At 57.2% G+C, this 46,348-nt stretch carries 44 protein-coding genes and 3 pseudogenes; 27 read left to right on the top strand and 20 right to left on the bottom strand.

The genetic code is table 11. The features are described from left to right. On the top strand, positions 1-294 hold a 294-nt coding region (locus GA0061101_RS31270), incomplete at its 5' end, for a transposase (protein WP_141694139.1). Positions 295-314: 20 nt separating this feature from the next. Here GA0061101_RS31270 and GA0061101_RS31265 read toward each other — a convergent pair. From GA0061101_RS31265 to GA0061101_RS31225, 9 genes and pseudogenes are all read right to left on the bottom strand, one after another. After that, positions 315-665: pseudogene (locus GA0061101_RS31265) on the bottom strand (transposase); the annotation flags it as partial. Positions 666-1,106: 441 nt separating this feature from the next. Continuing rightward, positions 1,107-3,398 carry a hypothetical protein gene (locus GA0061101_RS31260; RefSeq protein WP_244441503.1) on the bottom strand — a complete coding sequence of 764 codons (2,292 nt, stop codon included), beginning with the start codon at positions 3,396-3,398 and terminating at the stop codon, positions 1,107-1,109. A 62-nt stretch (positions 3,399-3,460) separates the two neighbouring features. Then, a complete protein-coding gene (locus GA0061101_RS31255; RefSeq protein ID WP_240535433.1) occupies positions 3,461-4,675 on the bottom strand; it encodes a DUF2357 domain-containing protein in 1,215 nt (404 codons plus the stop codon). 287 nt (positions 4,676-4,962) lie between these two features. Beyond that, on the bottom strand, positions 4,963-6,981 hold the full coding sequence (locus GA0061101_RS31250) for an McrB family protein (RefSeq protein WP_004118326.1): 2,019 nt from the start codon (positions 6,979-6,981) through the stop codon (positions 4,963-4,965). A 33-nt stretch (positions 6,982-7,014) separates the two neighbouring features. Beyond that, on the bottom strand, positions 7,015-8,409 hold the full coding sequence (locus GA0061101_RS31245; protein ID WP_004118324.1) for a coiled-coil domain-containing protein: 1,395 nt from the start codon (positions 8,407-8,409) through the stop codon (positions 7,015-7,017). Then, entirely contained in the window at positions 8,381-10,537 is a 2,157-nt protein-coding gene (locus GA0061101_RS31240) for an AAA domain-containing protein (RefSeq protein WP_240535432.1), read from the bottom strand. The genes GA0061101_RS31245 and GA0061101_RS31240 overlap by 29 nt, the downstream gene beginning before the upstream one ends. Positions 10,538-10,717: 180 nt before the next feature. Next, the gene (istB, locus tag GA0061101_RS31235) at positions 10,718-11,512 is read right to left on the bottom strand and encodes an IS21-like element helper ATPase IstB (RefSeq protein WP_004118321.1); all 795 of its coding nucleotides are present in this window, start codon (positions 11,510-11,512) and stop codon (positions 10,718-10,720) included. Next, positions 11,502-13,022 (bottom strand): IS21 family transposase, encoded by a 1,521-nt coding sequence (istA, locus tag GA0061101_RS31230; protein ID WP_141694140.1) that lies wholly within the window; start codon positions 13,020-13,022, stop codon positions 11,502-11,504. Before istA ends, istB (GA0061101_RS31235) begins: the two co-directional genes overlap by 11 nt. Before the next feature lie 55 nt (positions 13,023-13,077). Beyond that, entirely contained in the window at positions 13,078-13,965 is an 888-nt protein-coding gene (locus GA0061101_RS31225) for a hypothetical protein (RefSeq protein WP_183932624.1), read from the bottom strand. Between the two features lie 759 nt (positions 13,966-14,724). Between GA0061101_RS31225 and GA0061101_RS31220 the strand changes: the two genes are divergently transcribed. Further along, positions 14,725-15,453, top strand: coding sequence for an SNIPE associated domain-containing protein (locus GA0061101_RS31220; RefSeq protein ID WP_051043305.1), 729 nt, complete (start codon positions 14,725-14,727; stop codon positions 15,451-15,453). Here the strand turns inward: GA0061101_RS31220 and tnpC (GA0061101_RS31215) are convergent, their stop codons facing one another. The 3 genes from tnpC (GA0061101_RS31215) to tnpA (GA0061101_RS31205) are packed head-to-tail and all read right to left on the bottom strand — an operon-like array spanning position 15,454 to position 17,830. Continuing rightward, entirely contained in the window at positions 15,454-17,019 is a 1,566-nt protein-coding gene (gene tnpC / locus GA0061101_RS31215; RefSeq protein ID WP_004118315.1) for an IS66 family transposase, read from the bottom strand. A gap of 54 nt (positions 17,020-17,073) precedes the next feature. After that, positions 17,074-17,427, bottom strand: a complete 354-nt coding sequence (gene tnpB / locus GA0061101_RS31210) for an IS66 family insertion sequence element accessory protein TnpB (RefSeq protein WP_004118312.1) — start codon at positions 17,425-17,427, stop codon at positions 17,074-17,076. After that, positions 17,408-17,830 carry an IS66-like element accessory protein TnpA gene (gene tnpA, locus GA0061101_RS31205; protein WP_240535431.1) on the bottom strand — a complete coding sequence of 141 codons (423 nt, stop codon included), beginning with the start codon at positions 17,828-17,830 and terminating at the stop codon, positions 17,408-17,410. The genes tnpB (GA0061101_RS31210) and tnpA (GA0061101_RS31205) overlap by 20 nt, the downstream gene beginning before the upstream one ends. Between tnpA (GA0061101_RS31205) and GA0061101_RS31200 the strand changes: the two genes are divergently transcribed. Further along, positions 17,717-18,661: a GIY-YIG nuclease family protein gene (locus tag GA0061101_RS31200; RefSeq protein WP_240535430.1), complete on the top strand. Its 945-nt coding sequence runs from the start codon at positions 17,717-17,719 to the stop codon at positions 18,659-18,661. The two genes, tnpA (GA0061101_RS31205) and GA0061101_RS31200, sit on opposite strands and share 114 nt — an antisense overlap. Before the next feature lie 244 nt (positions 18,662-18,905). On the opposite strand, the gene GA0061101_RS31195 is transcribed toward GA0061101_RS31200, so the two are convergent. After that, positions 18,906-19,628: a hypothetical protein gene (locus GA0061101_RS31195; protein ID WP_245276698.1), complete on the bottom strand. Its 723-nt coding sequence runs from the start codon at positions 19,626-19,628 to the stop codon at positions 18,906-18,908. Positions 19,629-20,179: 551 nt separating this feature from the next. Here GA0061101_RS31195 and GA0061101_RS31190 point away from each other — a divergent pair. Then, a complete protein-coding gene (locus tag GA0061101_RS31190) occupies positions 20,180-20,590 on the top strand; it encodes a helix-turn-helix domain-containing protein (protein ID WP_004118308.1) in 411 nt (136 codons plus the stop codon). 327 nt (positions 20,591-20,917) lie between these two features. Here the strand turns inward: GA0061101_RS31190 and GA0061101_RS31180 are convergent, their stop codons facing one another. Then, complete coding sequence (locus GA0061101_RS31180) at positions 20,918-21,952, bottom strand: IS110 family RNA-guided transposase (RefSeq protein ID WP_004118306.1); 1,035 nt, start codon at positions 21,950-21,952, stop codon at positions 20,918-20,920. 114 nt (positions 21,953-22,066) lie between these two features. Between GA0061101_RS31180 and GA0061101_RS31175 the strand changes: the two are divergent. From GA0061101_RS31175 to GA0061101_RS31160, 4 genes and pseudogenes are all read left to right on the top strand, one after another. Continuing rightward, positions 22,067-22,594 (top strand): annotated as a pseudogene (locus GA0061101_RS31175) (IS630 family transposase); the annotation flags it as partial. Then, positions 22,510-23,871, top strand: coding sequence for a hypothetical protein (locus GA0061101_RS31170; protein WP_240535429.1), 1,362 nt, complete (start codon positions 22,510-22,512; stop codon positions 23,869-23,871). The pseudogene GA0061101_RS31175 and the gene GA0061101_RS31170, both read left to right, overlap by 85 nt. Before the next feature lie 36 nt (positions 23,872-23,907). Continuing rightward, on the top strand, positions 23,908-24,228 hold the full coding sequence (locus GA0061101_RS31165) for a hypothetical protein (protein ID WP_004118303.1): 321 nt from the start codon (positions 23,908-23,910) through the stop codon (positions 24,226-24,228). Between the two features lie 32 nt (positions 24,229-24,260). Continuing rightward, on the top strand, positions 24,261-24,584 hold the full coding sequence (locus tag GA0061101_RS31160) for a hypothetical protein (RefSeq protein ID WP_004118301.1): 324 nt from the start codon (positions 24,261-24,263) through the stop codon (positions 24,582-24,584). 392 nt (positions 24,585-24,976) lie between these two features. Here the strand turns inward: GA0061101_RS31160 and GA0061101_RS31150 are convergent, their stop codons facing one another. From GA0061101_RS31150 to GA0061101_RS31140, 3 genes are all read right to left on the bottom strand, one after another. Next, complete coding sequence (locus GA0061101_RS31150) at positions 24,977-25,567, bottom strand: DUF433 domain-containing protein (protein WP_004118299.1); 591 nt, start codon at positions 25,565-25,567, stop codon at positions 24,977-24,979. An 81-nt stretch (positions 25,568-25,648) separates the two neighbouring features. Then, the gene (locus tag GA0061101_RS31145) at positions 25,649-26,938 is read right to left on the bottom strand and encodes a type II toxin-antitoxin system HipA family toxin (protein ID WP_004118296.1); all 1,290 of its coding nucleotides are present in this window, start codon (positions 26,936-26,938) and stop codon (positions 25,649-25,651) included. Beyond that, positions 26,938-27,285, bottom strand: coding sequence for a helix-turn-helix domain-containing protein (locus GA0061101_RS31140; protein ID WP_004118293.1), 348 nt, complete (start codon positions 27,283-27,285; stop codon positions 26,938-26,940). Before GA0061101_RS31140 ends, GA0061101_RS31145 begins: the two co-directional genes overlap by 1 nt. A gap of 272 nt (positions 27,286-27,557) precedes the next feature. Between GA0061101_RS31140 and GA0061101_RS31135 the strand changes: the two genes are divergently transcribed. From GA0061101_RS31135 to GA0061101_RS31065, 15 genes and pseudogenes are all read left to right on the top strand, one after another. Further along, positions 27,558-28,211, top strand: coding sequence for a DUF433 domain-containing protein (locus GA0061101_RS31135; protein WP_004118290.1), 654 nt, complete (start codon positions 27,558-27,560; stop codon positions 28,209-28,211). Next, complete coding sequence (locus GA0061101_RS39610; protein ID WP_004118284.1) at positions 28,208-28,624, top strand: hypothetical protein; 417 nt, start codon at positions 28,208-28,210, stop codon at positions 28,622-28,624. The genes GA0061101_RS31135 and GA0061101_RS39610 overlap by 4 nt, the downstream gene beginning before the upstream one ends. Positions 28,625-28,819: 195 nt before the next feature. Further along, positions 28,820-30,463, top strand: a complete 1,644-nt coding sequence (locus GA0061101_RS31125; protein ID WP_004118282.1) for an MFS transporter — start codon at positions 28,820-28,822, stop codon at positions 30,461-30,463. Between the two features lie 380 nt (positions 30,464-30,843). Next, positions 30,844-32,481: an MFS transporter gene (locus GA0061101_RS31120; protein WP_004118281.1), complete on the top strand. Its 1,638-nt coding sequence runs from the start codon at positions 30,844-30,846 to the stop codon at positions 32,479-32,481. Positions 32,482-32,606: 125 nt separating this feature from the next. Next, positions 32,607-32,846, top strand: a pseudogene (locus GA0061101_RS31115) (helix-turn-helix domain-containing protein); the annotation flags it as partial. A 404-nt stretch (positions 32,847-33,250) separates the two neighbouring features. Further along, positions 33,251-33,592: a hypothetical protein gene (locus GA0061101_RS31110; protein ID WP_210305352.1), complete on the top strand. Its 342-nt coding sequence runs from the start codon at positions 33,251-33,253 to the stop codon at positions 33,590-33,592. A gap of 463 nt (positions 33,593-34,055) precedes the next feature. Then, positions 34,056-34,841 (top strand): transposase, encoded by a 786-nt coding sequence (locus GA0061101_RS31105; protein ID WP_183932622.1) that lies wholly within the window; start codon positions 34,056-34,058, stop codon positions 34,839-34,841. 18 nt (positions 34,842-34,859) lie between these two features. Next, complete coding sequence (locus tag GA0061101_RS31100) at positions 34,860-36,122, top strand: tyrosine-type recombinase/integrase (RefSeq protein ID WP_004118273.1); 1,263 nt, start codon at positions 34,860-34,862, stop codon at positions 36,120-36,122. After that, positions 36,119-37,108, top strand: a complete 990-nt coding sequence (locus GA0061101_RS31095; protein WP_004118271.1) for a tyrosine-type recombinase/integrase — start codon at positions 36,119-36,121, stop codon at positions 37,106-37,108. Before GA0061101_RS31100 ends, GA0061101_RS31095 begins: the two co-directional genes overlap by 4 nt. Then, positions 37,105-37,356 carry a site-specific integrase gene (locus GA0061101_RS40420; RefSeq protein ID WP_240535427.1) on the top strand — a complete coding sequence of 84 codons (252 nt, stop codon included), beginning with the start codon at positions 37,105-37,107 and terminating at the stop codon, positions 37,354-37,356. The genes GA0061101_RS31095 and GA0061101_RS40420 overlap by 4 nt, the downstream gene beginning before the upstream one ends. 2 nt (positions 37,357-37,358) lie before the next feature. Continuing rightward, positions 37,359-38,108, top strand: coding sequence for a tyrosine-type recombinase/integrase (locus GA0061101_RS31090; protein WP_240535426.1), 750 nt, complete (start codon positions 37,359-37,361; stop codon positions 38,106-38,108). An 85-nt stretch (positions 38,109-38,193) separates the two neighbouring features. Then, on the top strand, positions 38,194-39,084 hold the full coding sequence (locus GA0061101_RS31085) for a transposase (RefSeq protein ID WP_200863263.1): 891 nt from the start codon (positions 38,194-38,196) through the stop codon (positions 39,082-39,084). A gap of 14 nt (positions 39,085-39,098) precedes the next feature. Continuing rightward, complete coding sequence (gene istB, locus GA0061101_RS31080; protein WP_015342034.1) at positions 39,099-39,854, top strand: IS21-like element helper ATPase IstB; 756 nt, start codon at positions 39,099-39,101, stop codon at positions 39,852-39,854. Positions 39,855-40,237: 383 nt separating this feature from the next. Next, on the top strand, positions 40,238-40,762 hold the full coding sequence (locus GA0061101_RS39900) for a hypothetical protein (RefSeq protein WP_172831086.1): 525 nt from the start codon (positions 40,238-40,240) through the stop codon (positions 40,760-40,762). 396 nt (positions 40,763-41,158) lie between these two features. Continuing rightward, complete coding sequence (locus GA0061101_RS31065; protein WP_004118260.1) at positions 41,159-41,554, top strand: DUF6941 family protein; 396 nt, start codon at positions 41,159-41,161, stop codon at positions 41,552-41,554. 148 nt (positions 41,555-41,702) lie between these two features. Here the strand turns inward: GA0061101_RS31065 and GA0061101_RS31060 are convergent, their stop codons facing one another. Then, the gene (locus tag GA0061101_RS31060; protein ID WP_004118259.1) at positions 41,703-42,077 is read right to left on the bottom strand and encodes a hypothetical protein; all 375 of its coding nucleotides are present in this window, start codon (positions 42,075-42,077) and stop codon (positions 41,703-41,705) included. Between the two features lie 165 nt (positions 42,078-42,242). On the opposite strand from GA0061101_RS31060, the gene tnpA (GA0061101_RS31055) reads away from it, so the two are divergent. The 3 genes from tnpA (GA0061101_RS31055) to tnpC (GA0061101_RS31045) are packed head-to-tail and all read left to right on the top strand — an operon-like array spanning position 42,243 to position 44,682. Further along, positions 42,243-42,698: an IS66-like element accessory protein TnpA gene (gene tnpA / locus GA0061101_RS31055; protein ID WP_004121997.1), complete on the top strand. Its 456-nt coding sequence runs from the start codon at positions 42,243-42,245 to the stop codon at positions 42,696-42,698. Then, positions 42,679-43,032 carry an IS66 family insertion sequence element accessory protein TnpB gene (gene tnpB, locus GA0061101_RS31050; protein ID WP_004121998.1) on the top strand — a complete coding sequence of 118 codons (354 nt, stop codon included), beginning with the start codon at positions 42,679-42,681 and terminating at the stop codon, positions 43,030-43,032. Before tnpA (GA0061101_RS31055) ends, tnpB (GA0061101_RS31050) begins: the two co-directional genes overlap by 20 nt. Before the next feature lie 54 nt (positions 43,033-43,086). After that, a complete protein-coding gene (tnpC, locus tag GA0061101_RS31045; RefSeq protein ID WP_004121999.1) occupies positions 43,087-44,682 on the top strand; it encodes an IS66 family transposase in 1,596 nt (531 codons plus the stop codon). Between the two features lie 79 nt (positions 44,683-44,761). On the opposite strand, the gene GA0061101_RS31040 is transcribed toward tnpC (GA0061101_RS31045), so the two are convergent. Beyond that, entirely contained in the window at positions 44,762-45,013 is a 252-nt protein-coding gene (locus tag GA0061101_RS31040) for a hypothetical protein (RefSeq protein WP_004121984.1), read from the bottom strand. A 92-nt stretch (positions 45,014-45,105) separates the two neighbouring features. Next, a complete protein-coding gene (locus tag GA0061101_RS41305) occupies positions 45,106-45,378 on the bottom strand; it encodes a LexA family protein (protein ID WP_004119985.1) in 273 nt (90 codons plus the stop codon). Between the two features lie 39 nt (positions 45,379-45,417). Between GA0061101_RS41305 and GA0061101_RS31030 the strand changes: the two genes are divergently transcribed. After that, on the top strand, positions 45,418-46,348 hold a 931-nt coding region (locus tag GA0061101_RS31030), incomplete at its 3' end, for an IS630 family transposase (RefSeq protein ID WP_092576579.1).

Below are 46,348 nucleotides of genomic sequence, written 5' to 3'. Positions count from 1 at the left end.
TGGCCATGGTTGCTGCATGTCTTCGCCGATGGTGGCTATGCGGGCGATAAGTTGAAGCGGCGACTGAAAAAGATCGGGCGCTGGACGATCGAGATCATCAAGCGCTCGGACAAGGCGAAAGGCTTCGAGGTTCTGCCGCGTCGATGGGTGGTCGAACGGACCTTCGCCTGGCTTGGCAGATGCCGCAGATTGGCCAAAGACGTCGAACGCTCGATCGCATCAGCCGAAGCGTGGATCATGATCGCCCACATTCGTCTCATCACCAGACGGCTAGCAAGGTATGGATATCGTTGAACGCTTTTCGAATCCGACTCTTAGTCGCCCGTGAAGAACCGTTTTCGGTGTGGCGGCGCATGATTGTCGGCGTCGAGAGTTTGCCTGACGAGCAGGCACAAAAGTAGCCTGAACCACCTGAGCAGAAGCGAGAAATTGTAGCCGGCGGCAGCCAGAACGGCATTGAGGGCATCGCCCTGCTGTCCGGCAAGATAGTTGCGGTCCATTCTGCGCTCGTTCTTGAGGTGCCCGATGACGGGCTCGACGGCTGACCGCCTTCGCATCAGACGTTTGATGGCCGGCGTCACGTGGCGCTTCTGGCCACTGGTGAAGACCCGCAGCTTGTGGCTCTGGGGCGCATTGTGGCCGCGGTATCCGGCGTCGGCCAGAATGCCAGGATCAGTCCGAGAAATGGCCGCCTTCAAATCGGAACGCCCGCCGGAATGAAATCGGAATGACTGGCCGGCTTCAAATCGGAATCGATGGCCGGCTTCATCGGAATACGCAGCCCATGAGTCGATTTTAGTGAGACGCCGTATTAGTTGCTGGTCTTTTGGGTCGTCGCCTCGGTGCCTTTGTTGTTCGCTCGAGTACCTAATTTAATGCCGCTGACATCAGTGAGGCGCCTTGAGAATGACGGCAATCAACCCCACGCTTCCCTTCACCTTGCCAAAGATATCGATGCCCTGAGCCAGCCTATACCGCCCGCATCAAGGCCTCACAATGAGCTCGTCAGGTACTCTTCGGTGAGCTCATTTGACGGCGCGTAGATCAACCTTAGATCCCCGCAACTGAAAATCGACGGGGCGTGGACGCCGCATACCAGCGATCTACTATTCGTCGGCATCGCTCCCATCCGCCCCACCAAAAATATCAAGCAGAAGCTCTGGGTTGGACCCCTCGCCCCGTAGTTCCTCAAGAACGTGTTCCAGGATGCGCCCGTACTTTGCCAGTGCCCTTAAACGATCCTGGTGCTTGAGATCACCTATCGTCCTCTCGACTGCTCGAACCAATTTATCCGCCTTAGGGTCCTGCCCCTCAACCAACGCGAATGGCTCGACCACCCTCCAACGGAGAAGGCCAACAAGCAGCATCGGAGCGTATTGGAATCTGGTGTACGTCGAGCCCAGATTTTCTTCGAACTCCCGGAGAATCCGTTTGGTCAACCGCTCGACATCTTTGCGAGTAAGCAGCCGAGGCGCGGTTTCAGAGCGCGAAAGTAGGAACGCCATGGCGGCGGTTTCTTTCTGCCACTTCCATTGATCTATGGGCTTGCCCAAGACCTTGTGGATTGCCTGCAGCTCAAAATGCTGGTTGCTGGCGACCCGCCCCAACCCCTGGTAAGCGAGCTTCCAGTGGGCACCTTGAGTGAAAATTGGGTGTCCCCGGGCTTCTTTGTCCCAAGCCTCCAGCAACCAGCCCGAGACGTCTGGCGGGCATCGGCGGAATTGCCATGTCAGAAACCGCAGTGATTGGGTTCCAACAGCTTGGCCCCTCAGCCCGCGACGGACTTCATCTAACGCTCGTTCTACAAGTCGATCCAAGCGCGATAGCGCGACAGCATCTACTCCATTCGGGACATCACCGTCACTTGATATCGCGTATTTGCCGCCAGGTCGAGCCGAGAGCCGATTTGCGAGTGCCGTCCAATCGACGGCAGTCCGGTCAACGTTCTTTTCAAGCAACGTGAAAAGCCCGTCTCCGCGAGGGCTATCGTTCCAACTATCGATTCCGCAGGCGAGCACAAGCCGTCCCGGTATTGTCGGTGCTGGTCTCTGGAACCCTTCGATCAACGCGTCCCAATTTTGTTCGAGTTCGGTCGCGGCATCCCAGTCGACCTGGAATTGGTGACCAAACTTCTGAGAGTGAACGAGGATTTTTGCTCGACCGGACGCCGGGCTCTGTTCCACCCAAAGTTCGACGGGAACTGTCTGGTCGACTTTCACACCGATGTTGACTTCTGCCTTGCGCGGAAGCTCGGAAGTTTCCTTTCTAAGGAAAATAGAAAAACGATCCTGCCCCGCTTGAATGGCCAATCTTGCCGGTTTCGGGCTCCGGTACATCTCACCTGCCGGAAGCGTCTCATCGTAATCAACGAGGTCGAAGTTTTCGACCGCGTCACGCCGCTGCACAATCGTTGAAATCTGCGGCAGGAAATCGAAATAGATGGGATCGCGCTTGCTTAGGCGCCGCGCGGCATGAAGCGCACCATCTGCGATCGAGTTGTCAGCAAGTAACACAACATCTCCACCGATGCTTTGTATCACTGCTGAATGGAATGCTTTTCTGATCGCACCTTTGGACAGAGTTTCCAACAAGACCACATCGCACCCAGCGACATCATCTCGCACATCCTGCAATCGAGGTATCTGCTCGTGATCGATCGTGTCGGGCGGCCTTAATACCTGCCAGTCTCCGTTTCCTTGGCGTAACACCTCGGGCTCTGCCTGGAATCCGAGCGCAAGGCGTCCATTCGAACGTGCCCATTCCAAATGATCGGTTCGGTCGACCGACGAAACTCTAGAAATTGCAGACTTTGCCAACTCCGCCAATCCCCGGTATCCCCAACCCGAACGGATCAGTTTTCCTGTCGAGCGACGCTCCGGCGCTAAGACAGTCTCTCCATGGCTACGCTCGCGACGAATGCGCAGCCTTTGAACCGTGACACCGTCTCCGGTGTGCGAAACCACACCTACGGCCTGGCCTTCTTCAACTGTTCCCCTTTCGATAGCGAACAATGTCGCCAACACGGATCGCCAAACCAGAAGCGGCGTCGAGACCTTTGCCTTGCGCAGAGCCGCCAACAGTCGTTCCTGCAGTAGCTCGCCGGTTTCAGCATGATCATCAAGGCTGGCGATGCCAAAGCTGGCACCGGATGACATCCCTTTCAGCGCTGCAGTCAGGTGGGGGACGGATGGATCGTCGTTCAGCAGATCAGTCACCCTCAACCGCTTCTCGGCAGCTCCGACCACACCCCAACCAGCACCCAGGCCGTGCGGAGAAATTGATGCCTGCGCACCACCCACAAGGCCCCCGTCGGCCTTCGCTCCAGTTTCAACCACGACACCGAAAATGCCGCCTTCGATGAGAGAGCTAATAACCTCCTGCTCCTCGCCGTCCGGCAAAATGGTCCAGTTCCTCGCAGCGCTATCGCGCCATCCATTCAGATCGTACCCGCACAGTTTCCTCATGGCGTCGTCGCGTATATTTCGCTACGTGCGAACGCACGGATAGCGTCCAACCCTTGCCGCAGCCCCTCGCCAGAGGCCTCCAAGGCAATTCCATCAACGCGCGTGCTAGCCTTACGGGATAGGCAAGTCTCGAACTGACCGTGAGATGGGGTCAGTATCAGCCCGTTACGCAGAACTTCAGTTTGGCCGAATGGCTGAATCTCGACCAATCGCTCATTTGCCCGTACGACAGCGTCGTTGAGATCTATGCGAGCCATCGTGTGCGGGGTCCAAACTGCTACGCGGCGCGGCATCCCGCCTCGGTCGATGTCGGAGATGCGGAGAGACACGTGGGCCCGCGTCAAGGCCAGCATACGGCCTGGTGCTTCAGGGCGGGATTGTACCTCGACTATACGACCTGTGTTCTTCAACCAGAACACGGCAATCGGTCGATCCTGCTCGAACCATCGTCCGAGCGATGCCTCTGAACGCCAGACGATGGGCGATTGCGCAATTAGCTCGGCTTCTTCGAGTTCGCTGAGAGCGAGCACGACAGAAAGCACAGAAAAATCCGTCCAGGTCTCCGCTTGCCATGCCCAGAGGTCATCGAGGACCCTGTCTTCCTCCAGCAGGCGGCGCCAGGCTTCATAGATGGAGTTGTAGCTCGGGTCCTGCATCAGAACGTAGTTCGGAACAATCCCGGCATCGGCTACGCTCACTTCAAGATCTGCCAACATCTGCGCGAAGGTTTTGCAGAACCGGCCGAAATGATTGACTTGCGCGTAGCGGCGGCTATGCCGTGCTCGTGGATGCTCCTGCATCCATTCGCGAGCAACCTGGAAAGCAAGTGTCGTATACGCGTGGAGAACCCTGTTTTCAGGGGTATCAAAGTTCTCTCGCCTGACTGTTGCGAGAATACGCTGGCTTGTACCGGCTCGCTCCGCAATCGTCCGCCCCGGTTGACGGACGAGCCAGCGCATCGACGCCCGATCCATTTCCTGAACTCGGTCCAAGAATGTAAGCTCTCTCGTCCGACGAAGCACGCGCCTGATCCTCGGCTCCAGCGCTTTCAGGCGCGGAAGGACATCTTGAGCCTGCCTTACGATCTCCGCCATTCGCGGATCGTGTTCATTCTCTGCGCGCTCCCACGCATCGCGCAATCGGGACCATACATGCAAAGGGTCTTCAAGGGCCTCGCCAAGCTCCTGGACCCGCGCCAAAACCTCGTTCATCCGCCGAAGAAGCTCTCTCGCCCGCACGTCTTCCGGGGTCTCATGCTCCTTTACACCACGAGGGCGAACCGGAAACCCAATTCGCTCCGGTCGCTGAGCATTCGCCGTTTTCGGGTATGGATGGAGAATAAGTTCCACCGGTCCATCTTGAAGCCGGGCCGACATAAGACGCGAGTGTCCGCCGTTCTTGGGTGCCTCGCCACGGACCTCGCTGACCAAACAATCACCAGGACTGAACTTCGCATTGGCAACTCCTCTGCGATCCCAAGGTCTGCCGAGATGGAGCATTACCGCGAAACCCCGTTCCATACGAACTGACCGGAGCCCTCTTTCGCAGCACGGATCGACTCATCGATCGCCTTCGCAAGGTGATCGTCCCGCAGGGCATCACCAACGAAACTTATGAGTTCGGAGAAAGCATGATCGTTACCGTCTTCAACTTCGATACCGCGAAGCTTTGGTAACAAGCGCATTTCAACCTGATCTGCGAGCGGGACACGCAAGTCCTTCGCCTGGTCGAACGAGGTGTAGTTCGCGACATACCCCATGATCGCGCGGCCGAGACGGTGACCGAAAGGTCTCTTGAAGCCCTTCATGAGGCTGACCATTCTATCCACGCTGTCGATAACGGTCTGCTCACTCTCCACAGTCGAAACAGGATTCACCCATGACCGCCATCTTGCCGCCGACAGCGCCTCGGGCTCGGCGATATTTGCTTTCTGCGCAGTCGTCCTGATGGTTCTTGGTGCCGAGAAGCGAAGGACATTCGCCCGGTCCACAACCTTATCAGAGAGCGACTGCGTGCTCTCGTCTTCGTTCATCGTTCCGGCAAACAGAAGGTTGTATCCTGGGAAGATGCGGGGAGCGTCCATACCTCGCGGCATCGGTATCTCAAGCTCGATCTCAGCGTCTTTGCGCAGGGATTTATCCGACACACGGTTCATCGGCGGGCGGCTTTCCAAGCGGCTGAGGAAGTCCGAAAAATAATACTCAACACGCGCAAGGTTCATTTCGTCGAGCAGGATCATTATCATCTGATCCTGAAACTCGCTCTTCTGGTTGTTCAGAATGTCCAGGTGATAGAGCGCCCGCGCCATATCGGTCGGACGGTAGCGCTTTTCGATATAGTTGTAGAAACCCATCAAATCCTGGGGGCTATCCCAGCGAGGTTGAACCGGCACCTGCAGGAACCCGATCCCTATGCCTGCCGCGTACTGTCGCGGCAGCTGGCTCTTGCCAGTCCCGGAGATACCGGCAAGCACGGCCATCTGGGTCGTGTCGTTTGTTTTCATTGCTGTATGGAAGGCATAAACAATGCGACGGTCGTAATGGAGGCCGCTTTGTTCAAGGCGCTGAAGCACCCGTTGGACTGCCTCAGCCTCATTTTCAGCGGCGCGATCTTTCCAGCTCCGCATTTGTGCCAGCACCGGCGGAAGCGTGGTCAACTCCTTGAGACGTTCAACGATTGCCTCCTCGCGGCCCGGCGCATCCCTACCGCTCGCCTCAGCAACGTCTTCCTCCATCTTAGCGACCTGTGCCATTAGCGACGAACGGCGATCTTCCAACGATGAGATGTCGCTTTCGATGGAACGAGCACGCTCCTCGGCGGCTGCGAGTTTCGCCGACGTCTGCGTGAATTCAGCATGAACGGCGGCGGTCGCCTGACGCTCGACAGCGAGGTCTTCTTGAACCTGAGAGAGTTGGGAGTTTGCCGCCTGGAGGAGGCCTTCGACACGTGCGCTTTCTCTACCAAGTTCCTGCGACAGCGCTTCTAAGCGTTGCACTCGCTCCTGCGCTTCGCTCAACTCAATCGCTTGGGACCGCATTTCTGCAATCTTCTTTTCAAGCGCTGCCTGTTCACGCTTCATCTCATCGTTGAGAGCGAACAGCCGCTCGGCGGCAGTGAGGCGGTCATGGACAGCGTCGAGATCTGCCCGGGCGGAAGCCAGCTCAGCGTCAACTGCGTGTTTTTCAATGATCTCCGCTTCGATCACCTCGCGCAGCGCACGGATTTCCTCGCGGCGCTCATCCTTCTGAAGCCATTCAGCATTCAAGTCATCGAGCTGTCTCTTGGTCGCATCGTAGTCAGCCTGGACGTCGGCAATATTGGCTAGGGCCTTGCGGCGCTCTCCTAGTTCATTTTCGATATCGCTAAGGGCCATCCGCTTGTCGGCAATGGCTGTCTCCAGAGACTCCAGGGAGCGCGTCGGCCCGGAGGCGGTAACGGCTCTGTCATGGAGCACCGCGAGGCTTATCTGCACGACGATCAGAGCTACGACAGCCATTGCTGCGAAAAGCAGTATCAAGATGTTTCCTGTTAGCATGTCGACGCTCTCTAATTATGGCCTCTCAGGCTGTGGCTGGGTAGTCGTCGGGGCGTCAATAGCTGGCGGCGCGGGTGCCACATCCGTCTGCTTTGGCGTCTTCGCGTCTGAAAGAGATGCAATTTCCTGAACAAGCACCCCTTTCCTGCCGTTAAGCTCGGCCAGCTCCGCTTTCACAGTATTTAGGTCGCTCTGACGCAAGCTCAGCTCTTTGGCCAGTTCTGCTTGTCGGTTTGATAGGTCTGCGACAGCCTTTTCCAGAGCAGCTTTTTCAGCTGCTGCGCGATCAGCATCGGCTTTGTCCGCCGAAGTTCGAGACTTCAGTGCCTGAAGACTGCTTAACTCTTCTTTGAGCGTGTTACGTTGCGTTGTGGCAGCTGCGACATCTGCCTGGAGATCATTTAATTGTGCCTTCGCGACCGGAAGAGATTTTTCCGCCTCTGCAAGCGCGTCCTGGGCAATTTTTAGCCTGCCTTCAGCCGCTGCAGCATCTGATCGTGCGCGGTCCGCTGCTGTGGTCACGCTCGTGAGATCGCCGTTCAATGCAGCCTTCCGCATTTCGAGAGCGCCGACTTGGTTGGCCAAGTCCGTACGGTTGCTGTCCTGGCGGGCCAAGTCGGCATCCGTTTTAGCTGCAGTGACCTTCGCCTTGGACGCCTGATCCTGGAGCTTTGCGATCGTTGCGTCTAAATCCTGCGAGGCACGTTGTTTGTCGCCGATATCTTTCGTGATTTTCGTCATTTGCGCCGTCAACGAGGCCTGACGGGCGGTAAGATCGGCGACCTGACGTGTTTTGTCGTCAAGGTCCTGAAGCTGGGCGTTTAATTTGGAGATTTCAGCCTCCTTATCGCGCCGGACCTTTTCGCTGACTGCAATCGCGTCGTCGGCAGCACTTTTTCGATCTTCTGCTTGTGCAACGTCGGCATTTGACTGATCGATCTTTGCCTGATTGACAGCAATCCGCTTTTCAAGGTCAGCGTTCTGAGAGCGTAAGGTCGCAAGCGTCTTCTCGGCCTTAGCTGCTTCCGCAATAGTATCGGCGGCCGCTTTCGATTGCTCTTGGCCCGCCTGAAGCTTCTCAACGCCCTCGGCGAGCGATGCCGTCTGTTGGTTTATCTCTGCGTCGAGGCGATCTCGCTGTGCGGTCAGATCAGCGATGGTTTTCCGAATACCATCGGCTTCTACACTTCGTTGAGAGATTTCCGAAAGGACACTATCGCGTCGGCCCAGCGCCTCTGTCCGCTCATTGTTATAGCGCTGAATGTCGGAACGCACGGCACCGTAGTCGCGCTCAAGAGCGTCGACCTGAATCAACGCGACAGAGATCGCGGCCGCTGAGAGCAAGCCAAGCGTCAAAGCGATATAGGTAAACCGCCGCGATCTAGGAAAGCTGTTTTGCGACGCGTTCAATGCACCCCTCCAAATCCTGAGCTAGTTCGTCCACCCAAAAGCGCTGGATTTTCCAGCCAAGCGATTTCAACTGATGGTCTCTCCAATAGTCGCCAAGCTTTCTTTTGCCGTCGGTGTCGGCATGCCAATGTCGACCATCGACTTCCAGGTCGAGCTTGACATCGCCGCTGCCAAACAGTGCAAAATCCAGGCGACGACCGGCGACTTCGAATTGAGCAACGGGGTTCAAGCCGCGCTTCCTAAGCGCCGCGTCCACAATTCGCTCCCAATTGCTGTCAAACGTGCCCTCGCCGATGCGGCCCTTTGGTTCGGTTGCCGTAGCGGCTAGCCGTTGAAGACTCCGCACCTTGCCAGATCGCGCATACGACAAATCGCCAAAGACATGGGCGACGGCCCGGGCGCGGCTAATGGCAACGTTCAGGCGGCGCCAGTCTTTCTGCACGAACGTGACCGCGCTGATCGCACTCGAATGGCCGAGCGTGGGTGAGAAAAGGATAAGGTCTCTTTCTTGACCTTGGAAACTGTCAACCGTGCCGACACGCAGTTCAGCCTTGACACGAAGCTTTTCATTGACTTCTGCGTGGATCGCTTGCTCCAACGCGTATACCTGCGGCCGGAAAGGAGCGATGACCCCGATCGACCCGCTATATCCTTGATCCACGAGGAGCATGCGGACATGCTGCACTATCGCGGCGATCTCAGAATTATTGATGTTGCCGATCATTGGTGATGTTGGCGCCGGTACATCGGTCCACGCAATACCTGGCTTCATGCCCCTTGGTGATTTGAGCTTGTCCTGGTCACCTGCAACCCGCAATTGACCACCATAAAAGTGTTCGTTGATGTAGCCAACGATATCGGCAGCGGATCGATATTGATCGCGAAGCATAACCTTCGCCGCCCCGGGCGTGAGGTCCGCCAAGTCGAATAGCGATCTCCGGCTCTGCGCGAACCGACCCATCTTTGATACCGGCAGGTTCTGGGCCTGCATCAGGTTTCGATCATGCGCAATGCCCAACTGGCTGATGAAGGAAAGCTGGCGATTGTCACCGACAACGACAGCACGTTTTGCCCTAGCGAAGATCGGCAGTGCTGACGCGATATCGCACTGGCTTGCTTCATCAAAGATCGCGAGATCGAATAAGCTGTCTGACAGCGGCACTCGCCGTGCCGCGCCAAGGACTGAAACCAACCACAGGGGCCGGTGACTTACAACTTCACCGGCCAATTCAGATGGCAGCGGCCCGGTGTTTTGAGCAAGCTCTAGGTTGGCAAGCTCCTCGCCTAGCCTCCGTCGGTCGATCTCAGTCAGGTTGACCTTTGACGCCAGAACTTTGGGAAGAAGCTCCCGAGCGACCTCTCCTATCTCCTGCGTAATCGCGACTGGATCACCCTTTACTTCGATCGTAGCTAATTCAGAGCGGAGCTGTTTTAGACGCTGCCTGAGGGTGGCGAGCGTTGTCTCTCCACCGGAACGTTGGCTGCCTACCAACAACTTCGATTTAAGACCGAAAGCTCCCAGTATTGTGTTGATCAACCGAATGACGAGGTTTTTTTCGGGCTCTACCAATGTCTGGACTCCGCGTTCAGCGCTGCTCGCCTCCTGCGCCTCGAGCCTCTCCAAAAGCTCCGCAATCAACCCGTGGATACGCGAAAGCTCGTCGATCTGGTCGAGCAGCCGATTTCGATTTTGCGCGAGCGTCGAGAGTTTCGACAGTAGAACCAAGTCTGGCTCAGCCGCACCTCTTGTGGGCTCGCTGACAAGTTCGCCAAGCACCTGATCGAACGATTGATCGATGTCGCGTGTAGGATCAAGCGTCCTCACTAGGAACGGAGACTGCGGAGCGATGCCACCAAGCCTGGTCTCGACAGCATCGAGGGCTTGGTGGTTCTTCGATGCAACAAGTACGCTTCCACCATCGGCAATCACGGAAGCAGCGATGGACACGATGGCCTGGCTTTTGCCGGTCCCCGGCGGACCGGTTACCACCGTAAGCGGTGCGAGGAGAGACCGCCTCACCGCATCAATCTGCTCCTTATTCAAGTCGCCCGTGTTGATGACGGGAGCAAGCCTAGTTGCAACGGGTGCATCCAAGCCGAGGATCGGCGCCAGCGCAGTCGTGGCCAATTTTTCCTTCGGCCACGCTGCAATTGTATCGAGGTCACGCACAGCTCCGGCAGTGAAGGTAGTATCGGTCGGTAGAAAGAGTGCGGCGATATCATGGATGCCGACGATTGTTGGTTTCCACGCGGAACTGAGCCGGTTTTTCCACCGAGAAGTGAGCCACCTCTGAGTATGGTTTTCTGATCAGGGTTTGGTCAATGGGCTGGCTTTTTCTCCTCTCTTTTGCGCCGCGGCGGCCGAACTGGCCTTGAATCGAAAGCTGTCATTTCCGGTTTCCAGGATGTGGCAACGGTGGGTCAGGCGGTCGAGCAAAGCGGTCGTCATCTTGGCGTCGCCGAAGACTGTGGCCCATTCGCTGAAGCTTAGGTTGGTGGTGATGATGACGCTGGTGCGCTCGTAAAGCTTGCTCAGCAGGTGGAAGAGCAATGCGCCGCCCGAAGCGCTGAACGGAAGGTATCCGAGTTCATCCAAGATCAGCAGATCGAGACGAACCAACGTCTCAGCGATCTGACCGGCCTTGCCTTTGGCCTTCTCCTGCTCGAGGGCGTTGACCAATTCGATGGTCGAGAAGAAGCGGACCTTTCGGCGATGATGCTCGATCGCCTGGACACCGAGAGCGGTCGCGATATGTGTTTTTCCCGTGCCAGGCCCGCCGACGAGCACGACATTCTGCGCTCCGTCCATGAACTCGCATCGGTGCAGTTGGCGCACCGTCGCTTCGTTGATTTCGCTGGCGGCGAAGTCGTATCCGGAGATGTCCTTGTAGGCCGGGAAGCGGGCAGCCTTCATGTGATAGGCGATGGAGCGGACCTCGCGTTCGGCCATTTCCGCTTTCAGCAACTGGGACAGGATCGGCACGGCCGCATCGAAGGCTGGCGCTCCTTGCTCGATCAGATCCGTGACCGCTTGGGCCATGCCATACATCTTCAGACTACGCAGCATGATGACGACGGCGGCGCTGGCTGGATCATGACGCATGGCGACCTCCTACGATCCGGACACGCAGCCCGTCATAGCGTTCGACATTGGCCTTGGGTTCGCGCAGCAAGGTCAGCGCCTGTGGTGTGTCGATATCGGGACCATCACTGGTCTTGCCGTCGATCAGCCGATGCAGCAGGTTCAACACATGCGTTTTGGTTGCCACGCCGGCATCCAGAGCCAGTTCCACAGCGCGGAGGACGACCTGTTCGTCGTGATGAAGAACGAGAGAAAGGATATCGGCCATCTCGCGATCACCGCCGGGGCGGCGAAGCATCTGGTCCTGCAGTTGTCGAAAGGCCGGTGGTAGTTCCAGGAAGGGTGCGCCATTGCGCAAGGCACCGGGCTTGCGTTGGATGACGGCAAGGTAGTGTCGCCAGTCGTAAATCGTCCGCGGCGGCTTGTCGTGACTGCGCTCAATGACCCGCACATGTTCGCAAAGAACGTTGCCCTCGGCTGCAACGACCAGCCGCTCGGGATAGATTCGCAGGCTGACGGGCCGGTTCGCAAACGATGCGGGCACGCTATAGCGGTTTCGTTCGAAGGTGATCAGGCAGGTGGGTGAGACCCGTTTGCTTTGCTCGACAAAGCCGTCAAACGCGGCAGGCAGTGTCATCAATGATGCCCGCTCATCAGCCCATACATCCGCAATCGTGCCGGGCAAGGTGCCATGCGGTGTCTCCCGCCACAGGTCCTGGCAATGCTGTTCCAGCCAGGCGTTCAACGCCGGCAGATCGGGAAAGTCCGGCATCTGTTGCCACAAACGTGGTCGGGCATCCTGAACATTCTTCTCGACCTGCCCTTTCTCCCAGCCCGCAGCAGGATTACAGAACTCGGGCGCAAAGACGTAGTGGTTCGTCATCGCCAGGAAGCGGATGTTGACCTGCCGCTCCTTGCCGCGGCCGACGCGATCGACCGCGGTGCGCATATTGTCGTAGATCCCTCGCGCAGGCACACCGCCGAAGACCCGGAAGCCGTGCCAGTGGGCGTCGAAGAGCATCTCATGGGTTTGCAGCAGGTAGGCTCTGACCAGAAAGGCCCGGCTGTGCGCCAACTTGATATGCGCGACCTGAAGCTTCGTGCGCTCGCCGCCGATCACGGCATAGTCTTCACTCCAATCGAATTGGAATGCTTCGCCTGGGCGGAAAGACAGAGGAACGAATATGCCTCGGCCGGCCGTCTGCTGCTCAGCCCGCCACTCACGGGCAAAGGCAGCGACGCGACCGTAGGAGCCGGTAAAGCCCAGAACCACCAGATCGGCATGAAGTTGCTTCAGCGTTCGGCGCTGCTTGCGTGACCTCCCGGCCTCGGTCTTCAGCCAGGCCGCCAGTTTGTCGGCAAAAGGATCAAGCTTGCTCGGCCGCTCCGGTACCGTGAACGTCGGCTCGATCGTGCCCGCGCTCAGATACTTCGCGATTGTGTTCCGCGACAGCCCGGTGCGCCGACTGATCTCGCGGATCGATAGCTTCTCGCGCAACGCCATCCGGCGGATAATGTTTAAAAGTCCCATGTGGATCACTCCGTTGCCCCCGTCGCTCTCCGCGCTGGGGGAAGGTTCACATGGCTCAATTCTCAATGGAAATTATGCGCCTAACCGGCTCAGTTCTGCGTGGAAACCAACAGACGATGTTAGGATCCAGCTCAATTCGCATTTGCTGGCCTGAGATACGTCCCCGAAAGGTGCCCGAAACAGCCTCCTTCAATCGGGAGAGAAATTCATCCCGCCGGAAGCCCAATCCCTCGGCCTGCGTGAACACGTCGCGCAGCCCTGCCTCTTTCCAATTGGCGCTTCTCGCCACGCCCTTGATCCAGTCGGGGTTTGCGACGATGTCATCCGTATCGATCGATACTTCTAGGTGCGTCGGACTGCGCTTCCAGTCAGCGCTGATGAGACCAACCGGCCAGACAACAGCTACACCTTGCTTTTTCCCAACACCCAGAGGCCAGCCCACGGCGAGCGACTGTTCGTTCGCTTCCCGCTTGACGAGAGCCTGCCGAAAGTCATCTGGCAACTCGTCGAGAGGTATCGAGATGGTGAGGACCTGCCCCTCTTCGGGCGTCAGAGGCCCAAGGCCAGTGAACAGTTGCCATTGAACAGAATGGCGATCTTCAACTTGAGTGATCGCACCTCTCGGGTCTGATCGTAATGCGGATCGATAGTATCGAAGCAACGCATTGGGATCGAACGCCGCGAAAGTATCTGCGACTTCACCTTCGCCGACGGAAGACCTTGAGGTCCGGAAAGTCGCGTGGACGGGCCTGAGGGTAAGATTGTCAGTTACTATGGTATTGGTGGCAATTGAAGAAACGGGTTGGGTGCCTGTCTTGTTCGCGGTGGCAATTGGGCGCCACCGACCATCGCGGCCTTTGGCCACTTTTCCAGCTTCGCTGAGGGCAGATAACTCGGCGTAAATTTCCGTACGCCTGCGCGGATCAAAATCGACATCAAGCAACGCAAATAGTTCGTTCGTTGTCCGGCCCGTCGGAAACGCCGATATCGTTCGCAGTAGTATAGACATGACTTACAAATAACCTCAGCCGAGCGCTCCCTCTCAGCTGATCCATTGAATCGCCCTCCTCCAATAAGCGATTGAGGCGCTTTGCGTGTCAACGGTTTGCAACTTGAAATACACGCCCATTTTCGACCCGAGGAGTTCAAGATGGAAGATTTGCATGAATAGTGTTCTTCAAGACACGAAAATACAAACGCCTTTTGCCGGTTAGGTGACCATACTGTTTCGCCCCACCGGCTTTGCGCGGTGAACTTGAAGGCCTCACTCAAGCGGATGCTGCGTCTATGCGATGAAAGCCTGCCGTTCTTTCCATTGACCTAAAGGATCGAGACCCAGAATTACCTTATCGAAGCCAAATTGGATATGCTGGCCGCTTCCCAGAACAAAGCGGTATGGGTGAGCTGGCAGGAACTGCAACCAATACCTCGTCATCAAGCCGCAAGGCTTCCGCGAGTTGTTTGAGCCATAAACTCTGCTCCTGGATGCGTAAGACACCGAGATACATGGGTAAGATGATCATCTTCGCAGATCTCCGTTCCTGGCGCAGCTCTGCACAGCTCGCATCATTCGGGACGCGGCACCTGCTCAGTCGGCAGGCGAAATTAAACCGCTGCACAACTAATGTTATCCGTAACATCCGCTTGCAAAGTCGAGATCGCAGCTTAACGTCCTCATCCAGGGGTGGCAGGGGAGTTCATAATGACAAGCGGTCAAATCATTGGGCTTGTATTTATCATTGGGTTTCCGCTTTGGGCGATTGTTGCGAGCGTCATTGCGTGGAAACAGTCCATACGCAAAAAACGTGCCGAGGGCAGCGTGCGTGCGTTGGAAGTAAAATATAGCCCTATCCTAAATGAGGAAGCAGAAGTCCAGCGACTACGCGATATCGCGAATTCAGTCTCAGTGGACATTTCAAATTTGAGGTCTTCCTATAACGAAAAGAAAGCGATCTTCGACCGCCTCGCAAAGGAGGTAGCGATTTTCGATGAGAAATTGGCGTTCGCCGAGATGGGCGTATATGAGCCTCATTTCGATTACACCGACAGTGAGCAGTACAAACAAACGATCATTGAGAACCGCGAGACCCAGAAACGGATGGTTTCGAACAAGATCGCTGCAATCGCAAAAACGGAGTGGACGGTTAGTGGCAGTAAGGCCAAGGGCCAGACGATGAACAATCGCAACGTGAAGCTCGCGCTCAGAGCTTTCAACAACGAGTGCGATGCAGCGGTCGCAAATGTCCGCTGGAACAATGCGAACGCGATGGAAAAGCGGATCGTCAACGCTCGCCAGCAAATAGACAATCTGAACGCTACGAACGACGTCCATATTACCGATGAGTATCTAAAACGTAAACGCTCATTTCCCTGCACGTTGACGCCCGCGATTCCGGCGCGGTGTTCGACTTGGGAACGGTTTCTGCGTTGATCAGGCCGCTGCGGCCTTTGGAAAGTTGAATGGCAGCAGGTCAGAGATGTCGGCGTCGTCGGCGCGCTGCGGCAACTCGGTGAGGACGTGGCGCAAGTAGGCCAGTGGCTCGACGCCGCAAGCCCGGCATGTCAGCATGAGGCTGTAGACCACGGCGCTGGCCTTTGCTCCATCGACGGTGTCGCTGAACAGCCAGCTTTTTCTGCCAGTTGCAAAAATCCTGATGTCACGCTCCAGAAGGTTGTTGTCGATCGGCATCCTGCCATCATTTGTGTAACGCGTCAGATATTCCCATTGGTTCAGCGTGTAGGAGATGGCATCGCCAAGCTTGCTGTCCGGCAAGACCTTCGGGGCGATTTCATCGAGCCATTTTTTCAGGGCATTCAGGATGGGAACGCTATGTTCCTGGCGAAAGCGGCGAATGCAATGATCTCGCGTTTCGCCGTCATCCGGTATTTCGTCGCGCGCTTGCTTTTCAATCCGGTAGAGTTGTTCGAAGAACTTGAGGGCCTGCTCCGGTGGGCCGCCGGGTTTGTTTCTCGTCTTGAGAGCATTGACAAACCGCCGTCTTGAATGGGCCATACATCCAATGTGGGTGGCCCCCTCCAGCGTGCGCCAGGCGGAATAACCATCGCTCATCAATATGCCGCGGTAATCGCCGAGAAAGGCCTGCGGATAGATCTGTCCGCGGCCCGGCTGATAATCGAGAAGCACGATCGGCTCGGCACTGTCCTCACCGCTGCGATAAGCCCACATGAAGGATGTGTCGGTGGCCGCTCTGTCCTTTTCCTTCAGGACCTGAACAGTCGTCTCGTCGCCATGGATGAGAGACTGTGATCGAAGCCGCAGCTTCAGCGCGTCATAGATGCGGACGAGATGCTTCTCGCTCGAGCCGATCACCCAGTGCCCCAGAGCACCGCGGCTGACAGGAACGCCGGCGCGCTCGAAGGCCTGTGCCAGACGATAGAGTGGCGTGCCATCGACATATTTGTGCACCAACGCGAAGGCTAGCGTCGAGGCCGTGGCAATGCTGCCCGGCAAGGGTTGCGCGGGCATCGGCGCAATGATGACCGGCGTGTTGATGCCGGTGCGGTCGCAATTCCGGCAGGCATATTTGAACCGCACATTCTGAAGGACCTTTGCCTTCACCTCGATATGAAGCTGCTCGCTAACGGCCTCACCCATGCGATGCATTTGGTGATGGCAGCAGGGGCAAGCCTTCTGATCGTCGGGCAGGTCATATTCGACGCGTTCGCGCGGCAGGTTTTCCGGTAACGGTCGGCGGCCGCGCTTCTTGCCTTCCTGCTTTTCTGCCGGCGGCAAGCCGGTGTCCGGAAGATCGACGACATCGCCTTCTTCGCTGTCATCCTCACCGGCGACCTGTTCGGCTTCATTGAAGAGGCGATCAATGTGCTTTTCGCTCTTCGGCGCAAAACGATGTGAGCGAGCAAGCGCCAGCTCTTCCTCGAGTTTGACGACGCGCTCGGCAAGTTGACGGTTTTCCGCCTGCAGCGCGGCAATGCGCGCCATCAGCTCCTCAACAGTCGGTTCGCCAGTTCGATTCATCAGATTCTTGAATCGAAAGCATGCCGCCGCGTCAACCGCTCAATTCGATATCCTTCAGCCAGCGACTTGATATTGCCGCACCGGATGGCGAACCATCGCGTCAATGTCGATGCCGTCGAGAATCCAGTGGAGCTGCTCGGTCGAAAGCGTCACCACCGCAGTCTCCCGGCGTGGCCATCGGAACCTGTCTTCCGTCAAGCGCTTCAGGACCATCACAAAACCGGACCGATCGAAGAACAACAACTTCATCCGGTCGCGGCGGCGATTGCAAAACGCAAAGATCGCAGGCGCGAACGGGTCAAGCTCCATCACCTCCTGCACCAGGACCGCAAGGCTGTTGATGCCGGCGCGAAAGTCGATCGGTTCGCGATGCAGATAGACGTTGAGATCAGCGCCCAGTCTGAACATGGCCGAGAGCTCCGATGATTGCCGTCAATGCATCCACATCACCGCATTCCAGCGTCAGCTTCACGCCATTCGGCAAAGCCGCGCTCACCTTGGCTGGGAGTGGCGACGACCTCGACAGCCGCTCCTCACCAGGCAAAGCAGGCCAGCCCACCGAACTGCTCTGCATCGGCAAACTGTGCTGCGCAGCGCTGACTTGAACCGGAATGAACGCCGACAGCGCAGGTGGCGGCAAAGCAACGGCGTCCTTGGCCGTCTTTATCCATTTCCGAAGAAGGTTGGCATTGATCCCATGTTCAAGCGCAAGCCGCGATACCGACACGCCGGGCTCCAGGCAGGCAGCAACCAGCCGCTCTTTCGACGCCGGATCGTATCGACGGCGGCCGTTGCGCAAAATCCGCCTCACCGCCAGTTTCTGTTCATCGCTCTCAATCACGTGGTGTCCACCTCCGTTAAGTGGACACTTCATGCCAAAACACGCTCAATGCAAAAAGGTGCGGCGAAATTCGCGCTTACTCTAAAACAGAAACTCGTCGAGTTGCAGGTCACCCACGAATACCGTGAAAAGCTGAAGGCCGAGCGGGAGGAACGCGCCGAGATGGCCCGCGCTGCGCGAGAGGAACAGAAGCTGCTTCGGGACATGGAAAGAGCGGAAGAGGAGGAGAATCGCTATCTGCGCCTTCTCGACAAAGCCAAATCCGATGCGAATGAGGCCGCCGCCGACCAAATTGGAGCATACGACGAAAAGATCCGGATGCTGGAAAAAGACCTAGCTGATGCCCACGCGAAGTTTGAGCGTGCGCAGGCGATGGCCGAGAAGACGCGGTCGGGATATGTCTACATTATCTCGAATATAGGTTCTTTCGGCGAAGAGGTCGTAAAGATTGGTCTGACCAGGCGCCTGGATCCAGCCGATCGCGTCCGCGAACTTGGTGACGCCGGCGTCCCGTTTGTCTTTGATACTCATGCAATCATCTACAGCGACGACGCTCCCGCCCTTGAGAGAGCGCTTCACAACGAATTCCAGAAGACCCGCATCAACGCTCAAAACTTTCGCAAAGAATTCTTCAGAGTGTCGATTGACGAGGTCGAGCGGGCGGTAGCGAGGCTCGCGCCTGGTGCACCATTCTTTAAAGACGTTGAGGCTCAGGAATACCGCGAAACCCTCGCTCGTCGAAACGCCATGTTGGCAGCTGTAGAGCCAATTGAATTGGTTGCATTTCCGGCAAGCATTTAGAACACCGACTCCACGCGAATGTGTCCTCCTGGCACCTCGTCCACCTGCCAACCCGCTGCGATGGCGCGATCGACCAGAGCAGTTTGAGCGCATCCCGGCAGACTGCTCAAAGAGAGCTTGGATGTCGGCGAGAAACGTTCGCTGCCAAGCTGTCATGTTTTGTCGAAGCAAGGCCACTTGGATGTCTTTTTGCAGGTTTCCTGCCGGGTCCATTAGAATTGTCACGTGGCATGCGCAGCGATCTTCAAGCTCTTCGTCCTGACTTCGCTGCCGAGAGCGAGGCTGTCGCCTGCTCGACGGATTTAATGAACGCGCTGTAAACTTCGTGTGTCAACCATTCGTGCCGAGTGCTCTGCAGGCGGTTGAAACGCTTCATCTGCGAATGAAGTCGTTCGAACCTGTCCGCCTCCATCAAAGTGAGAGGACGCGCACGGCGACCATCAACGTGTCGTCGAGCAACAGCACCGATGGAGCGAGCATCAAAGTTTTCGGCACCTACCCTGCTCTTCAGCTGCTCCGTCAACGTGTACCAGCGATCCCGAATATCATCATACATCTGATCAACGGAAAGAGTGGGGAGGGTTGCTTCGACATTTTCGACAGAACCGTCGGATTCGACCGACTGTGCCAACGACCGGCTCCCCTCGGTAATAGCCAAGTCTTGGGTCGTGATGTTGATGTCCTGTGTCGTACGCCTCAGACTTTCCAATTGCTCGGCAATTGAGTGCAGTTGTATCTGCAACTCGTCCACCCAACCCGTGGAATTTCTCAGGGCTTCCTGCGTCTTGTGAAAATCGGTTGCGATTATTTTGAAATCATGCACGGCTGACGTGATTCCAAAAAGCTTGACCGCCACTTCGCCCAAGGTAGTTTTTAACACGCCAAACGGTCCGAGAATGACGATGGCTGTCAACGCGACAGACGGCCATGCTATTCGGGCAACGAAGTCGAGAATTTCATGCGGCATGGTATCGTGCGTTCCCATTTAACTGTTGTCATTCGAGATAGATTGCCCAGTTCAATACGGCCATTTATCGATTCGCGCTATGCGAGCCTACATCACATGCTTGGCGGGCGTTTTTGCGATTTTGGGTGCCCCGATAATTCCCGGCCATGTGGACCAGTTGGGCGCGGAAATCTGGATTGGCGGCGAAGTAACGACATGCATTGAGGGTACCGTCACTCTCTGAAATTCGGATCGATATCTAAAGAGCTGGAGCGGGGGCGCCCATCAGGATGAAAAAACCACGAGGGCGGCAAGCGTCGAAATGCAGTAACCCGACGCAATATAAAGCAGCCAACACTGAAAAAAGCTGTGCGCAATGCTCATTGTAGGTCTCAGAATGGGTATATCTGGTAATCGGTAATATATTATCTCCTTAAGTGCTTGATCTTGGGAGACGTTTATCCATGCGCGGCTATCGTTCTGGCTCTAATACCAATCGGCATTGCTGCTGACTCTTGAGGGTTCACAAAACGCGATGAATCTGAATCCATGGTGCAAACGGGAGGTTTGCCATGGGATCAGCACTTCGGCTTCGGACGGATTATGTTGGCGATGACTTGCGCAAGGCGGCGCGGCTGTCGAAAGATGCCGCTCAGACGCGGCGGCTTCTGGCTCTCGCGCAGATTTATGATGGAGCGACGCGCGGCGAGGCCGCGAGAGTTGGTGGCGTGACTGTGCAGATCGTGCGGGACTGGGTCGAGCGCTTTAACACGCAAGGCCCTGAGGGTCTTTTAAACGTGAAGGCTCCGGGCAAGCGTCCGAAACTCAACGACGATCAGCGCCAGGAGCTTCGTCGTCTTGTGGAGAAGGGGCCGATCCCGGCGATTCACGGCGTTGTGCGCTGGCGGTTGAAGGACCTGGCACGCTTGATATTCGAGGACTATCGGATATCGCTGGACGAAAGCACGTGGGACGTGAGTTGAAGGCCATGGGCTTTGCCAAGCTGTCTGCCCGTCCTCGCCACTATGCCCAGAACGAATTGGCGGTGGAGGATTTTAAAAAACGTATGGCCCGCCCGTCTGCAAGAAGATTTTACGGTGTTCTGATCAGTCTGCGTCAACGTATACGGTCTCATGGGTCGCCCCCATGGCCAAGATGGACATCCGCGCGTCTAGAGCCCCATAAGTTTCTCGGCATCATGTGCCATTTTTTAAACCGGGCTTTCCAAACGCCGATCGACTGTCAGGCCATCTTCACGATCCTTCCTGCAAACCTCATTGGGCTACGTGCGATAGCATGTTCCGACCCAATTATGCCGTCGCTACCAGGTAACCGCGTTCGAAGCGTGTCTCTTTGCGTAAAGCGGCCCAAGCGATACGCGCCAGCTTGTTGGCCAACGCCACCACCACTGCGTTCCGATGCACGCCTCTCTCGATCATTGCTGTCAGCCATCGCCCCAAAGGAGTGTCGCTTTTTGAAAGCGATGGCAATGCCGCACGCGCGCCATGGATGAGCAAAGTGCGCAGATAGGTGTTGCCACGCTTGGATATCCCAAGCAGCCGTGCCTTGCCGCCCGTGCTGTATTGTCTCGGAACCAACCCAAGCCAGGAGCCAAGGTCTCGGGCCTTGGCAAAGCTGCTTGCATTACCCACGGCCGCGACCAAAGCCGTCGCGTTGAGCACCCCAATGCCAGGGATCGAGGTCAACCTGCGTGTGGCGGCATCGTTGCGCGCCAGTTGGACAAACTCATCGTTCAGCGCCCCAATCTTCGCGTCGAGCTCTTTCCATTCGGCACGCAGCCCGTCAATCAGCTGACGCATGCGGGGCGACAAGGTCTCATTGCCCTCGGAACGCATGCGATCCAAATCAAGCTCGAACTTTCGCCTGCCAGCAGGAAAGATCACCCCGCGTTCCAGCAAGATCGCTCGCAATTGGTTGAGAAGGTTCGTTCGTTCGGCTACGAGGCGCGAACGCACCCGATGCAACGTCTGGATATCTAACTGCTCCTGGCTCTTGAGTTCAACGAAACGCATTGTCGGCCGTGAAGCGGCCTCCGCGATCCCCTCCGCATCGCGGTCATCGTTCTTCTGCGCTTTGATATATGGGCGAACGTATTCGGGCGACATCAACCGGATCTGGTGGCCTTGCGCCATAAACAGGCGTCCCAGATGATGCGCGCCGCAACATGCTTCCATTGCGACCACACAGGCCGGAAGCTTCGTCACATAGTCGATCAGCGTCTGCCGGCGCATTGTACGACGAACGACCACGGCACCGGCCGCATCGACGCCAACTATGCTGCAAGAGTTCTTGCCCAGATCAACACCGAGGATAGCAATAGACATTCGCTCGTTCCTTTCTCTTTCCCGATATCAGCATCCTACTCGATGCTGGGTGAAAGGGCGGGCCATTCCATAAGTTTCCCGGAAGAGATCAGCGCGATCAGCAAGACCCTCGCTCCAGGCACAGAAATAGAGCTGTGGTGGCAAGATGAAGCCCGCATCGGGCAAAAGAACAAGATGACGCGGCGATGGGCGCAACGGGGAACGCGTCCATCGGCCCCCCACGATCAGCGAACGCTATGGACCTACATATTCGGGGCGATCTGCCCGAAGAAGGGTAAGGGTGCAGGCATTGTCATGCCCTGGTGCGACACAGAGGCAATGAACGCGCACCTTCAGGAAATCAGCCGCGAGGTCGATAACGGTGCGCACGCGGTTCTGATCCTCGATCAGGCGGGTTGGCATTCATCGGCCAAGCTGATCGTGCCGGAAAACATCACCCTGCTCTTCCTGCCGCCGCGATCCCCAGAACTGAATCCTGTTGAAAATGTCTGGCAATTCCTGCGCGACAACTGGCTGTCGAACCGCGTCTTCACATCCTACGACGACATCGTCAATCATTGCTGCGCCGCTTGGAACAAGCTGGTCGACCAGCCCTGGAAGATCATGTCAATCGGAATGCGCGACTGGGCACATCGGTTCTGACCAATGCCGATTGGTATAATGACTACCTTTTCAACAAAGGTGACTGGTTCGCAACGCAAGAGGCGTGGAGGCAAAAGCTGATTGCTACTGTCGAGGCCAAGAATGGCGACGAGCTTCTCAATACGTCTACCACCGATCTGGCTCGTTACCTTGTGAGCGAATTCGCGTTCGAGGTTCCCACGATTTACCCAGATGATTTGGTGGTCGACCAACGGGAAGCTCAAATCGATATCAGTCAGGATCAAAACAGGTGGATAGATGACCGTTCGCGCCCGCATTACATTACTGGAACGGCAGTTGACGTCGAGCTGCCTTTCACCGGCGATAAAGTCGGATTTGATATCCAGCCCACGACCAGCAATTTCAACAATCCCCGGGCGCATGTGGACGATGGCGTTATCTCGTTTTCCATCGCGGGAACCGATCTTACGGCAGAGCGCGTGAGGCAGCAGATCGATGGAATGGTTGCATCGATCAATCTGCATTTGAGCTGGTTGACAAATGACGCGCAGGCCTACAACGCGAGCCTAGGGGACTTAGCGATGAGAACAATTGACCATCGCAAGGAAAAACTTCTCCGAGGCAAATCGCTTCTTGCTGGGTTGGGTTTTAAAATGAAGGAGCGCCCCGGCGCGAGCCAAACGTTCGCAGTTCCTTCCGTCCGTCGTACCATTCATCCTTCTGTCCCAAGGCCCGTTGCTTCTCGCGATCCGTACAAGCCAGAGCCTATTCTCACCCCAGAAGACTATGAGCATGTTCTATTGGTGATGGAGAATATGGTCGGCGTCATGGAGCAAAGCCCCGGGGCGTTCCGGGAAATCGATGGAGAGAGCTTGCGGACCCATTTTCTAGTCCAGCTCAATGGGCATTTTGCCGGCGATGCGACGGCCGAAACTTTCAACTATGAAGGAAAGTCCGACATTCTGATCAAAGTCGATAGGAAAAATATCTTTATTGGCGAATGCAAATTCTGGACCGGCGAAAAGGGCTATCTGGAAACCCTTGATCAGGTGCTTTCTTATCTTAGCTGGCGAGATACAAAAGCAGCGGTCCTTATCTTTAATCGGAATAAGGATTTCAGCGCCGTCCTTGCGAAGATCGGAGAGGTTACTCCAGCGCACCCCAAATTCAAGAAGCTGGTCCAGAAACGTTCTGAGAGCAGTTGGACCTACTTGTTCGGGCACAAGGATGATGCCAACCGTGAGCTTACGATCACCGTGCAAGGGTATAATGTTCCGGAGCTGATAAAGCCACGCATTTTAATATTACCGGGTTGAAAATGACTGCGTGCCGGGATCAATGGAGGGCCGTCGATGTCTGAGGCGAAGAAAGAGCAACTACGGGCTCAAATCGCGTATTTTAACGGTGTAGCGATCTCGATCTTGGCAGTCGGTGGCTTCTCAACCTTTATTTCTCTGTCGATTGAAAGGGTTCAGCCCAATTGGATTCCCTACGCAATGGCCGTCAGCAGCCTAATAGTTTCCGTTTTAGTGCATAAAGTCGCGGCGCTATCGGCACGGCAGCTTGGCCACTTGATGGACGAAGAGAAGCGGCTTAGTGCTCCTCTTTTTGAAGCCAGCAGCTTGCCCAAAGTTGAGATCAGCGAGACTCGGCCAGTTCACTCTGACCGGTAGCAATCTTCTGGCGCGATCTACACTTAACCAGAATGCTGCCTGGTCGTCAGCGTTTCAATAAGCCTGCAGAAGAACGCAGCGCATCAGCGCGCGATCGCTACAACGCGTGGCTCGACAAAATCGATGGCGAAACATTAACCAAGGCGAAGAAGGAAATTTTGCGCGCTCGCGCCCGAATGACGAGAGCGATGTTCGACATCGAGCTCGCGGAAGCTTTTAGAGCCGAGAGCGGCATCCCAGCACACCATATCGACACCTTGTTGCATGAAGAATGCGGGCTCGACCACAAGCACATTTCGGTCGCTCAACCGGGCACCGTCTCTTTTGCAATAATCATTTTGGCTTTTCCGCACTAAACGAACTAAATGCATTTTCGAACATGATTAATCGGCAGACGAGCCTGGCCAGGCAGGTTTGGCAGTCTTCTTAAACGGGTCCAGGATTGTGACGCCCGCCCTTGAAAATCAGCGGTGTTTCGGGTGACGACGACAAGGTCATTTACCTGCGCCGTCGCGGCCAAACCGATAACGTCGGAATCTTGTCCGATTGTCCCGGCATTTGCCCCCACCGGCGGGCGACAGCCTCGTCGGTGTTCCGCTTTCTCTCGATGCTTTTCGGAACCTCTCGAACCGAGATCACGCTGATCGCGAGATCAGTATCGTCAACCGTATCGAGGCCGCCACATTTTCGTGCGGCTCGGGTCGACCGATTTCCTTTAAGACATTTGTATGGAGCAGATATTTCAAGCTCAGTCATCCAACGCGCTAAGATCGGCTGCGCGCATGGCGGCTTTTGCCGTTTGCTTCGGATACGGCCGCCCCGCCTTCGGATGCGCCTCCGCATAGACTCCCGCGGAAACGACCTGTTGCTCCTTCAAGGAGGGATAGTCGCGAAGGACATCTTTGACAGTCGCGCCGGCGTCGAGGAGAGCGGCAATCCGATGCGCCTCGATTTGCGTTCCCCGGATTAGCGGTTCCTTGCCGGATAGGTCGATTTGAGCAGTGAGCTTGTCGAGTTCCTTCAGCTTACGCTCGACGAAGACCAGGTGCTGACCAATGTCGTAGCGCTGTTTACCGAACACGACCTCTTTCGCGTGACCGCGTTTGAGAGAGCTTCGCAACGCCTCGTAGAATTCGGACTGGCTCTTGGGTGTCAGCGCCTGTTTGAGTTCGTCATAGGCATGGAGAAATACCAGCTCGGCTTGACCGAACTGCCTAATATTCCGACCGCCTCGCTTCACGAGTTGCGGCTTGATCGGCGCGCGCTCGACAACCTTTTTGAAAGTGTCTAGAGGCGCATCAACCACAAAAGCCGCTTGTGCCGTTGTCAGATGTTCCATCCTATTGCCCTTTCTAATCCACCCCCAAACATAGGGGTGAATTAGAGAGAGTGCAAGGCCCGGACCGACGTGAGCCAAAGACTACGATTGACGCCGCACTTCGTCCACCAGGCTCAGCGTGCCAAGGCGATCAAGAAGCTGCTTTGCTTTCTTTTCCCCCAGTAGTTTAGGCGCCGATGTCGGCCAATGCTCCAGCGCACGCCTGACTGTCGCAACGACCTCGCGTGTGATCAGCTTCGCGTCCAGGCGAAGAAAACTTGCGACCCTCTCAAAGCGATGCAGGTTCACGCTTTCGAAGCTGTGGGTTTTGACGAACCTCAGCGCCATAGTGTCGGACGGCATGTAAAGAACGGTCGGGACAATATCGTAGGCCGGCGACAGCCGGATTTCGCCAGGTGCCGGGAAACGGAAAGACCAGTTCTTGAGATGGTTGTCGCCATTGCCTAAAAGCACGTCTGCAACTACCCTGCGGATGGCTTCCAATATGTCATCGCGATGGTCGGTGCTGAAGCGGCGCACCATGTTGATGATGGTCTCGGTCGTCGCCATCGTATATTTTCGATCGCCGATCGCTCCTAGAATTTGGGCTGCGTCTTCGATGTGAATGCGACGATCATCGTCGGCACGGTCGAAGCGATCGACGACGAGAACGCGCTCACCATGAGCCAACAGTTCCGCAGGGATGCCGCTGATCGCGGTGCTGGAGACAAGCCGGCAGTTTGCTGTCCGCACGCCGATCGTCCTTGCCATCTGCATGGCCGCATGTTCAGCTTCCGGCAGCCCTGGGTATCGCTCGCTTGCCACCTTGATGATGCAGCGGCCGGTGTTACCGCGACCGGGAACCGTCAATCTGTCGCCCTCGACGTTGGCCGTGAACTTGAGCTGCACACCGGCGAGCGAGAATTTGACCGTGCCATCGGGCAGCGGGACATCCACACCATCTTTCTTTTCAATGGTGATCGGGCCGGCTGACGCTGGAACCGCTGTTTCGGGGACGACGAGGATTGCGCCGGGGAGATCGCCGCCGAGGCGGGTCAGGACGTCGAACTCATCGTGATCGCCCGGCCCCATCTCGTTCAACACGAGGTCCCTGAGGGCGCCCTCTGGAAGCAATCCTGAAAACCATGGTGGCAATGTGCCGTGAAGCCCAATTTTGTCCCCACGCCGCGCCAGACGATTGCGTGTGCCCTCGTCATCGTCAGGATCGAACCAGCCCAGGCTCAAAATTGGCCGCCTTGGATCCCGCAGGAACGTTTCCGCAACGACAAACGCGACCGCGCCGTCACTATCGCGCGTCAGGGTCCCTACCCTCACCTTCCCGATGTTCTGATCCAGAAGATGGACGCCAAGGATCGCCGAAGATTTCGCCATCACGGTTCCCCATTGTCGTCTTCATCGAGATCGACGAAAAGTTCCTCAAATGCGCTGGCCGCCGTACCTTTATTCTGGTGTTCTCTAGCATCGCCAATCAACTGCCTCACTTCCCCCATCCGGGACTTCGGCAGCAGGACCGGCACAAGGTCGAGGGCATCGCAGATTTCGGCAAACAGCGTCAGTCGATCCCTACCCCGTCGATCGGTTGCAAGGTCCCTTTCGAGTTCCGATATTCGTGCCCGGTCCCGGCCGAGCCTTGTCGCAAGTGCAGGCTGGCTGAGACCGCGTCGTTTGCGGGCGGCCAGCAGTTGCTCGCCAAGAGTATTGAAAATCGTAGTGCTCATGCGGAATATCGCTCGCCTGCTGGCCGGTGTCCGGAATTTCGTATGACTCTAAGATAAAGCAAAATGCGGAATTCCGCTAGAGGACGTCATAAGGAGCGAAATAGCGCACCAATATAACGATTGCCCAGCGGCGATTTCGATCTTGGCTCGTCCTCATCAACCCAATGCCTCAAGTCCAACCGGCGACCGCCGATCCGTCCCAGGCCTTGATATCGCCCCCAACAAGTTATATATTCCGACCCATCGGAAGAATTAATACCGATGGCTCAACCATGCCAGCAGTTGCCGAGATGCTGAAGGCGAGCGAGGCTGCCGTTGTCTCGCGCGTGAGCCTGCGCGACGTCAATCGCGTTATCGACGAGCACATCTTGCCGGAAGCGTTCATATCGCTCGACAACGGTCGTCATGTCCTCGCCGGAGCCTGCTCGCTTATCACGTTTTACTTCGAAAGCGCCCGCCGCCTTACCTCGGAAGAACGCCTGTCTACTATCCGGACGGCGGAGGCCCGGCTTGCGAGAGCCCGCACCCTCCCGTGGTCCGCCCTGTTGCTTGAAGATTGGACCGTGCACCACGAGTTTCTGACGATCGATCTCATGCCCTTTATGAGGGGCGCGAGCGAGCGGCTGGACGACCTTGCCGCAGCACGGGAGGTCGTCACATCGTCGGCCGACATCCTTGGTGGGACGCCTGTCATTCGAGGCACCCGCGTTCCTGTCCATGATGTTGCCGCGTCCGTATCCGCGGGCAATTCCACGGAGCGCATTCTCGAAACCTGGCCTGGCCTGGACAGAGAGAAGATCAGGCTCGCGACAATCTATGCGGAAGCTAATCCCTTGCGCGGGCGGCCCCGCGTGCTGGGCGAGCTTCCCGAAGGTTCGGTCATCCTCACAGATCGTCGCGTCCCCCGTCGCACGAAGGCGGGATGAAGTTTCTGATTGATGAGTGCCTCAGTCCTCAACTGGCTAAGATGGCGCTGGAAAAAGGTTATGGCGAAACGAGCCATGTCGTCTGGATGAAAACTGGGTGGCCTGAAAGACTGGGAGCTCACACCGATCATTCTTTAGGGCGACTGGACGTTCGTCACGAAGAACTCGGTCGACTTCCGCGGGCCGAAAGACAAGCCCGGGACGAAGGGGCAATATGCAGACGTTGCCATCCATGCCGGGCTGTCTACCTAAACCGCCCGCCCGGTATGGACCTCGATATGCAGATCGAGCTGTTCGAACAGGCTATGGCCGAACTCGACGACGATGACGATCTCGCCAATCGTGTGTTGGAAATTTCCCTCGGCGATGAGGACGAATTGCGCGTGCTCCGGTACGCACTTCCGAAGGGATAATCGTTCAGGAAGGAAAAACGGCATACAAGCTCAATAATAAGCCAGCAACGTGCTAGAACTGGTCGGACTGCCTGATACACTCCCGCTCAACGCAGGGTTCCTGCGCCAAGAACTCCAATAACGCCGAAATTCGTATCCGAGTTGCGGATAATCTGTGGCGTCACGGTGTCAATGCGAAGCTCAGAGCCATCAAGAATGCAGATCGAAGACGTCACCGCGCGCGGGCCAACCACCCTTGATCCGCTACGCAGTATAGCATTCCGTTCGATCTGGAGTTCCACGCAAGTCGCCAACCTGGGATGGCTGGTGCAAACCGTCACGATCAGTTGGCTCATGGCGACGATCTCCGCTTCGGATCTGATGGTCGCGCTTGTGCAGGCTTCAACGACGCTTCCGGCATTCATACTCTCCATTCCCGCCGGAGCAATCGCCGACACCTATAGCCGTCGATCGGTCATGATCACCGGGCTCTCATTGATTGCGCTCGCTTCCATCGTACTGGCGATTGCTGCCGCCTTCGGCTTCGTTAGTCCCTGGCTGATTCTAGGTCTGGGATTTGTCGCAGGCTGCGGCTTTGCGCTGAATGACCCCGCTTGGCATGCCTCGGTGGGCGATATCCTCGACAAGCGAGATATTCCGGCTGCGGTGACGCTTATGTCGGTCGGATACAACATGACGCGCAGCGTTGGACCGGCTTTGGGCGGAGCCATTCTCGCGTTCCTCGGTCCGTTGGCGGCCTTTCTCTTTGCCGCCTGCAGCAACTTAGCGCCTCTCGGCGCGGTGTTGCGCAACAAGTGGCACGTCCGCAAGTCTCCGCTGCCTGCAGAGCGAATTTCAACAGCAATCCATGACGGAATGCGGTTCACGGCGCTTTCTTCCGACATCCGGGCGGCGATCATACGTGCCACCCTTTTCGGCCTTGCCGCCATTGCCATACTTGCTCTTCTGCCGCTTGTCGCCCTCGATCGTTTGGCCGGCGGACCAATCATCTACGGCATACTGTTTGCCGGTTTCGGAACAGGCGCTTGCATCGCCGGACTGAACAACCGGCTCTTAAGGAGATTGATTCCTCAGGAATGGCTGATGGCGATCGCTTCCATCGCTTGCGCGTTTTGTTGCATCTCACTTGCCCTCACCTCCTCAGTACCTTTGGCGACACTTGCGCTTGTCATCGGAGGCGCCGGCTGGGTCATCACCTGGACCGGGTTCGACGTCTGGGTGCAATTGGCAAGTCCGCGCTGGGTCGTCGGCCGTACGCTCTCCATCTATTACGCATTCCTCTCCGGCGGCATGGCAGCCGGCAGTTGGATCTGGGGCACCGTCGCCCAGACCTATTCGCTTGCATCTTCTCTCGAACTTGCCGCAGCGGCCCTGTTACTCGTCGCCGCATCAGGGTTCGTCCTGCCGGTGCATCTGGCGGCCGAGGCAGACCAGCAGGGCTCGGTTTATCCGGCGCCAACGGTGGCGCTTGATCTGAAGCCCCGAAGCGGCCCGATTGCAGCGAGGACGGAATATGCCATAGACGACAGCGACCTGGACATCTTCCTCGATCACATGCGCACTCGAAGATACGCCCTGGCCCGGGCAGGCGCACGTGACTGGACGCTCCAGCGAAATCTTCGAAAGCCTTCCCGTTGGACAGAAACATTCCGCACGCCGACCTGGATGGATTTCCTGCGTTTGCATCATCGTCTCTCCCCGTGGGATCAGGAAGTCGTACAGCTTCTCGCCGCTTTGCATATGAGTGACAAGCCTCCGGAAACTGATCTTGTGATTGAGCGCACAACAGACACGCGACGGACCCGGAGCCAACCGGTCGCGCGCGTTTCGCGTCCATGAGGTGATCTTGCGATGAGGCCATTTATCGAGCAGCGGCAACGGTCCCATAATGGCGTCGGCCAGAAACAAAACCTCACGGTTCAGACTGTGGAGACTAGCCGCAAGCCGAACACAGCTCCTGGCCTGGGAGTGGCATCAACCCCTGCCATCCTGGTTCGCTCGGCTGTCGTCGATCCCTGCTCGACGACAGCCGCTTTTCCCTCGGTTTTCGATTCCGGCCTTGCCGCCACGCGCCGATGCCTGGCCCGCGAACTCTTGGACAAAGCGTCGACTGGGCAAGCGACAAATGATGGCAGACCGAAGTACGACTCCTTTCCCTCATCGCCGAATACGCCCGTCAAGCACGGCCGAAGTGACCCGCCCGAAAGAGACTGAATGACATGCCTTCAAAAGAAGAGACAGCATCCATAGGGCTATTGGCGCCACTGAAGAATTCGACGTTCCGTTCGATTTTCTTCGCGTCGCAGCTTTCCAGCCTGGGCTGGCTGATGCAGACGGTAGCGCTCAGCTGGCTCATGGCCACGGTTTCGACGTCCGATGTCATGGTTGCCCTCGTTCAGGCCTCATCCACGCTGCCAGCCTTTTTTCTTGCGATCTTCGTTGGCGCGATTGCCGACAACTACAGTCGGCGCATGGTCATGATCGTCGGTCGAAGCCTGATGATGGCGGCCTCGGCGATGCTGACGATCCTCATGGCCTTCGGCATCACCGATCCATGGATGATCCTGGCGTTCAGTTTCCTTGACGGCTGCGGTATCGCATTGAGCGATCCTGCTTGGCGCGCTTCGCTTGGCGATATGCTGGAGCGCCGCCATCTGCCGTCGGCCGTGACACTTCTTAATGTCGGCTTCAACACGGTCCGTAGCGTCGGTCCCGCCCTCGGCGGCATCATCGTTGCTGTATTCGGGCCGCTCGTCACATTCGCGCTCACCACCTTCGGCTTCGTCGCGCCCCTCACCGCCCTGTGGCGAAACAAGTGGACCGTGAAAGCGTCGCCCCTCCCCCGGGAAGCGCTCATGACGGCCATCTATGATGGCCTGCGCTTCACCGCGATATCCTCCGAAATCAAGGCGACCATTGTCCGCGGGACGCTCTTTGGGCTGACCGGAACCTCAATGCTGGCGCTCCTGCCGCTCGTCGCGAGAGACCTTTTGAAGGGCGGCCCGATCGACTACGGTATTCTCATGGGGGGCTTTGGCGCCGGCGCGCTGGTCGCGGGGCTCGTGAACCCGCCACTCAGGCGCGCGGTCACGCAGGAGCTGCTGATCGTTCTGGCATGCGTCGCGTGTGCGGCATGTGCCATCTCACTTGCTCTGACGTCCTCCCTTATCATCGCAACAGTCTGCCTTGCCTTCGGGGGCGCAGGCTGGGTGACGGGATGGTCGGGGTTCGGCGTCAATGTGCAGTTGGCAAGCCCACGTTGGGTCGTGGGTCGCACGATTTCCATCTACAGCGCCTTCACCTATGGGGGGATTGCCGGGGGCAGTTGGCTCTGGGGAATTATCGCGGAAAATCATTCCCTCTCCCTGTCCCTGGCATGTTCTGCTGCGTCCTCCTTGGTTGTTGCGGCACTTGGGGTCAAGCTCCCGATCAGCAACCGCCTAGAGTCGGAGCTCGAAGCCTCCGGCGCTTTCGATGCGCCTGTGCCGGCACTTGATCTGAAGCCGCGAAGTGGCCCGATCCTGGTCACGACAGAATACGCTGTGGCGGACGAGAATGCTGACCTTTTTCTTGAAATCATGCGCAGGCGTCGGCTGGTTCAAAGCCGCGTCGGTGCACGCCAGTGGACACTCACGCGCGACGTTCAGCAGCCTTCGCGATGGCTCGAGACCTTCCGGACGCCGACCTGGACGGATTACCATCGCCTTCATCACCGCCTCAACGAAGCGGACAAGCGCCTGGACGACGAGCTCAAGGCGTTGAGCGTGGCGTACGACCTCCCGCGAACAACCATTCTGGTGGAGCGCCCGACGGCTGCGCGCAAGTCCGCGCCCGTGCCATACGTTTCGCAGAAGTAGGGATGTCAGCAGACATCTTCCCAACGGGGTCTATATTGGTGGCTATTTTTCTTTGGAAAGCTTCGAGCGTCACCGGAAAACCGCTCTCCAGTTTCATATTCCTGATTACGCCACAGCTTGTCGTTATGCACTATTCGCAATTGACCCTCGCCGATCGGCGGCGCCTGCATCATTTAGTCGAGCGCAAGGTGCCGATCAACGAGATAGCACGTAAGCTCGGCCGTCACCGATCGACCATCAATCGTGAGATCAGGCGCAATACGCTCCATGACCGCAAACTTCCCGAATATAGTGGCTACGTCTCGACGGTTGCCGACGATATCGCCAAGAAACGCCGGCGACGCTTGAGAAAGCTGCGACGTCATCGGCGACCACAGGTCGGGTCGCTCTCATCTTTTCCCTCCCATGAGAACACCGCCCCCACCGCTGCAGTAGTCAGCTCGCAAAATCTGATTTGAGGAGCGATATGATGTCGACTTCGATTTTGACTGCTTTGACAGTGTGCGCGGGCCTAAGCACGTTGGTGCTGATGGTGGCGCAGCTTCTTCATTGACGCACGAAGCTTTCAGCGTCCGCTTGGTGACCAACCATTAGTCTGAACTTTACGGCGAGGCGGAATTCTGGCAAACTTCTGCCATCGTGGTCAGGACATGACGTCCTTTAGACCAAAGTTATCGGAGCTCCTTTCCATCCGATATCTCTCACTTCTCTGGCCCTGCGGATTCCCCCTCAGGGCTTTCCTTTGTGCTGAGCCGTGCCGGGTGCCGAAATGATGGACGAAACCAGAGAATACCTGATGGATCAGCGCAGCACGCTACTGTTCCAGATCGAGCGGGCGAAGCATCATCTTGCCGGCCTTGAGGCTGATGCGATCAAGATCATCAACAGCAAGGCCTCCCTGCCTGCTGCCGATATCGCCATCATTACCGAGGACTTGGCGGAGCACCTGAGAAGCGAGATCGAGGCGCTGTGCTGGGCGATCGACCATATTGACCACGAGCTGGAATATCTCGACGGCGATGATGAGTTTGAGCCGTTCACCGGGCGTGAAGCTCGTTCGCGCGGTACAATCGACAGACCTGGTAATGCGTTGTTTCTTCGGACTTCATGACAACGGTGTTTCGCACAGCAACGCCCAAGCGGGCACCCAAAAGCAAAAAGCCCCTATCCGATTAGGGATAGGGGCACAGTTTCCATGAAGTGCTCTGTTTCAATCGTCGGAGGCACACTTCCGACCGCTGAATTAGAACGTGATAATGGCGTGGATCATATACGCCCTTCGGCCTGCGGGCGCGGCCTGTTCGGGAATCAGCATTTTATGAGCGGCGTTGCTACTTGCAGCGCCGTTATTGTTTTGAAAGATGGTGGGACGGGTGCCGAGGCGGGCGCCCGGGCAAAACCTTTGAGTGTAGATTCCGATGATTTACCGGACGGCGTTCCGATCAAAAACCGGACACGATTCCGAGAATTAACCGGACGCGATTCCGATTTGATACCGGACGTTTTTCAACGTAAGCAGTGCCCCTGGGTCAGCAACCTTGGCATGCATTTCCTTTTGAACTTGAGGAGATGGCATGTCGAAGAGACGAAGGCTGACCATGAGACAACTACGACATTTACTTCGACTGCGATCAGATGGCGTGAGCGTTCGCGATATTGCCGATCTGCTCGGGATTGCCCGCAGCACGGTGCAGGACGGGATCGGGCGAGCTGCGACGGCAGGGCTATCCTGGCCTTTGCCTGCCGATCTGACGGACGACGTCCTGGAATGTAAACTTTTCGCCCGGCAAGGCACCAAACAAGGGGTACGGCGACTACCAGAGCCGGATTGGAGTGTCATTGCGGTCGAGCTGAAGAAGCCCGGCGTGACCCTGACGATCCTGTGGGAGGAATATCGAGCCGTCTATCCTGATGGCTACGGCTTCAGTCGGTTCTGCGACCTGTTCCGCGGCTTTGAGCGGCGTCTGACGCCAACGATGCGGCAGGTCCACATTGCTGGCGACAAGGTGTTCGTCGATTATTCCGGCAAGAAGCTGCCGATCGTCGATCGCAAGACCGGCGAGATCCGCGAGGCGGAGATCTTTGTCGGCGTGCTCGGTGCATCGAGTTATGCCTTTGCAGAAGCCACCTGGACTCAGACCCTGCCGGACTGGATCGGCTCGCACGTGCGCATGTTCGCCTATTTCGGCGGCGTGCCGCGCCTTATCGTCTACGATTACGTGCCCGGGCACGTAATCGGGGTTTTGTGTCCCGAACGGTTATGCGCCCCGGCGGGCGTAAGTTTCTGTGATCAAACGACCAGATTGTCTGTGGCGGCACATCTCTGGCGAACAACGAGCGCACCCTCCTATTCCCCTTAATTCAGAATGGAGGTTGTCATGTTGGAACACTTTTTCGTCAAACCACAAACTATCGATCGGATTATGGATTGCTGGCTAGGGCCGCAGATCGAGCAGTATGTGAAGGCTTTGTGCGAACGTGCCTATACGCCTCGAAGCATCTATCGCCGCGTTCCCGTGCTGGTGAAGTTTGCGGCATTCACTGCCGGCCAGAATGTCGAACGTATAGAACAAGCGGAAGGGCTCTTCGAGCCGTTCATCGCTGATTGGTTGTCAAATCGTCATTCCGGTCGATCGGCTGATGCACGTCGACGCGACCGCAACTTTGTCACTGGCATCATGCGGCATTTCTTCAGCCTGGTCGTATGGAAGGCAGGCGATGACCGCACCAGACCTTCGCTGCCCGATCCATTTGCAATCCAGATTCCAGGGTTCTTCGATTATCTCCGAGATGAGCGAGGGTTGCGGCAAAGCTCCATCGCGCATTACCGGCATTACCTTCGCGTCTTCGAGCGACATCTCGGCGATATAGGATGCGATCCGAAGTCGCTTACATTACCGGTGGTGACGACCTTCATCACGACACAGGCCTCGCATTTCGGCCGCACCGTGATGATCAGTCTTGCCAGCATCCTGCGGGTCTTCCTGCGATACCTGCATCGGGAACACGTCCTTCAGCGCGACATCAGCAAGCTGGTCGAGATACCTCAACGTTATCGGCTGGCCGATATCCCTCGATCGATTAGTTGGAGTTCGGTCCAGGATATGCTCGATCAGGTGGACCGGCGCACCGTGGTTGGCCGGCGCGACTACGCCATGCTGCTGCTGATGGCCGTTTATGGGCTGCGCTCCCGTGAAGTAGCGCTGCTGACGCTCGACGATGTCGACTGGAAGCGCGATCGGCTGCATGTGCACGGGCGCAAGGCCGAGCACAGCACCACCTATCCGCTGGCCCCCGTCGTTGGTGAGGCGATCGTGGATTACCTCAGGAACGGGCGGCCTGACGTTCAAAGCCGATTGCTTTTCTGGCGGCATTTGGCCCCACAATCGCCACTTACACACTCTGCGGTGTCGGCCACTGCCAGCAAGTATCTTCATCGCGCGGGGATTCCGGTTAGCCGTCCAGGATCACACACTCTCCGTCATGCCTGCGTCCAGCGCCTGGTAGACACGGGGTTTTCGCTCAAGACCATCGGCGATTATGTCGGGCATCGCGCTGCCTCCTCGACCATGATTTACGCGAAGGTCCAGGTCGATGGCTTGCGGGAAGTAGCTCTGGGTGATGGGGAGGATCTGCAATGAGCCCGCGTCTTCCCGAGCCTTCAAGCCCGATCGCACCCTACATCGTCGCTTTCCTTCGCCACAAGCGCGCGCTCAACCGGCGCTATGACGTCGAAGACAAGGTGCTGCGGATGTTCGACGGCTACCTCAACGCTCAAGCGGTGACGAACCTGACCGAGATCACCCCGGCGCTCCTCGATGCATTCTTCCTGAGCCGTCCGCGCTCGCGGCCTCGAAGCTTCAACCATCTGATCGGCGTCGTCGGCCGGCTGTTCGAGTGGATGGTCGAGCATGACTTTATTGATCGTTCTCCTGTCACGATGAAGCCGCGCCGCCGAGGTAATCCGAGACCGCCCTGCATCCTGGATCTGCGGACCGCTCAACAGCTCATCGATCGCGCCGCCGAGCTCCCGGATCAGAACAACGCCCCGCTTCGCGGGCCTGCCTATGCCATCATCTTCAGCCTGTTGTTCGGGCTTGGTCTGCGCGTCGGCGAGGTTGCGCGCCTGCGCTGGCGGGATGTCGATCGGGATCGTGACGTGCTCACCATTCGCGAGACGAAGTTTTCCAAGTCAAGGCTCATTCCCATGGGGCCGCAGCTGGCACAGCGCCTTTATGCGTTCATGACGCTGCGATCACAGCACGTAGTTTCGGTTACCCCCGACACGCCGCTGTTTTCTTTCCTGCGGGGTCGAGCGGTGAACCCCGGCACGATCAGTATCATTTTCCGTTCGCTGGCCGATCAATTGGACATACCAATCCCAGCGGGAGGAACGCCGGCTCACGTGCATGATCTGCGACACAGCTTTGCGGTCGGGCGACTTCTGCGGTGGTATCGCGACGGACATAATCCCACCGACAAGCTCGTTAAGCTGTCGACCTTCATGGGCCACGTGGACCCCGCTTCCACCGCCGTCTATCTCACCGTTACAGCCGATCTCCTTGAAGCCGCCGGCCAGCGCTTCGAACGCTTTGCAGCACCGCTTTCGTATGGAGGACGGCCATGAGAACCGTCGGCAGCCTCGTCTATCAGTTCTTCGAACACCATCTCAAAGCCGAGAAGGGTCTGGCGTCCACCTCGATCCGGAGCTACCGCGACGGGATCCGGTTGTTTCTCCTATTCTTGGCCCGGGAGAACCGAACCCCGATCAGCAAGCTCAGGCTGAGAACCTCAGCGCCGACAATGTGCGGGCATTTCTCGCCCATCTTGAATCCGAGCGCGGCAACGGCATCCGAGCACGGAACCACCGGCTAGCAATGCTGCACACCTTCTTCGCCAATGCCGGGGGCCAGGAACCTATAGTGCTGCCGGAGGCCGAACGCGTCGCCGCCATCCCAAGGAAGCGTGCGCAGCCAGCAGCCACCTATTATCTCGAGCGCGACGAGGTCGAACGGCTCTTCGACAAACTGCCGCGCAGCGGAAAGCTGGCCATCCGCGACAAGGCGCTGCTCATGTTCCTGTACAATACGGGCGCCCGCGCAACGGAAGTCACCGGACTGATCGTCGATCAGTTGGTTTTGACCTCCTCACCGCGGGTGAACCTGCACGGCAAGGGCGACAAGTGGCGGACCTGTCCACTATGGCCCGAGACTGCCCGCCTGCTTGGCGAGATGCTGCGTAACCGACGCCACCCAGCCGCTACAGAAAGTCCGGTATTCCTCAGCAACGTCGGGAAGCCGCTGACGCGGTTCGGCCTATATAAGCTTGTCCGGCGTCATGGTTCGAATATTCGCATTGGCAATGGACAGAGGTCCATATCTCCACATGTTTGGAGACACACGACGGCCGTTCATCTCCTCGAGTCCGGCGTCGACGTGAACGTCATAAGAGGCTGGCTTGGCCACGTCAGCCTCGATACAACCAACCGATATGCCGAGATTAGCATCAGGATGAAGCAGGAGGCGCTTGAGGCTTGCCAGGGACTTGCTAGTTCTTCGGTGGGACCTCCCCGAAAGCCAGTCTGGCAGAGCGAGCCAAAGCTTCTCGAATGGCTCGCCGACCTCTGATCGTTATGTGCCCCGTGTCGGCGAGAGCGCTTGGATCACCAGGCTGCGGGGCACATAACCGTTCGGGACACAAAATCCGGATAATTTGAAGTCCGGCGTCAACAAGGCGAGCTTCTACGATCCGGAGATCAACCACAGCTTCGGCAGGATGGCTGCCCATTACGGCGTCGGCGTGCTTCCGGCGCGACCGAAGCGGCCGAAAGACAAGCCAAAAGTCGAGGCCGGCGTACGTTTCGCCCAGAGCTGCATCCTCGGCCGGCTACGCAATCAGACCTTCTTTTCACTGGAGGAAGCTAACGCCGCCATCCGGGATGCCGTCGAGCGGATCAACACGCACGTCATGAAGCGGTTGGGCCAAACCCGCCAGGAGATGTTCAAGACCATGGAACGCCCGGCACTCGCGGCTCTTCCGGCAGAGGACTACGAATACGCCGAGTGGAAGCTGGCGCGGGTCTCGACCGACTACCATGTCGAGTTCGAGCACTATTTCTACTCCGTGCCCCATACCCTGATCCGACAGCAGGTGGATATCAGGGCCACGGGCCGCACGATCGAGGTCTTCTTCAAGGGCAAGAGGATCGCAGTCCACCAGCGTCGTTACGGCGGATCACGCTACGGAACCGATCCTGACCATATGCCCAGCTCGCACCGGCGCTATGCCGAATGGTCGCCTGCAAGGTTCCAGCGCTGGGGCGCTTCCATTGGGCCTCAGACCGAGGGGCTGATCATCGCTATCCTGGCCAGCCGTCCTCATCCGGAACAAGGCTTTCGAACCTGCCTCGGCGTGCTGAAGCTCTATCGGGCAATTCCTACGATGCAGGCCGAGGCGGTGTCCGCCCGTGCCGTCGAGATCGGCGGACTGACCTGCAAAAGCATCACCGCGCTCATCAGCACCTACAAGGCACCACGACATTCCGCCGAACCTGCCGCCGTCGGCGAGCATGCCAATCTTCGCGGCAAAGCCTACTTTCATTAACGAGACAATCAAGAATGCTGACCAATCCCACTGTAGATACGCTGCGCCAACTCGGCCTTTCCGGCATGGCTTCCGCCTTCCAGGAACTGGAAATGCAACCGGAAGCGAGAAGCCTCCAGCACGGCGAATGGCTCGCGATCCTGCTCGAACGGGAACAGACCTCGCGTCGCCAGAAGCGCTTCGAAGCCAGAGCCCGTGCCGCCAGGCTGCGCCATGACGCCCAAATCGAGAATACCGATTTCCGAGCAGCGCGTGGTCTCGATCGCAACCTCTTCCTCAAGCTTTCCACCTGCGACTGGATCAGACAGCGGCACTCCCTGCTATTGATCGGTCCTGCCGGCGTCGGCAAAAGTTGGCTGGCCTGCGCTCTCGGTCAAAAGGCGTGCCGGGAGGATCTTGCCGTCGCCTATCACCGCGTGCCACGGCTCTTTGCCGCGCTCGCCCTGGCACGAGGCGACGGTCGCTACGCAAAGATGCTCAAGAGCCTGGGCAAAGCCGATCTCCTCATCCTGGACGATTGGGGGCCGGAGAAGCTCACCGACGAGCAACGACGCGATCTCCTGGAGATTGTCGAGGATCGATACGAGAAGCGCTCGACCATTGTTACCAGCCAAATCCCCGTGGACCACTGGTACGATATGATTGGAAATCCCACGATCGCCGACGCCGTGCTGGATCGCCTTGTCCACAACGCCTACCGCATCGAACTTTCCGGTGAGAGCCTGCGCAAACATCGAAACCTGTCAGCCGAGAATGCAACTCAGGCTTGACCTGCCCGATATTCGCCGACAATGATCAACTCAGACCCAGAGACGCTGTACATCGTCCGGCTTCGCCTCGGAATCGCGTCCGGTAAAACGCTGGAATAAGCGTCCGGTTAAAGATCGGAATTCCTGTCCGGTTTCATTGGAATACACACCTTTGAGCGAATTGTCGGCATCGACATTCGCCTTTTTTTGATATCGTTGACAGCAACGGGTGGGATATCTATGGCCTTGATCAGCCACCTAAGGGCCAAATTCCAAATAACCGACGCTTAACATGAAGAAATTTACGAATCGGCTCTCTTGCTGTTGGAACAAGGCCGGGGTGGCAATGAAGAACCGCCAATTACCAAAAATTCATTCAATAGCCGATTGCTGATAGAGGTTTGTTGACTTATATGTCAATATTGGAGGAATTGCAAAACCACGTTTCAACAGGCCGACTGTCGTTCGTAAGACCGATGCTTCCTGGGCGTGGAGTGGAAAGAAACATTTTTGTATCAACGGAAGTCGGTGAGTTTCTAAATGGTGGAGCGTCTGTTCATGCTCGATTTGATAGAGTTGCGGGTGAAGCGAGAGCTCAAATAGATGCTTTCACCACCGGAAGGGCAATTCGATTTGCCATGGACCCGATGCGAAAAGACCCCGCAACTCTTGTGGCGAGAAATGCTCCTACAAGTAAGGGAATCGTGGATATGCGAATACGACAACCGCGCCCGCAAATCCGTATCTTCGGCGCATTCGCCCAAGTCGATAGTCTCATCCTGCTTACATGGGAAGCTAGGGACAATCTTCGTTTTGGCGCAGCAGTAAAACGATGCCGAGCCCAATGGGATCTCCTGTTTCCTCAAAATTCGCCTTTGATTGGGGCCACACATGCTGAATACATCTCACGAAACATCATTATTGGCTGAGCCATCTAGCGACGATCGTATCAGCGATCGCACACTTGGTTATGTCACTCAAACCGCGCGAGACGATGTTTTTGACATGGTTGCGAACGCTTGTGTCGAAGCCGGTATAACACGCGCAAACATTGCCCGCCGGCTCGGTAAAGATCCTGCTCAAGTATCTCGTCTTCTGAATACGCCCGGGAACTGGACGATAGACACGATAGCAGAACTACTTTTTGCTATCGATGGTAGCTTCCTGCGAGCTGAACGGCACTGGCCCCAGAGAGAAGCACTATCCAATCGGAGGCATTCCACATGCGTCACGGAAAGCTCCGGTTCATTTGGCAAAGCAGAATGGAATTCTAGGGCCCCAACCCAAAATGTCGCCAAGACGGCCGCTGGTCTAGGGGGCGTACATTGGCAGAAATAAGGGCTCGCGTCGTATTTTGCGACGACATACGTCAAGAGTTCAACGGCAAACTCATCCTGATTGGGGTCTATTCTGGCGAAATCAGGCTTCAAGCCCCTTTCATTCAACCCATGGCCACATGGATTCAAATTTTCGGTCTGCCTGCTGGCGATCATAAAACAAGCGTAACAGTCACCTATGAAGACGGCAAAAACTCTGTCATTTTGGGAAAGATAGATGTGCAGTTTCAGATTTCTGACGCAGCACTACCAGCCCACGCGTTTCCAACTGGTCTGCTGGTTAATTTTGATCGGCCAGGTGACATCGTTGTCAACATCTCTATCGACGATCAACCAACATTCATCGCCGATCGCTTAAGAGTATCGATTTCAGAGAATTCATGACTCCTCCCATATTTCCTACAACTCCCTTCGCGGAAGCGACCTCGACAATCCGAAGGCATCCAGAGACCCGCTCGGCGGATTTTTTTGCCTCCTCAGCGCTGATTGCCGCTCTGCCGATCCTGCCGCTGCAGAATCTCGCGAACGACCTTCACATCCCATTCAGCTCATTGACGGATGACGTCAGATCCTTGATCGAGGCGAGTACGGACCCGACCGATTGTTCGCTTGCTGACATCCGAAAGCCGAGCGTCTTGATATCGCCTTCGGCGGTCGACTGTCGCGTTTCGATCGCCTGCAGGCGCTGATCGACGCGGGCTGAATTCGCTTCGGTCTGAACGATAAAGTCCTTCCGCCAACCCTGCAGGTCCTCGATATCGCGGCTTTTGTTCGCCGTGACCCAGACACCCATGCCGACCGAAGAGGCGATCGAGAGAATTCCAACGAGGGTATTGATATTCGCCCCCATCCTCTTCGCGCGTTCCGGCATCTGCATCTCTTCATCTCCGGTTTCGTCAGCCACCATCTTTCACGTCTTTCAATGCGGTATGGAGAGGAGGCCGGCACCGATGGCGATTGCAAGGGTGCCGGCCGTGATGCCGAATAGCGGTAAGCGCTCATTTCGTTGCGCCTTTTCGCGTTGAATTCTCTGCCGCATGAAGTGTCCACTTAAAATAGGTGGACACCAAATATGAGTGACGAAGAGCAGAAACTGCGAGTGCGGTTGGTGGGACGTGATGGGCGACGCCGCTATGATCCGGGATCAAAGGAGCGGCTTGTTGCGGCCTGCCTTGAGCCTGGTGTGTCGATATCCGGCCTTGCGCTTACGCATGGGATCAATGCCAACCTACTGCGCAAATGGGTCAAGGATGCCAGGGAGGCTCGCTTCTCGGCGGGATCTGCAAGCTCGCGGTTTATCCCGGTCGTCGCGGCAGACTGCAGCCTGCCTGTCGGGACCTCCTCGTTGGAGATGCCGGTCGCGTTTAGGGAAGACCAACCGGCGTCACTGGGGAAGGCCAATCTGTCAGGTTCTTCCAAAATAAGCGCGTTGCTACCAAACGGCGTGAAGCTGACGCTGGAATCCGGTGATGCTGATGCTTTGAGGACAATCATCGGAGCTTTGGGTCATGTTCAGACTGGGCGCTGATCTCAAGGTCTACCTGCATCGCGAACCGATCGACTTCCGCGCCGGCATCAACAGCCTTGCGGTCCTGGTGCAGGAGACTATGGCGCTGGACCCGTTTGCGCCTGCGGTCTTTGCCTTTTGCAATCGCCGCCGTGACCGGATGAAGCTCCTGTTCTTCGATCGGTCCGGTTTTGTGATGGTGCTGAAGCGATTGTCGGAAGACCGGTTCCGGTGGCCACGTCGGGAGATGATGGTGGTAACGCTGACGACCGAGCAATTACACTGGATTCTCGACGGCATTGATATCGACGCGATGGTCCGCCATCCGGTTCGGCAATACCAGATCGCCGGCTGACAGTTCGCAACGTCTGCGGTTGACGGGGCGAAACGGTTCAGATTCAAGAATCTGATGATCCGACCCGGCGAACCCACTGTTGAGGAGTTGATGGCGCGCATTGCGGCGCTGCAGGCGGAAAACCGTCAGCTCACGGAACGCGTGGTCAAGCTCGAGGAAGAGTTGGTGCTGGCGCGGCTGCATCGTTTTGCGCCGAAGAGCGAAAAGCACGTGGACCGCCTCTTCGATGAAGCCGAGCAGGTTGCCGATGACGACGCCAGCGGAGAAGATGGCGAGGTCGTCCACCTGCCGGACACCGGCTTGCCATCGACCGAAAGGCCGGAGGGCAAGAAGCGTGGCCGCAAGCCCCTGCCGGAACACCTGCCGCGCGAGCGCGTCGAATATGACATTGCCCACGATCAGAAGGCCTGCCCTTGCTGCCGTCACCAGATGCATCGCATGGGTGAGGCGGTCACCGAGCAGCTCCATATCGAGGTGAAGGCCAAGGTCCTGCAGAATGTGCGGTTCAAGTATGCCTGCCGCCATTGCGACCGCACCGGCATCAACACGCCTGTCATTCTCGCGCCAATGCCCGCGCAGGCCTTGCCGGGCAGCATCGCCACGGCCTCGACACTGGCCTTCGCGCTCGTCCATAAATATGTCGATGGCACGCCGCTCTACCGCCTGGCCCAGGCCTTCGAGCGTGCCGGTGTTCCCGTCAGCCGCGGCGCTCTCGGGCATTGGGTGATCGGATCGAGCGAGAGGCATCTCTCCCGAATCTATGACGCCCTGAAATTGCGGCTCAGGGCGCAGCCGCTCATCCATGGTGACGAGACCACGGTCCAGGTCTTGAAGGAAAAGGACAAGGAAGCCACCAGCACATCCTTCATGTGGGCATACAGGAGCGGGGAAGACAGCGGCGAGCCAATCGTGCTGCTCGATTATCAACCCGGCCGCGGCCAGATTTATCCGCAGGCCTTCCTCGGCGACTACCGCGGCATCTTGATGAGCGATGGCTACACCGCCTGGCGCACATTGAACGGCGCGACCCATGTTGGGTGTATGGCCCATTCCAGGCGTCGCTTCGTCGACGCGCTCAAGGCAAGGAAGAAAGGCGGCGGTCCGCCGGAGCAGGCGCTCAAGTTCTTCGCGCAGCTCTACCGGATTGAAAGCCAGGCGCGCAATGAGAAGCCGGATAAGGACGAAACGCGAGATCACTGCATCCACCGCTTCCGCCAGCAACACAGCGTCCCCATCCTGAACGCTCTCAAGGCATGGCTCGACGACATCGCGCCGAAGGTCTTGCCCGATACCAAGCTTGGCGATGCCGTGTCCTACACCCTGAACCAATGGGAGTACCTGACGCGCTATACAGAAGACGGCAGGATGCCGATCGACAACAACTTGCTTGAGCGCGACATCAGGATTTTTGCCACGGGAAGAAAGAGTTGGCTGTTCAGCGACACCGTGGACGGAGCCAAGGCCAGTGCCGTCATCTACAGCCTCATGCTGACATGCCGCGCCTGCGGCATCGAACCCTTGGCTTATCTGCGTCACGTCCTTACCGAATTACCGCAGCGTGTCATCGAAGCCGACATCACCGACCTGCTGCCCTTCAACTTCGCTGAAACGCTGAAACCGCCGCTGCATGATCCAATGGCAGCCGTCTGACGGCGACCCCGGTCAAACGGGCCGCGTCAACGCGCATGGAAATGAGCGCTTACGAATAGCGTCAGCAGAACGGCGCTGTTCATTTCTCGACCGGTGGCTGGGGTTTGATGAGACCGCCAAACCCATCCCGAACGACGTTGATCAGGGTCTTGGACGCCCCAAGGACAGCGACGATAGCGGCGGTATAGGTCGGGCTGATCCACGACTGAGAGCATTCGAGAAGCCCCGTTGTCAACTGAGTGCAGCCGGTGGCGATCAGGAATGCCGTGACGGCCGCGAGAACGGCGATCAGGATATTCGGAAGATTGTGAATTGCGTTCGTATTGAACATGATGGCTTTCCTTTGCTGAGCGGCCTTGGCCTGCTGGAGAGCGCTGGAGACGACCGCCTAGTACCGTTCCGCAGAGATTCTGACGGGTTGAGCTATCGCAAGATTGGCAGCGCTTCGGGTTGTACGAGCAATTGAATGCTTCGCGCTTCTCCAGGCTGGCGTTGAATGAGACCGGCCTTTTCCAGGGTTATCACCATCTGGTGTACAGACGGTGCGGTCACCTCAAAGTGGCGACGCATGTCCGCTTCTGCCGGGGAGCGTTTGAAGATCCTGGTATAGGCATAAATGAAGGCCAGGTATTGGCCCTGCAGCTGCGTGAACTGTGGCGCTCCGGCAGGAGGCTCTTTGCCAAACGTTTGATTCATTTGAGTTTAACCTGTGTTTCATCGCATCAGGAGGCTCAAATGAATATAAGATATCATGTGGAACTCAACCAGCTTGAACGTGAGCAACTGAACGCTCTTTTGAGCGGTGGCCGTCACTCGGCGCGCAGGCTCAAGCGTGCACAAATCCTGTTGGCGGCGAATGAGGGTGTGAGCGACGAGGTCATCGCTGCGACTTTGAATGTCAGCGGATCGACCATCTATCGCACCAAGCGCCGCCTGGTAGAGGCCAATCTCGAAGGCGCGTTGAGTGAGGAGCCACGGCCCGGCGTTGCCCGCAAACTATCAGCCAAGGAGGAAGCACTTCTGGTGGCGACGGCTTGCTCAACTCCGCCGCCCGGCCGGGCACGTTGGACGCTTGAGCTTCTGGCTGACGAGATGATCAAGCTGACCGATCACGCGCAGATCTCCTGCGAGACCGTGCGCCGAAGGCTTGGTGAAAATCATCTCAAGCCATGGCGAAAAGACATGTGGTGCATTCCCAAGGTCGACGGGGAATATGTCGCCCGAATGGAAGACGTCCTGGACCTGTATGCCGAAGCCCCAGACCCGCAAAGGCCGGTTGTCTGCTTTGACGAAAGCCCGGTCCAACTGATTGGCGAGGTGCGGGACCCCATTTCTGCAAAGCCGATGCAGCCCTTGCGCTACGATTGTGAATATCGCCGCAATGGCACCGTCAATCTTTTCGTTTTCTTGGACGCGCATCAGCCATGGCGGCGGGTGAAGGTCACCGATCGGCGCACCAACAAGGACTTCGCCGAGTGCATGCGCGAACTGGTCGACATTGACTATGCTGACGCAAAGACCATTCGTGTTGTTATGGACAATCTCTCTACCCATTCACCCGGCGCGCTATACGACGCGTTTCCTGCCGCCGAAGCCCGTCGTGTGCTCAAGCGGCTTGAATTCCACCACACGCCGAAACACGCAAGTTGGCTGAATATGGTCGAGA

It is taken from the genome of Martinezella lusitana, assembly GCF_900094565.1.
GTDB classification, from domain to species: Bacteria; Pseudomonadota; Alphaproteobacteria; order Rhizobiales; family Rhizobiaceae; genus Rhizobium; species Rhizobium lusitanum.
The sequence above is the reverse complement of the archived record's forward strand: the minus strand, read 5'-3'. Positions and strand labels throughout refer to the sequence as shown.

Excerpts from the sequence above, each read along its gene's own strand:
- tnpC (WP_004121999.1), top strand. The coding sequence starts at position 43,087 with ATGATCCGACCCGGCGAACCCACTGTTGAGGAGTTGATGGCGCGCATT.
- GA0061101_RS31220 (WP_051043305.1), top strand. The coding sequence starts at position 14,725 with ATGACAAGCGGTCAAATCATTGGGCTTGTATTTATCATTGGGTTTCCG.
- GA0061101_RS31125 (WP_004118282.1), top strand. The coding sequence starts at position 28,820 with ATGCAGATCGAAGACGTCACCGCGCGCGGGCCAACCACCCTTGATCCG.
- istB (WP_004118321.1), bottom strand. The coding sequence starts at position 11,512 with ATGCGTCATGATCCAGCCAGCGCCGCCGTCGTCATCATGCTGCGTAGT.
- GA0061101_RS39610 (WP_004118284.1), top strand. The coding sequence starts at position 28,208 with ATGAAGTTTCTGATTGATGAGTGCCTCAGTCCTCAACTGGCTAAGATG.
- GA0061101_RS31190 (WP_004118308.1), top strand. The coding sequence starts at position 20,180 with ATGGGATCAGCACTTCGGCTTCGGACGGATTATGTTGGCGATGACTTG.
- GA0061101_RS31060 (WP_004118259.1), bottom strand. The coding sequence starts at position 42,077 with ATGGTGGCTGACGAAACCGGAGATGAAGAGATGCAGATGCCGGAACGC.
- GA0061101_RS31165 (WP_004118303.1), top strand. The coding sequence starts at position 23,908 with ATGTCTGAGGCGAAGAAAGAGCAACTACGGGCTCAAATCGCGTATTTT.
- GA0061101_RS31110 (WP_210305352.1), top strand. The coding sequence starts at position 33,251 with ATGATGGACGAAACCAGAGAATACCTGATGGATCAGCGCAGCACGCTA.
- GA0061101_RS31090 (WP_240535426.1), top strand. The coding sequence starts at position 37,359 with ATGCTGCACACCTTCTTCGCCAATGCCGGGGGCCAGGAACCTATAGTG.
- GA0061101_RS31180 (WP_004118306.1), bottom strand. The coding sequence starts at position 21,952 with ATGTCTATTGCTATCCTCGGTGTTGATCTGGGCAAGAACTCTTGCAGC.
- GA0061101_RS31195 (WP_245276698.1), bottom strand. The coding sequence starts at position 19,628 with ATGCCGCATGAAATTCTCGACTTCGTTGCCCGAATAGCATGGCCGTCT.
- tnpB (WP_004118312.1), bottom strand. The coding sequence starts at position 17,427 with ATGTTCAGACTGGGCGCTGATCTCAACGTCTATCTGCATCGCGAACCG.
- GA0061101_RS31145 (WP_004118296.1), bottom strand. The coding sequence starts at position 26,938 with ATGGCGAAATCTTCGGCGATCCTTGGCGTCCATCTTCTGGATCAGAAC.
- GA0061101_RS31255 (WP_240535433.1), bottom strand. The coding sequence starts at position 4,675 with ATGAACGAGGTTTTGGCGCGGGTCCAGGAGCTTGGCGAGGCCCTTGAA.
- GA0061101_RS31160 (WP_004118301.1), top strand. The coding sequence starts at position 24,261 with ATGCTGCCTGGTCGTCAGCGTTTCAATAAGCCTGCAGAAGAACGCAGC.
- GA0061101_RS31135 (WP_004118290.1), top strand. The coding sequence starts at position 27,558 with ATGCCAGCAGTTGCCGAGATGCTGAAGGCGAGCGAGGCTGCCGTTGTC.
- GA0061101_RS31105 (WP_183932622.1), top strand. The coding sequence starts at position 34,056 with ATGTCGAAGAGACGAAGGCTGACCATGAGACAACTACGACATTTACTT.
- GA0061101_RS41305 (WP_004119985.1), bottom strand. The coding sequence starts at position 45,378 with ATGAATCAAACGTTTGGCAAAGAGCCTCCTGCCGGAGCGCCACAGTTC.
- tnpA (WP_004121997.1), top strand. The coding sequence starts at position 42,243 with ATGAGTGACGAAGAGCAGAAACTGCGAGTGCGGTTGGTGGGACGTGAT.
- istA (WP_141694140.1), bottom strand. The coding sequence starts at position 13,022 with ATGGGACTTTTAAACATTATCCGCCGGATGGCGTTGCGCGAGAAGCTA.
- tnpC (WP_004118315.1), bottom strand. The coding sequence starts at position 17,019 with ATGAATCGAACTGGCGAACCGACTGTTGAGGAGCTGATGGCGCGCATT.
- GA0061101_RS31200 (WP_240535430.1), top strand. The coding sequence starts at position 17,717 with ATGTTCAAGCGCAAGCCGCGATACCGACACGCCGGGCTCCAGGCAGGC.
- GA0061101_RS31095 (WP_004118271.1), top strand. The coding sequence starts at position 36,119 with ATGAGCCCGCGTCTTCCCGAGCCTTCAAGCCCGATCGCACCCTACATC.
- GA0061101_RS40420 (WP_240535427.1), top strand. The coding sequence starts at position 37,105 with ATGAGAACCGTCGGCAGCCTCGTCTATCAGTTCTTCGAACACCATCTC.
- GA0061101_RS31100 (WP_004118273.1), top strand. The coding sequence starts at position 34,860 with ATGTTGGAACACTTTTTCGTCAAACCACAAACTATCGATCGGATTATG.
- istB (WP_015342034.1), top strand. The coding sequence starts at position 39,099 with ATGCTGACCAATCCCACTGTAGATACGCTGCGCCAACTCGGCCTTTCC.
- GA0061101_RS31150 (WP_004118299.1), bottom strand. The coding sequence starts at position 25,567 with ATGGAACATCTGACAACGGCACAAGCGGCTTTTGTGGTTGATGCGCCT.
- tnpB (WP_004121998.1), top strand. The coding sequence starts at position 42,679 with ATGTTCAGACTGGGCGCTGATCTCAAGGTCTACCTGCATCGCGAACCG.
- GA0061101_RS31140 (WP_004118293.1), bottom strand. The coding sequence starts at position 27,285 with ATGAGCACTACGATTTTCAATACTCTTGGCGAGCAACTGCTGGCCGCC.
- GA0061101_RS31040 (WP_004121984.1), bottom strand. The coding sequence starts at position 45,013 with ATGTTCAATACGAACGCAATTCACAATCTTCCGAATATCCTGATCGCC.
- GA0061101_RS31120 (WP_004118281.1), top strand. The coding sequence starts at position 30,844 with ATGCCTTCAAAAGAAGAGACAGCATCCATAGGGCTATTGGCGCCACTG.